This is a genomic window from Bradyrhizobium daqingense (assembly GCF_021044685.1).
Lineage (GTDB): Bacteria > Pseudomonadota > Alphaproteobacteria > Rhizobiales > Xanthobacteraceae > Bradyrhizobium > Bradyrhizobium daqingense.
This window is the reverse complement of sequence record NZ_CP088014.1, coordinates 4,734,928-4,790,506: the sequence shown is the minus strand read 5'-3', so window position 1 is coordinate 4,790,506 and position 55,579 is coordinate 4,734,928. Positions and strand designations below refer to the sequence as shown.

Here is a 55,579-nt window from a genome sequence, read left to right as displayed (position 1 = left end):
CACCGCCGCCGAGCGCCTTCGCCGTCGCCGGCCCCAGCTTCAGGCCATCGTCGCAGAACACGACCAGGATGCCACGGGGGGCGGCAGACAATGGGACAAAGCCGACCTTGATGGCATCGGACATGGGTAACTCCTCCAAAACATGGGGCTTTTGCCGCTCTACGGTCCCGGCCATGGTCCCGAGCTGAACGGCGATTCACTGAGGCACCCGTACTATGGGCCAGCCGCCCCGCTACTGCCAAGCACCCCCCGTGGCCACGAGGCCACAACGAGCGAAATATTAACCATATGTTGAGGGTGCCATGGGGCGGCCATTTTGTTGACGGATCAAAGGGATGGTAGTGAGAGAGTGAGCCGCCGGAACAGATGCGCTGGCCGTCCCTTGGGGATCCCTTGCGGGATTGGGGCGGACAGCCGGTTTCCGGGGTGGCATTGGGGTCTTGGTGGGGATTCGTGCGGTAGCGCATGGGGTCGATCGATAGGTATATCTTCCGCACGACGCTGGCGTCGTTTGCGCTGGTCCTGGTCAGCCTCACCGGCGTGATCTGGATTACGCAGGCGTTGCGCGGCATCGACCTGATGACGAGCCAGGGTCAGACCATCCTCACCTTCCTCGGCATCACCAGCCTCGTCATCCCCGCCCTCATCCTGATCATCTCGCCGATCGCGTTGATGATCGCGATCTCGCACACGCTGAACAAGCTGGCGACCGATTCCGAGATCATCGTGATGAATGCGGCGGGCTTCTCGCCGTTCCGGCTGTTCTATCCGTTCTTCTATGCCACTTGCGTGGTCGCACTGCTGGTCGCCTTCATCGCGGCCTATCTCGCCCCCGACGGCATGCGGCGGATCAAGCAGTGGGACGCCGAGATCACTGCCGACGTGCTCACCAACATCCTGCAACCGGGCCGCTTCGCCCAGCTCGACAAGAACCTGACGATCCGAATCCGCGAGCGCCTGCCCGGCGGCATCCTGGCCGGCATCTTCATCGACGACCGCCGCGATCCCAACGAGCGCGTCTCCATCGTCGCCGAGCACGGCGAAGTCGTGAAGAACGGGAACGGATCGTTCCTTGTTCTTGAGAAGGGCAATCTCCAGCGCTTCGAGGCCGGCAAGCGCGATCCCGCGCTGGTGGCGTTCGGGCGCTACGGCTTCGACATGTCGAAATTCTCGGGCCAAGGCCGCGACGTCACCCTCGGCATCCGAGAGCGCTATTTGTGGGAGCTGTTCTCGCCCTCCGACGACGACCCCGTGTACAAACAGATCCCCGGTCAGTTCCGCGCCGCGCTGCACGACAGCATCCTGGCGCCGATCTATCCCTTCGCCTTTGCCGTGCTGACCTTCGCATTTCTCGGGGCGCCGCGCACCACCCGCCAGAGCCGCAACTTCTCGATCACCTCCTCGATCGTCGCGGTGTTCGGCCTGCGCATGGCCGGCTTCGCCTGCTCGGTGATGGCCGTGAAATCGCCCGGCGCGGTGCTGGTGCAATATGCGATGGTCTTCGGCGCCATCGGCATCGGGCTCGCGATGATCATCGGCGGCCTCGTGGTCGAGCCGCCTCCCCGCCTCATGGAGGCCATCAACAGATCGAACGCGCGGATTGCGCGGCTGTTCGGACGGCCGGCCACCGCATGAGCATGCTCACCAACACACTCGGGCGCTATTTCGCCGGCCGCTTCGTGGTCGCCGCGCTCGGCGTGTTCGGCGGCATCTTCCTGCTGCTCGTGCTGGTCGACTACATCGAGATGGTGCGCAAGACCTCGGGCCTTGCCTCGGCATCGGCGCTCATGGTGGCCGAGACCTCGCTGTTTCGGGTGCCGCAGCTTCTGGAGAAGCTGACGCCGTTCTGCATGCTGATCGGCGCCATGACCTGCTATCTCGCCCTCTCCCGCCGGCTCGAGCTCGTGGTGGCGCGCGCCGCCGGCATCTCCGCCTGGCAGTTCATCTCGCCGGCGCTCGGCAGCGCACTGCTGATCGGGGTGATCGCCACCGTCGCCTACAATCCGATGTCGGCCAATCTGCGCGAGCTGTCCAAGCGCATGGAGGCGGAGCTGTTCGGATCGGCGCCCGGCGGCGGCATCCAGGATGCCTCCGGCTTCTGGCTCAACCAGGTCACCAGCGACGGCCAGACCATCATCAATGCGGCGCGCAGCGAGAAACAGGGCGTCCGGCTCACCGGTCTGACGCTGTTCCGGTTTGACACGGAGCAGCACTTCAAGGAGCGGATCGAGGCGCGCGAGGCGACGCTTGAGGCCGGCCATTGGCTGTTCAAGGGCGTTCGCCGCTACTCGCTGGACTCGCCGCCGGTCGACCAGGCGACCCTCGACATTCCGACGACGCTGACCGAGGCGCAGGTCCGCAACAGCTTTTCCACACCGGAGACTGTGTCCTTTTGGCAACTACCGAGCTACATCCGCTCCTCCGAAAGCTCGGGCTTCGCGACAGCAGGCTACCGACTCCAGTATCAGAAGCTTCTGGCCCAGCCGTTTTTGCTGGCAGCCATGGTGATGTTGGCGGCTTCCGTGTCGCTGCGCTTCTTCCGGATGGGCGGCGTGCAGAAGATGGTTTTGAGTGGCGTGGGCGCAGGCTTTCTGCTCTACGTTCTGTCGAAAGTAACTGAGGACTTGAGCAAGGCTGAGTTGATGCATCCGATCGCTGCGGCGTGGTTGCCCGTTGTGGTGGGCGGCCTCACCGGCTTTTTGGCCTTGCTCTATCAGGAGGACGGATAGTGACTGCCGTCCACCGAGGGCTCGTGTCTCGTTCGACGCGGCGCACATCGGTGTGCCCGAACGGGTGCGGCTTGTCCGTCCGAAGGCTGCTGCTCGCCGTCGTCACCGCCGCCTCGCTCGGCGGGTTGATCGACGTCGCCGCCGTGGCGCCGGCCTCCGCCCAGACCTTCACCTACAATCCGCTGCCGCCGCGCCCGAAGCCGGCGCCTGCACCCCACGACAACCAGATGCTGGTGCAGGCGACCGAGGTCGATTACGACTACAACAACTCGCGCGTCTCGGCGGTCGGGAACGTCCAGCTGTTCTACAACGGCACCAGTGTCGAGGCCGACCGGGTCATCTACGACCAGAAGACCAAGCGGCTCCATGCCGAAGGCAACATCCGCATGACGGATGCCGACGGCAAGATCACCTATGCCGAGATCATGGATCTCTCCGACGATTACCGCGACGGTTTCGTCGATTCGCTGCGCGTGGACACCGCCGACCAGACCCGCATGGCCGCCAGCCGCGCCGACCGCTCCAGCGGCAATTACACGGTGTTCGAGAACGGCGTCTACACGGCCTGCGCGCCGTGTAAGGACGATCCGAAGAAGCCGCCGCTGTGGCAGGTCAAGGGTGCGCGCATCATCCACGACCAGCAGGAGAAGATGCTGTATTTCGAGACGGCACAGCTCGAATTCTTCGGCGTGCCGCTCGCCTACATGCCCTATTTCTCGACGCCCGACCCGACCGTGAAGCGCAAGTCCGGCTTCTTGATGCCGGGCTATTTCCCGGGCACGACGAACACCGGCTTCGGCGCCGAAGTTCCGTATTACTGGGCGATCGCGCCCGACATGGATGCGACCATCACCCCCCGCTTCATGACGCGGCAGGGCGTGATGCTGCAGGGCGAATTCCGCCAGCGCCTGATCGACGGCGCCTACCAGATCCGCGCTTACGGCATCAACCAGCTCGATCCCGGAGCGTTTGCCGGGCAGCCCGGCGACCGCGACTTCCGCGGCGCCATCGACACCAAGGGTCAGTTCGCGCTGAACGACAAATGGGTCTGGGGCTGGGACGGCGTCCTGATGTCCGACTATTATTTCTTCTCGGACTACCGCCTCTACCAGTACCGCGATCCGCTCGGCTCGTTCCTGCTGCTGCCGACGGAAGCGCTGTCGCAGCTCTATCTCACCGGCGTCGGCAATCGCAGCTTCTTCGATGCGCGCACGATGTACTGGCTGAGCTATTCGGGCAACCAGAGCCAGGTGCCGATCGTCCATCCGGTGATCGACTACTCGAACGTGCTGAACTATCCCGTCTTCGGCGGCGAGTTCAGCTACAAGACCAATTTCATCAACCTGTCGCGTGACGAGGCGGTGTTCGATCCGATCACGACGATCGCCAACACCAACAGCCTGTGCGCGACCGCGTCGGCCGATCCGCTGGCCCGGACGCCCTCGCAGTGCCTGCTGCGCGGCTTCCCCGGCACCTACACCCGCTTCACCGCGGAAGCACAGTGGCGCAAATCCTTCACCGACCCGTTCGGCCAGATCTGGACGCCATTTGCCAGCCTGCGCGGCGACGCGATCAATTCCTCGATCTCCAACCAGCCGGGCGTGTCGAACTACCTGCCCGTCGGCGACACCCAGGCGTTCCGCCTGATGCCGACCGTGGGCCTGGAATACCGCTATCCCTTCATCAACATCCAGCCCTGGGGCTCGACCACGGTCGAACCGATCGCGCAGATCATCATCCGGCCGAACGAGACCTATGCCGGCAAGTTGCCGAACGAGGACGCCCAGAGCATGGTGTTCGACGCCTCGAACCTGTTCAGCGTCGACAAGTTCTCCGGCTACGATCGCGTCGAGGGTGGCGGCCGCGCCAATGTCGGCGTGCAATCCACCACGCAGTTCGACAAGGGCGGCGCCGTGAAAGTGCTGTTCGGCCAGTCCTACCAGCTGTTCGGCATGAACTCCTTCGCGGTCCGGGACAGCATCAACACCGGCATCGATTCCGGCCTCGACAAGCCGCGCTCCGATTACGTCGCGAGCGCCAGCTATTCGCCCAACCGCACCTACACGTTCAGCGTCCGCTCCCGCATGGACGAGCAGACCTGGAACGTGCAGCGCTTCGAGGCGGAAGGCCGCGCCAATTTCGATCGCTGGTCGGTCGCCGTGCTGTACGGCAACTACGCGCCGCAGCCGGAACTCGGCTATCTCACCCGCCGCGAGGGCATCCTGACCTCGGGCTCGATCAAGGTCGCCGCCAATTGGGTGCTGCAGGGCTCGGCGCGCTGGGATCTCGAAGCCAACAAGATCAACCAATATGTGGTCGGAGCGGGCTATGTCGACGATTGCTTCGTGCTGGCAGCGAACTATGTAACTTCGTATAGCTATTCGGCGGGCACCGCCCCGCCCGTGCTGAGCCATGCGTTCATGTTCCAGATCGGCCTGCGCACGCTGGCGACCTCGTCGACGAGCAGCGGTTCCGCTGGCCTCCAGTGAGCGGTTTGAATTGCCGGCCGCGCGGCCCCGATCGCAGGCAACGTGGCTGACATGCGAGCGAAAATCATGACGATCCCATTGCCTGTGTTCCGCCTCCTGCTCGCCCTCGGCGTCGGACTGATCATGACCGGCCTGCCCTCGCCGTCGCGCGCACAGAACATCGTGCTCATGGTCAACGGCGAACCCATCACCGATTTCGACATCGATCAGCGCTCCAAGCTCGATCAGCTGACGACCCAGAAGGTCCCGACGCGGGAGCAGGTGATCAACGAGCTGATCGACGACAAGGTGAAGATGAAGGAGGGCAAGAAGTACGGAGTCGATCCCGGCGTCTCCGACATCAACCAGTCCTACGAAGGCATGGCGCAGCGCATGCGCATCACGCCGGAGCAGCTCACCAAGTCGCTCGAATCCAAGGGCGTGCGCCCCGAGACGCTGAAGGCCCGCATGAAGTCCGAGATGGTCTGGACCAGCCTCGTGCGCGGCCGCTACAAGGAGAAGCTGATGGTCGGCGAGCGCGACGTCGCGCAGGCCGTCCAGGCCCAGACCGGCGAGAAGCTCCAGATCGAGGGCACCGAATACAAGATGCAGCCGATCGTTCTGATCGTGCCGCGCGGCTCGTCTCCGGCATTCCTGGAAACACGCAAAAAGGAAGCCGAGACCTATCGCTCGCGCGTCGCAAGCTGCGAGGAAGCCAATTCGCTGTTCCGCTCGACACCGAATGCCACCATCCGCGACACCGTGACCAAGACCACGGCGGAACTGCCCGAGCCGCTGCGCAAGGTGCTCGACGACACGCCGATCGGGCGCCTGACCGCGCCCGAGATGACCAAGAACGGCATCGAGATGGTGGTGCTGTGCTCGCGCAAGCCGACCATGATCGACACGCCGAAGAAGCGTGAGGTCCGCGAGAAGATGTATCAGGAGAAGTACGAGAGGACCCAGAAGGCGTATCTCGACGAGCTCCGCAAGGCGGCGATGATCGAATATCGCAACCGCTGATGGCCGAGCCTTCCTCAGAGCGCCCGGCAAGGCCCCTCGCCCTGACCCTGGGAGAGCCTGCCGGCATCGGTCCCGACATCACCATCGCGGCTTGGCTCAGACGCCGCGAGCTGGACCTGCCCGCCTTCTATCTGCTCGGCGACGAGGCGCTGATCGCGCGGCGCGCCAAGGCGCTCGGTGCCGACGTAAGGATCGCCGCGGTGGGTGCCGGCGAGGCTGCGGCTGCCTTTGCCGACGCCCTTCCCGTGGTCGCCACCGGCGAGCGCGCCACCGCCGAGCCCGGCAAGCCCGACGCATCAAGCGCGCCGGCTGCGCTCGCCTCGATCCGCCAGGCGGTCGCCGACGTTCGCGAGGGACGCGCCGCCGCCGTCGTCACCAATCCGATCGCCAAGAGCGTGCTCTATCGCGCGGGCTTCCGCCATCCCGGCCACACCGAATACCTTGCCGAGTTCGCAGCCGTGGACGGCCGCGTGCCGCAGCCGGTGATGATGCTGTGGTCGCCGCGGCTCGCCGTGGTGCCCGTGACCATCCACGTCTCGGTGCGCGAGGCGCTGGCCCAGCTCACGAGCGAGCTGATCGTCTCGACTGTCCGCATCGTCGCGGCCGAGCTCCAATCCCGCTTCGGCATCACGAAGCCGCGCATCGCGGTTTCCGGCCTCAATCCGCACGCCGGCGAGGACGGCTCGCTTGGCCATGAGGAGCAGACCATCATCGCGCCGGCGCTGAAGCTGCTGCGCAACGACGGCATCGAGGCCAGGGGCCCGCTGCCCGCCGACACCATGTTCCACGAAGCCGCGCGCAACACCTATGACTGCGCAGTCTGCATGTATCACGACCAGGCGCTGATCCCGATCAAGACGGTGGCGTTCGACGACGCCGTCAACGTCACGCTCGGTCTGCCCTTCATCCGCACCTCGCCCGATCACGGCACTGCCTTCGACATCGCCGGCACCGGCAAGGCCAATCCGGCCAGCCTGATCGCGGCGCTTCGCCTGGCGAGCCGCATGGCGGCAGCGACGCTCTGATGAGCGCGATCGACGACCTCCCGCCGCTGCGCGAGGTCATCCGCCAGCACGCGCTGTCGGCCCGGAAATCGCTGGGGCAAAACTTCCTGCTCGACCTCAATCTGACCGCGCGCATCGCGCGCGCCGCGGCGCCGCTCGAAGACTCCACCGTCGTCGAGATCGGCCCTGGCCCGGGCGGGCTGACGCGGGCCTTGCTCGCGCTCGGCGCGCAGCGCGTCATCGCCATCGAGCATGACGAGCGCGCGATCCCGGCCTTGCAGGATATCTCCGCGCGCTACCCCGGCCGGCTCGAGATCGTGCACGGCGATGCCATGACCTTCGACCCGCGCCCGCTGCTCGATGGCGAACGCGCAAAGATCGTCGCCAACCTGCCCTACAACATCGCGACCCAGCTCCTCATCAACTGGCTCACGATCGAGCCCTGGGCGCCCTGGTACGAGATGATGGTGCTGATGTTCCAGCGCGAGGTCGGCGAGCGCATCGTCGCGCGCGAGGACGAGGAGGCCTATGGCCGTCTCGGCGTCCTCGCCAATTGGCGCTGCGAGACCAAGATCCTGTTCGACATCGCGCCGTCCGCCTTCGTGCCGCCGCCGAAGGTCACCTCCTCCGTCGTGCGCCTCACACCGCGTGCAGAACCTTTGCCGTGCGATCGCAGACTGCTCGAGCAGGTCGCAGCCGCAGCGTTCGGCCAGCGCCGCAAGATGCTGCGGCAAAGCCTGAAATCGCTCGGCGCCGATCCCGCGCGGCTCACGCAAGCGGCCGGCGTCGATGCGACGCGGCGCGCCGAGACCATTCCGATTTCCGGCTTTGTTGCCATGGCCTGCGAATTGGCGGATATACGAAAGCAGGCTGAATAACAGGAATTTCGGAGGAAGGAATATGGCGCTGATGCGCAGGCAGTCCCTGGTCAAGTTCGACGCGCCCTTGTGCGAGACCATCGTCGACACGCCGAAGCCGCAAGGCCGCGAAGTTCTGGTGCGCATCGAGCGCTGCGGCCTCTGCCACTCCGATCTCCACATCCAGGACGGCTACGCCGACCTCGGCGGCGGCAAGAAGCTCGACACCACGCGCGGCATGACGCTGCCCTTCACGCTCGGCCACGAGATCGCCGGCGTCGTCGACGAAGTCGGTCCCGATGTCGAAGCCGGTCTCGTCGGCACGAAGAGAGCCGTGTTTCCGTGGATCGGCTGCGGCCAGTGCCGCGACTGCCAGAACGGCGACGAGAACCTCTGCGTCAAGCAGCGCTTCCTCGGCGTCTCCATCGACGGCGGCTTCGCCACCCACGTGCTGGTGCCCGACGCCAAATATCTGCTCGACTACGATCCCCTGCCCGTCAATCAGGCCGCGACCCTGATGTGCTCGGGCGTCACCGCTTACGGCGCGCTCAAGCGCCTGGTCGACCGTCCGCGCCAGCGCAATTTGCTGCTGATCGGCCTCGGCGGCGTCGGCATGATGGGCCTGTCGTTCGCGCAGGCGATGTTCAAGCAGCCGATCACGGTCGCCGACCTCTCGCCGGCCGCGCGCGACACCGCGCTGAAGAACGGCGCGGCTGTCGCCTACGATCCCGCCGAGCAAGACGTGATCAAGCGCATCCTCAAGGAGACCGAGGGCGGCTTCGACGAGATCGTGGATTTTGCCGGCAACGAGAAGTCGATGGCCTTCGCCGTCGCGGTCGCCGCGCGCGGCGGAAAGATCGTGGTCTCCGGCTTGATGGGGGGCCAGTTCACGCTGCCGATGGTGCAATGGGTCTACAAGCGCATGACCGTCGAGGGCTTCATGGTTGGCACGCTCGCGGAAGCTCACGAGCTGATGGCGCTGGCCCGCGCCGGCAAGATCAAGCCGACCCCGATACGCGAGGAACCGATGGGTGACGTCCAGAAATGGATCGACGAGCTGCGTGCCGGCAAGGTCGTCGGCCGCATCGTGCTGAAGAACTGACAGCCGAGCGGCGGGCCCGACGCAAGTCTCGCCCGCCGCACGGAACGCCTGCGGCCGGCCTGCGTTGGCTGCGCATGTCGATCCGATGCACCGTCGAAAGCGCATTCTTCATCGCCTGGAGCTGTCTGGAGAAGAGCGGCGAGCTCGGTCCTCCGGACGAGAGCGCCAACGTCATTCTCGACGCCATCGAAGCGCAGCTTCGGACCGGCGAACGCCGGCAGCTGATGCTCGCCAACAGGGCGATCGACATCTACCGCGCGCATGCGGCCAAGAGCGACAACGCCGGGAAACCCGAAGCACGCCTTGGATGATGGTCTTCTGCGACGCCGGCTGATGATCGCAAACCTTCGTATGTTCACTGCGACACAGACCGGCGCGGCCGCCGGCGCCGGATTCCCGTAGTTCTCCGGCCAAGAACAAAGTTTCAGTCCTGCCGCAAATATGATGGCGTCAAATGAGGAACGTCGCGAACGTTGATCGCGTTGGTCATTCGTCGGGCAATGAAGGAGCGACTGACGTGATGACCCTGGGCCGATGGTACGATCCGATCTCGGAGCGCTGGATCGAGCCGCGCGACAGGCGGACAGCGACATCGCCGCGTGCGGAAGAGGATGCCGCCTTCGAATCTCGCAGGACCCAGCAGGTCGACCGCATTTGGCGCGCGCTGGTCGATTGCTGCGCGCGCGACTGAGACGGTCGCAAGCCGGAACAAGAACAGCGCCAATATGATGGCGCCGACCCGCCGCTGGCGCCTTTACCTCTTCTTGCCATCGGTCCGGTTCTCTCCCTTGGACACATCCTTCATGCCGGGCCGATTGGCCCGATTCGTATTCATGCCGGTGGTGTCCATGGTTCCTTTCTCCGTGGCGCCGTTGGTGTTCTCCGGCCTTTCCATGCCGCTCTGCGGAGCGGGTCCGGTATTCTGGGCGATGGCGGACCCGGTCGTGGCGGCAAACGCGAATGCAGCGATGAGCGCTTTCATGGGCATCTCCTCATCATGAATGACGTGCCCGGAAGAGAGTTGTTCCCTTCTCCGCAGCCTTGCAGAACGCTCACGGCGGCGGCGACTGACGCTTCAAGTGCAGATAGGCCGGGCTGAAATCACCGAGCCGCTGCAACTCGCGCCATTTCAGCACGATCAGCTCGCCGTCGCGAAGATCCATTGCCCCACTCCGCCTGAGTTCAGCGAGGGTCCGGTTCACGGTCGCGATCGCCATGCCCAGCGTCTCGCCGAGCTGCGCCAGGCTGATCGGCATGCGACAGCGATTGCCGCGGACGAGTTGCGCGGCACGCGCGCGGTAGAACAGCTCGCAGAACAGATGCGCCATGCGCATCTGCATCGGCCGGGCGCTGTTGTTGGTGATCGCCTCGCGAAAGATCGCGGCATCGAGCAGAGTTTCGCGCCAGACCGCCATTCCGAACGTCGGTCGCCGCCGGAACGCGGCGAACAACTCGCGATGCGGAATGAATGCTACCGAAGCCGGCCCCAGCGCGCTCAATCCATGATCCATCTCGTCGATGAACAGGCCTTGCGCATCCGGCAGGTCGCCGGTGAAATGAAACGCGAGATATTGTCGACGGCCGCTGCCGAGCAGATGGTAGCGGGCGACCGTGCCTGAGACGACCAGCACCGAGTGTTCAGGCTCATCGCCCTGGCGGATGAAATCTTCATTCGGCTCGAGATCGCGCAGCGCGAAGGTGAGCGCCTTGATTGCGGCGATATCGTCGTCGGCCAGCGCTGTGTGCTCGCACAGGTTCCGGATCAGCACGTCGTGGACCTTTTCCATGCGGACCTCAAAAATCGCACCGGCTCTATCAAATGATACATCCGGCCTGCGTTCAGCGGACTAGAACTCGCATCGGAAGCACAGGTTGCTAACCGACTTGCGACACTGCCCGGTCGCACTCATCCCGTTCCCCCGAAGACAGACCTCGCCCCCGCATGACCCCTACGATCCTGGAGCGCATCCGCCACTTGTTCGCATCTGAGCGAAGCGAGCATCTGGACCGCATCAGCGACGCCTTCCTGAACGGCACGCTGCGGGAGCCGCCCCATCCGATGTCGGATCAGGAACTCGCCCGCGCTATCCGTGAGTTCCGCGACACCCCTGTCTCCGACTGGACCATCGCGAAGCTCTCGCGTCGCTTCGTCGAAGTGCCGCGCCATCGGTGAGGCGCGCATCCGGTCTCATGCCGCATCCGAAGTTCATCGCGCGTCTCCAGGCTATCGAAGGTCTTTCCGAAGACGAACGCCGGCAGATCGCCGGCCTGCCCTCCACGCTGCGCCCGGTCGCGGACGGCGAGATCGTTCTGCGCCAGGGCGAGGACGCCTCGCGCTGCGTCTTCGTCGTCAGCGGCTTCCTCTACCAAGCCCGCATCGTCGGCGATCGCAGCCAGATCCTCGCCTTCCACGTGCCCGGCGACATGCCCTGCCTGCACACGCTGCTGGTCTCGCCCATGGATGCGGATCTCGTCAGCCTCGGGTCGAGCATCGTCGGCTACGTCGCGCACGGCCAGCTCCGGCAGCTTCTCGACGGCTCCATCCACCTCACCCGCGCGTTCTGGCGCGAGACGCTGATCGACGCAGCGATCTCGCGGCAATGGATCGCCCGCCTCGGCGCGCAGGCGGCGCTGCCCAAGGTGGCGCATCTGATCTGCGAGCTCGCCGCACGGCTGGAGGTCGTCGGCCTCGTCACGGACGGCTGCTTCCAGATGCCGATGACGCAACGGAACGTCGCCGACGCCTGCGGATTGTCCATCGTCCACGTCAATCGCACCATCCAGGAGCTCAGGCACCGCGGGTTGATCGCATGGGAGGGAAGCGAGATCGAGCTGCTGCAGCCCGACGAGCTGCGCACGCTTGCGGACTTCAGGCCTGACTATCTGAGTTGAACGCGACCAACGACGTGCGGCCCAACCGAGATGCGCGGCGGATTATCCCGTTCTCCGAATCTCCTCCCGGCGGGACTCGACCTCCTCAGCGTCCTCATCATCGACCTTCATCACATGCTCGCGGCCCGCGACCTTGAGCAGCTCATCGAGCTTGGCATGGATCGCCTGGGTGTCGCGGTGCTCGGCGCGCTGGATCACCAGCGTCATGCCCCATGTCGCCAGCGTGGCGAAGGAATGCCATTCGAGACCGTTGCCGACCGTGATCCAGGCAATCCCGTAGACGAGGAAGATTGCAAATGCGGCCGGTCGCGATGTGGCAACGCCAATCTCGGTAAGCCAGCCTCTTGACTTCGGAGGGGACATGAAATCCCAACTCGCGAAGAGCATCCGTGTTCCCGGCTGGCTTCCGCGGTGCACGGCGCGCGAGCGGACGTCATCCCCTATGTGCGCGCGGCCTGTCTCCGCCACGATCTCAGCAGGGGGCCGCGGGCTCCGAGCACGGGATCGGTCTTTGGCTTGCGGACCTTGGCAATGCGCTTGATGGCGTCGGGACGCTCGCGCGTGTCGGTGCACTCGTCATACGTCCCGGTTTGGGGATACGCCCCGACGACCAGAAAGTCGCGGCTGGCCTCGATCAGCCGGTGGCCAGTGCCTGCCGGCAGCACCGCAACGTCGCCGGCCTTCAGGCGCAAGATGCGACCTTTGACCCCACCGCACTCGATCCGCGCCGTGCCGCGCGCAACGCCCATCACTTCATGAATTTGCGAATGATAGTGGACGAAATCGTAAACCGTATCGCGCCATGACCGGCCCCAGCCGTTCATATCGAACAGCGTGTCGATGACGACATCGGGAGGAAAGCGCCGGGACTTGAGATTCACCGCCCCGCGATAGAGCAGCATGGGAAGATGAGGGTTGTTCGGCACGATGCCATCGTCCCGAAAATGGATGGCCGCAGGCTTGCGAGCCGACACCAGGGCCCGTAGCGTGGGGGGATCGGGACGCTCCACCACCAGCTTCTTCGCGAAATTCTTGATTTGGTCCTTGATTGGCATGGCCTGTCCTCAGCCGCGATTCAACGGCGACGGAGGTGAGAAGTTTCGCGGTGGGAACGGGCTGCATCGGGCGCACGAACTGGCTCCATTGATGAGCGATCGCGGTTTAGTAGAGATTGGCGAGTCCGTGGTCGATGACTGCCTGAACCTCCGCTTCCGTCTCGCCGGATCGCGCGTGCGTCACGATGGCGTGGGCCAGCGACGGCAGACTCGAGCGATTTGGCCAGTGTCCCGGGCTCCACAGCTTCGAGCGGGCTATACACTTCGGACAATGTAAAAATACCTCGTTTATCTCAATCACCAGGATCAAATTTGGCGGCTTGCCTTCGACGGCCAAACGCGCTTGCAGCGCGCCGTCGCGAACGACTGTTCCGGTGCCGCTGATGCGCAGCGTGTCGCCATGGCCCGGAATCATGAAGAGCAGTCCGATCTCGGGATGCACGAGCAGATTTTCAAAGGTGTCCAGGCGATTGTTTCCCCGACGATCGGGGATCGCCAAGGTCCTGTCGTCGAGAACCGCAACGAAGCCGGCCGGATCTCCCTTGGGCGAGACGTCGATGTGCCCATCGGCGCCGCGCGAAGCGACGAGAACGAAGGGACAGGCCGCGATGAAGCGGCGACATATCTCATCGACATGGTCGATGACTTTGTTGTTGGCGCGGAAGCTTGGCAAATCAGAAAGCTCGCGCAGGCGCTCCTGCGTGGCGATCACCTCATCGAAGCGCTTGGACATGGTCGACTCCGATACCTCGAGGTCATTCCGCACTGATCTGCGCCGTGCGGATCACCTTCCCCCATCGCTCGGTCTGGTCGACGATGAGCCTGCCGAATTCGGCCGGCGAACCCCGCAGCGGCGCGCCGCCGAGTTCCGCCAGCCGCGCCTTGATGGCAGCATCCGCGAGACCCGCATTGATCTCTGCGTTGAGCTTGTCGACGATTTTCGCGGGCGTATCCCGGGGGACTCCGATGCCCACCCATCCGACGGACTCGTAGCCGGGCACGGCCTCCCCTACCGTAGGGATGTCCGGCAGGGCGGAAACGCGCGTCGCCGTCGTTACCGCGAGCGCGCGCAGTGTCCCGGACTTCACATGTTCGAGCGACGAAAAGATTGGATCGAACGCGAGCTGGATCTCGCCGCGCAGAAGATCGGTCAACAAGGCCGCGGAGCCTCGATAGCGTACGTGCACCATCTCGATGCCAGTCATCATCTTGAACAGCTCGGCCGCCATGTGCTGGGGACTGCCATTGCCGGCCGAGCCGAAATTCAGCTTGCCCGGGTTGGCCTTGGCGTAAGCGATCAGCTCGGGAACGGTCCGCGCGGTCAAGGAAGGATGCACGGCCATGACAAGCGGGTTTCGCATGATTCCGCCGACGGGTGCGATATCACGGATGAAGTCGAAGCTGAGCTTGTCGTAAAGCGTCGCATTGATCGTGTTGAATGATCCGGCCAGAAGCAGCGTGTAGCCGTCCGGCGCTGCCCTCACCACCGCTTCGGTCCCGATGTTGCCGCCCGCGCCCGGCCGGTTTTCGATCAAGCAGGGCTGGCCGAGGCGGTTCGACAGCCACTGGCCTATCAGTCGAGCGCTGATGTCCGACGCGCCTCCCGCCGCTTGCGGAACGATCAGGCGGATCGGCCGCACCGGGTAGGTTTCCGCTCGTACGGGCGCAACCACGAGCGGCAGAGCGGCAATGCTCGCGGCAAGCTTAAGCAGTCTACGGCGCGCAATGGTCATGACCTATGCCCTTTCTACGGCACCTGATGGCTATGACCATGGCATGTTGCCGGCATGCTCGCTTTGCGAGTGGCTTACTTTACCCTTACCTTGGCCTTTATTTCAGCCCGGCGGCGGTCGCCTGCCGTTTTGGAGTGCAAGTTGCTGTACTGCTTCGAAAATCATGCGCTCGACACTGACCGGCGGGAGCTTCGCCGCGACGGCGAGCTGGTGGCGATCGCGCCGCAAGTGTTCGATATCCTCGCCTTTCTGATCCGCAATCGCGAGCGCGTCATCACCAAGGACGACCTGATCGCCGGCATATGGGGCGGACGCATCGTTTCGGAATCCGCATTGACGACGCGGCTGAACGGCGCTCGAAAGGCGATCGGCGACAACGGCGAGGAACAGCGGCTGATCAAGACGCTTCCCCGCAAGGGGTTACGTTTTGTCGGCGATGTTCGTGAGCAAGCACAGGCAACGAGTTCGCCATCGAGGGACACGATGGCTGCCACCCTCGGCCTACGCGACCAGCCCTCGATCGTCGTGCTGCCGTTCGCGAATTTGAGCGGAGATCCGTTGCAGGATTACTTCACCGACGGCATCGTCGAGGACATCACCACCGAATTGTCCCGATTCTCCGAACTGTTCGTCATCGCCCGCAATACGAGCTTCACCTACAAGGGACGGGCGGTCGATGTCCGGACCGTGGGACGCGACCTCGGCGTGCGCTATGCGCTGGAAGGCAGTGTGCGCAAGGCTAGCAAGCGCGTGCGGATCAGTGGCCAGCTGATCGACGCGGAGACCGGAAAGCACATTTGGGCGGATCGCTTCGAGAGTTCGCTCGATGACATTTTCGAGCTGCAGGATCAGATGGCACACAGCGTGGTCGGTGCCATCGTCCCCAAGCTGGAACAGGCGGAAATCGAGCGAGCGAAAAGCAAGCCGACGGAAAGTCTGAGCGCCTATGATTGCTTCCTGCGCGGCATGGCCGGCTGGCATGCCTGGACGAGAGCAGGTCACGATACCGCGCTAAAGCATTTCTATCGCTCGATCGAGCTCGATCCGACGTTTGCGAGGCCGTACGCACTCGCCGCGGGCTGCTTTCTCATGCGCAAGTCAACGGGGTGGGTCGTCGACCGCGCGACGGAGACGGCCGAGACCGGCCGGCTCGCGAGGTTAGGCGCAGACCTCGGTCGGAGCGATGCCGTCGCACTGGCCTGGAGTGCGCATGCGCTTGCTCATGTCGTCGGCGACATCAAGGCGGGCGTCGCGCTGATCGATCATGCGCTGCAATTGAACCCGAACCTGGCGGCCGCCTGGCAGCGCAGTGGCTGGATTCGCGTCTATGCAGGAGAGTGCGAACTGGCGATCGAACACCTGCGCACAGCCATGCGCCTTAGCCCGCTCGACCCGCAGATGCACCTCGCCTACAGCGCGATGGCCTTTGCCCATTTTCTTCTTGGCGACCTCGACCAGTCTTCGACCTGGTCCGACCGCGCGCTGCAGATACGGCCCGACTGGCCCGTGGCATTGCGGGTATCGGCAATGAGCCATGCTCTTACCGGCCGCGAACGGCCGAAACAGGAGGCGATGGCACGGCTGCGCATGCTGCAACCCAGCCTGCGATTGTCAAACCTCCACGAGCAGATATTCCTGCATCGGCCGGAACACATGGCAAGGTTCGTCGAGGGGATGCGGGCGGCCGGGTTGCCCGAGTAGCCGCACGGAACGCCGCCCTACTTCTTCAGGATGCCAGGGTTTGTGTCTCCGAGTTGCCGGACGGCTGCGTCTGCAATGGGCGTGTTGTAGGTCGGCCGAGACCCACCGCCATTCTGATCAGGTGCCGCTACGCCGAGTCTGTCACCCGTCGCGCCGCGGCGCAGGGCATTGGAGGTGTTAGGGACCGGCGCGCCGCCCGTTCCGCTCAACGTGGTCCCATTCGAAAGCGTCGAACCGCTGGTGCTGCTCGTTCCGGCCGCACTCGCTCCACCAGAGGACGACGAACCGCCCGCACCGCCCCCCGAGCTCTGCGCCATGGCAAACGAGATACTGCCTGCCAGGATAGTCGCCGTGATCGCCAAGAGCTTCATTCTTCCCTCCATCTGTCCCTGACAGGTTTGAATTCATCAAGCTTCTCGGCTCGAACAGGCACCTAGCGCCGGCGTACGAACCAGGCTCCAAGAAGAAATGCGACAAGGAGCGAGCGCAAAGGTGCTTTCACCGTTAGTTCGCGTAACTGGTCGGTCAATTTCATCGCAAGGTCCGCGGAAGGCGAGGAAGGCGATCGACGACTTGCTCTCTCCGGCCGCGCGTCGGGCTGCTGGCTGGACGTCTGCCGGTGCTCGTCCGTCAGCCCGGACGCTTCAGTCATAGCTGAGGCTTCCCTCATATCCATCGCGTGCTCCTCTGTCGGCGACGAAGTAACCTGCACCGTTCCTTCTGGTTCCTCCATGAAGTTTCCCAGCAGCCTGTTCCCGAGCTCCGGCGGCGGGGAGCGCAACCTTGTCTGGTCGTTCGGCATTTAGATCCGATGCAGCGGATCGCCATCATCGCGTTCATGTTTGCCCTGGCCGTCATGCTCGCGCGCTGGGCCGGCGACGGCGACGTGCAAACCGCCAATCGTGGCGAACCGGACAAGACCGCGACCATCGGACAGGCGCGTTGATCGCCATCGCAATGAAACGACGAGCTCCCTCCCCGTCATTGCGAGGGCAGCGAATTCCCTCCACGGAAAGAGAGTGGGTTGCTTCGCTGCGCTCGCAATGACGATGTGGCGAGAGCGCGCCTCGGACCGATCGCGCCGGTCTCGTGCCCCGGACGCAGCGCAGCGCGCCTTAGCGGTGCAGAGCCGGGGCCAGTTGACCGCAATGCGCTGGGCAAAGCTGGGGCCCAGCTCTGCGCAGCAGCGTAAGAACGCTGCAGCGCGTCCGGGACACGCGCGTACGTGGCGCCGCCAGCTTCCGCCATGCTGCTTTTCGCTCGGGCGCTTCGCTGCTAGACTACCGCCATTGTTTGGGGAATTGTCATGCACGCGAGGGTTTTCAATCGCGTCCTGGTGCTGGCGGCGCTGATCGCCGGCGTGCTTGCCGCCACGACGTTTGGAGCATCGGCGGAGAAGCGCATCGCGCTCGTCGTCGGCAACTCCACCTACAAGAACATCACACCGCTCGACAACCCCTCGAAGGATGCGAGATTGATGGCGGAGACGCTCACCGCGCTCGGCTTCACGCTGGTCGGCGGCCGCGCCCAGCTCGATCTCGACAAGAGCGCGATGGACGTCGCGGTGCAGAGTTTTGGCCGGCAGGTCCAGGGCGCCGACGTCGCGCTGTTCTATTATGCCGGCCACGGCGTGCAGGTTTCGGGCTCGAACTATCTCGTGCCGGTCGGCGCCAATCCGACGCGCGAGGCCGACGTCGATTTTCAGATGACCGACGTCAATCTCGTGCTGCGCCAGATGCAGGGATCGGGCACGCGCCTCAACCTCGTCATCCTCGACGCCTGCCGCAACAACCCCTTCGGCGCGCGTGGACTGCGCGCCGCCGACGGCGGGCTTGCGCAGATGCGCGCGCCCGAGGGCACGCTGATCTCCTACGCGACGCAGCCCGGCAACGTCGCCCAGGACGGCAGCGACGGCCACAGCCCCTATACCAAGGCCCTCGCCGCGACGATCCGGGTCGCAGGCCTCGACGTGTTCCAGACCTTCAACCAGGTCGGCCTCGCCGTGAAGCGCGCCACCGCGGGCGCGCAGCAGCCCTGGGTCTCGTCCTCGCCGATCGACGGCACCTTCTATTTCGTGCCGCCGACGCAAGCGGCTCCGCCCAAGGTGGCCGCGCTGCAGCCCGATCCTCTGCCGGCGGAACGCCTGCGCGCTGATCCCGACCGCATCCCGTTGCGCGATGCCGCGCTGCTCAGCGAGCTCAATGAGCGGCTCTACGAGCTCAATTTCGACCCCGATACGGCCGACGGCCTGACGCGCGCCATCACGAAACTCCAGCAGCGCATCGCCATGAGCCCGACGGGCGAAGCGACGGAAGGCCTGCTGCTGCGGATGCGCAAGATGGAGGATCTGAAGCCCTGGGGCTCGATCGTCTACGGGCCCGACGGCAGCAAATGGGGCATGTCGTGGAACCACGCCTCGCGGCGTGCGGCGGTGGCGGATGCGCGCGGCAATTGCGGCGGCGTCAAATGCCCGATCGAGCTATCCTTTTACGGCCGAAGCTGCGGCGCTTTCGCCATCTCGGAGAAGTCCTGGTCGCTGGTCCAGCGCGACGGAGCGCAACGCGCGAAGGACGCTGCGCTTGACGAATGCGGCAAGGGTGGCAAAGCTTGCCGCATTGTCGGATCCGTCTGCGCCGACGGCTCCGGCCGGTGATCTATTTTTCATTGCTGGATTGCTCATGCCCGATGCCGTCACCCGTTTGATTGCCGTCGCCTCTCTTCTCACCGTCGCCACATCGTCCGCGGTCGCCCAGTCCGGCAGCGCCGGCGGCTCGATCGGCAACGACGAGAAGTCGCTCTCCGGCTCGCGTTCGGATCGCGCGGCCGAGCCTGCCCCGTCCACGCGTCGAAGCAAGCCGGCGGCAGAGGAACGCTCGTCGCCGCGGCGAAGCGGCGGCGCAGGTGGCGGCGGTGGTTTTGACGGTGCCTGGGCCGTCGTGAGCGTAGGCTGCGGCGGCAGCACGAGCGGCGCGGTCGTCGTGACCTCGGGCAAGATAATCGGCGAAGGCGTTCGCGGAACCGTCAGCTCGAGCGGTTCGGTCAGCACGTTCGGCCAGGGCCAAGGCGTGACCTTCACCAGCACAGGCCGGCTCTCGGGCCGCAGCGGTTCCGGAACGTGGCGCCGCTCCGACGGCTGCGGCGGAACCTGGACCTCGGCCAAGCAATAGCGCCAGAAAAACGCCTGATATCGCGGCGGAACGAACGCCGCGCAGGCCCGATTCAAGCCACATCCTCTCCGGATTTGCGGCTCATTGCCACCCAAGTCTTTGATGACAAAGGGCCGGTAAACAGTTGCGTCATGCGTAACCGGGAGACCAGGATGGGCAACCGCACCGCAAAATTCGTATCCGTGCTCGTCGGCAGCATCATCGCCGGCGCGCCCCTGGCCGCCGTGTCGCAGAACGCGCCAACCGCGCCGGCCACATCGAGCACCGCCAACGCGGCCGCCGACTGCCTTGCCTCGCCGAAGGGCGTCGCGCCGCAGGGGCAGCACTGGTACTATCGCCTCGAGCGCTCGACCAAGCAGAAGTGCTGGTATCTGCGCGCCGCAGGCAGCAAAGCCGCACAGACCGCGCAGGCAACGCCCGACGCGCAAGCCGCACAAGAAACGGATTCAGCCTCACCACAATCCGTGAAGAACGCGCGCGCCGAACTCGTCGCGCCGCGTAGCGGAGCGGCGCCGGCGGCAGCGAGTGCGCCGCCGCTCGCGCAACAACAGACGCCCGCCCCCATCAACGAGACCGCGCAGCAGCCTGCCGTCGCCACGCCCTGGCCCGACGCCACCGCCGCGGCCACTTCGCCTGCACCGCAGCCGGCGGAAGCGGCCCCCTCGCCGCAGCCGGCCCCTGCCGTGGTCGCGGCAGCCGCCCAGCCAGGCGCAAAGCCCGCAAAATCCCCTGCTCCGGTCGCCCTCGCTGCGGCGGACGGCAGTGCCGACAGGCCGCACGGCTCGCTCCCGATGCTGCTGCTCGTGATCGGTGGCGCGCTGGCACTCGCTGGCGTGCTCGCCAGCCTCATCTACCGCTTCGCCGGCGCGCGCGTCCGCGTCCAGTCCGCCGATCGCCACGGCTATTGGGACGATTGGGAGGCGCACGACCAGGAAGCAAACCGGGCGCCATGGCTCGGTGCGATGGCGGCCGACGCGCAGCCGCCGCAGCCCGTCGACTTCGATGCCGCACGTCCGCAACCGGCAAAGCAAGTGACCAAGCTTGCCGCGATCGGCCGCGAGATCGAGCTGATCGACGCGCGCAAACGGCGTGAAGCAGTACTGGCTGCCGAGCCCGCCGAGACCAAACGCGACGAGGTCGCGATCAGGATGTTCGACCGAAAATTCCAGATCGAGGCTGCCGCGCCCAAGCTCGCCAACGAGAGCGGCGAGGATCGCGATCGCGCGGCGGCTCGCGACCAGGATGCGGTCGACGTCGACGTCATCACGACGATGCTGGAGCAGATGGCGAAGGAAGGCCCGCGCCTGTCGCGGCCTAACCTTGAAGCTGAGCTTGCAAACTTCGAACGAAGCCTACGAGGCCGATCCGCCGCTCGCGCTTGAGGCGCTCGGCCTTCAGGATCGACTGCACTTCGGCGAAGGCTTCGTCGACGTCGTGGTTGATCACGATGTAATCGTACTCGGCCCAGTGGCTCATCTCGTCGCTGGCGCGGCTCATCCGCTTGCGGATCACCTCGTCGGAATCCTGCGCGCGCGAGTGCAGGCGCTTCTCGAGATCGGCCGCCGAGGGCGGCAGGATGAAGACGCTGACGACGTCGGCGCGCGCCTTCTGTTTCAGTTGCTGAGTGCCCTGCCAGTCGATATCGAACAGCACATCCTGCCCCGCCGACAGCGCCGCATCGACGGGACCACGCGGTGTACCGTAGCTGTTGTCGAACACCGTCGCCCATTCCAGGAGCTCGTCGGCTTTCACCATCGCATCAAACGTCGTCTTGTCGACGAACGTGTAGTCCTTGCCGTTGACCTCACCCGGCCGCATCGCGCGCGTCGTCGCGGAGACCGACATTTTCAGGCCTGGCATCCGCTCGATCAAGAGACGCGACAGCGTCGTCTTGCCCGCGCCCGAAGGCGACGACAGCACGAACATCAAGCCGCGCCGCTCGACACCGTCAGTTCCGTGGCCGCCCGTCGTCATCGATCACTCCAGATTCTGGACCTGCTCGCGGAACTGCTCGACCACGTTCTTCATGGCGAGGCCCGTATTGGTGAGCTCGATGTCGTTCGACTTCGAGCAGCAGGTGTTGACCTCGCGGTGAAACTCCTGCGCCAGGAAGTCGAGCTTGCGGCCGATCGGGCCACCCTTGCCGATCAGCTCGCGCGCCTGCGCGACGTGCGAAGCGATGCGGTCGAGCTCCTCGCGGATGTCGGCCCTGGTCGCGATCAGGATCGCCTCCTGCATCAGGCGGTCGGCATCGAAACGATCGGACGTGTCGAGCAGCGCCGCGATCTGTTCGGCGAGCTTGGCCTTGATCGCCTCCGGCTTGCGGCCGGGCGAGCCTTCCGCCTTCTTCGCCAACAGCTCGATCTCATCGACGCGCTGGGTCAGGATCTGCCCGAGCGAAGTCCCCTCGCGCTTGCGCATCTCGACGAGATCTGCGAGCGCCTTGTCGAAGGCCTCGGCGACGGCGGCACGCGCGGCCTTGTCCTCCTCCTCGTCGCCCTCGGGCTCGGCGACCTCGACCACGCCCTTGATGGCGAGCAGGCCGTCGATGCTCGGCGCCACGGCGTCGACCCTGCCGGAGATCAACGCGGCCGCCTTCAGGACGGCGTTGAGCACGTCCTCGTTGACGCGGACCGTGGCGGCCGCGTTGGCACGCTTGACGTTGAGATTGGCGTAGACGGTGCCGCGCGACAACAGCTCGCCGGCGCGCTTCTTGGCGTGGGCCTCGACCTCGTCGAACCCCTGGGGCAGCCGCACCCGAAGGTCAAACCCCTTGGCGTTGACCGACTTCAATTCCCATTCGAACGTATACGGCCCGCTCGCGCCGTGGCTTCGGGCAAAGCCGGTCATGGACGACAGCGCCATCGATTGAAATTCTCCAGGAACACGGGATTCGCGAGGCATCAAGCCACGCGAATCTTAAGACTATTTTGCCGGAAAGTGGAATCCGCAATGCCGTGGGCAGGTCTGCGTCAGTCTAAAGCGCGATGGGAGCTGGATGAATTGTCATCGCGCTTTAGGTTGTTGTTTACGCGTGATCTTTCCGGAAAACCGCTGCGCACTTCCCGGATCATGCGTTAGCGCTGCACCACCGGCGGCGAGGACTGCACCGCGCCCTGCCGCGCCGGCGCGGGATTGGCGGGAGCAGCAGGATTGGCAGGCCGTGAGGGTTGCTTCTTCTGCTGATTGGGCCGCGCCGGCGTGGTCGCTGTCGGCGTATCGCCGGTCGCAGGCGTCGCGGCGGCCGGGGGCTGCGCGTCCTCGGCCGGCTCGACCGTATCGTTCTGGATCTGCTTCTCCATCGCGCGGAGCTTGGCGACGTTTTTCTGGTGCGCGTCGTAGGTTTCGGTGAAGGCGTGGCCGCCCGTGCCGTCGGCGACGAAGAACAGGTCGCGGGTGCGGGCCGGATTGGCGGCGGCCTCAAGCGAGGCGCGGCCGGGGTTGGCGATCGGACCCGGCGGCAGACCCTCGATGACATAGGTGTTGTAGGGCGAGGGCTGCGTGATCTCGCTGCGCTTGATCGGACGGCCCAGCGTGCCCTTGCCGCCGACGAGCCCGTAGATGATGGTCGGATCGGACTGCAGCTTGATCCTCTGCTTCAGGCGGTTGACGAATACGGCGGCGACGCGGCTGCGCTCGTCCGCCCTGCCGGTCTCCTTCTCGACGATGGAGGCGAGCGTGACCAGCTGCTCCGGCGACTTCACCGGAATGTCCTGGTTGCGGCGCTCCCAGATCTCGGCCAGCACGCGCTTGTGCGTCTGCTGCATGCGCTGGATCACCTGCTCGCGCGTGGTGCCGCGCGGGAACTTGTAGGTCTCCGGCAGCAGCGTGCCCTCGCGCGGCAGCTCACGCACGCTGCCGGTGAAGATGTCGTTGTCGGACAGCCGTGCCACGATCTGCTCGGAGGTCAGGCCCTCGGGAACCGTGACGGAATGCTGCACCACCTTGCCCTCGACAATGGTGGCGATGACGTCGCGCAAGGATGCGTTCTTCTGGAACGAATATTCGCCGGGCTTGAGATCCGAGCTCGCCTTCAACGCGGCGACGCTGGCGATGAACACCCAGGGATTGATGTCGGTGACGCCTTCCCTGTTCAGGGTCTCGGCGATGTCGCGTTTGCCCGCGCGCTGCGGGATGTTGACGATCTTGTCTTCCTTCAGCGGGCCGGGCGCTTCCAGCACCTGCCGGCCGTAATAATAGACGCCGCCGGCGCCGAGCATGGCGATCAGCAGCAGCGTGATGATGGCATTGCCGACCACCACGAACGGATTGCGCGCACGGTCCGATCGCTTCGGCGGCGGCGGGACCTGCTCGGGCTCCAGCGCTGCCCGCGGACTCCGGGGCGAAATGGGCGGCCTTTCACTCATCGAAGCAACCTGAATCCTGCCGGTTCAATCGCGGCCTGACAATCACTTGCCGAGCCAAATGCACGCGCCCACTTCTATGACTATCGCCGAATACGGCAAAACGGTGGATTCGTCTCAAATACAAACTAACTGGTCAGACGCCGGACGATCACCGACGCATTGGTGCCGCCAAAACCGAAAGAGTTCGACAAGGCGACGTTGACCTCACGCTTCTTCGCGGTGTGCGGCACGAGATCGATCGCGGTCTCGACCGACGGATTGTCGAGGTTGATGGTCGGCGGCACGACATTATCGCGAATCGCGAGAATGGCGAAGATCGCTTCGATCGCACCGGCCGCGCCGAGGAGATGACCGGTCGACGACTTGGTCGAGGACATCGCGACCTTGGAAGCGGCATTGCCGAGCAGGCGCTCGACCGCACCGAGTTCGATCTCGTCGCCGAGCGGTGTCGAGGTGCCGTGCGCGTTGATGTAGTCGAGGTCGGCAGCCGTGAGGCCGGCACGCTTGAGCGCCGCCGACATGCTGCGGAAGCCGCCATCGCCATCAGGCGACGGCGACGTGATGTGATAGGCATCGCCGGAAAGGCCGTAGCCGATCACCTCGGCGTAGATCTTCGCGCCGCGGCGCCTGGCGTGCTCGAGCTCCTCGAGCACCAGGACGCCGGCGCCCTCACCCATCACGAAGCCGTCGCGGTCCTTGTCGTAGGGACGCGAGGCTTTCTCGGGCGTCTCATTGAAGCCGGTCGACAGCGCGCGCGCAGCATTGAAGCCGGCAATGCCGATGCGGCTGATCGGCGACTCAGCTCCGCCGGCCACCATGACGTCGGCATCGCCGAGCGCGATCAGGCGGGCGGCATCGCCGACCGCATGCGCGCCGGTCGAGCAGGCCGTGACAACCGAATGGTTCGGCCCCTTCAGCCCATGCGCGATCGAGACATAGCCGGAGGCGAGATTGATCAGGCGGCCCGGAATGAAGAACGGCGACACCCGGCGCGGCCCGCGCTCCTTGAGCAGGATCGCGGTGTCGGCGATGCCGTTGAGGCCGCCGATGCCGGACCCGATCATGGTGCCGGTCGCGCACTTCTCTTCCTCGGTCTCGGGATGCCAGTTGGCATCATCGAGCGCCTGGCCGGCGGCAGCCATGCCGAAGATGATGAAGTCGTCGACCTTGCGCTGGTCCTTCGGCTCCATCCAGATATCGGGATTGAAAGTGCCGTTGGTACCGTCGCCGCGCACGACGGTGCAGGCGTATTTGGTCTGCAGATCGGAGACATCGAAGCTCTCGATCGGACGCGCACCGCTTTCGCCGTTGAGGATGCGTTTCCAGGTCGGCTCGACGCCACAGCCGAGTGGCGACACCATGCCAAGACCCGTGACGACGACCCGCCTCATATCCGAAAACTCCGTATCGAAAGATTCACGGCCAATAACAAGAAACCGGCTGACCGCTGGGAAGCGGCCCGTCCGGTTTCAATGTTGTCCCCGCGAAATGAAGAGCCTTAGCTCTTCGCGTTCTTCTCGAGAAACTTCGTGGCGTCGCCGACGGTGAGAATCGTTTCCGCGGCGTCGTCCGGAATCTCGCAACCGAATTCCTCTTCGAACGCCATCACCAGTTCGACGGTGTCCAGACTGTCGGCGCCGAGGTCGTCGATGAAGCTCGCGTTGTCGACAACCTTCTCGGGTTCAACACCAAGGTGTTCGACCACGATCTTCTTAACCCGCTCGCCAATGTCACTCATTGCTTAACCTCGTGTTGTTCCCTGTAGACCCGACCCCCCGGGACGATACGAGCCGTCGTGGTCGTTTGACTGCCTTCGCTTACGAACTTTGATTTGGCCCCATCCTAACCGATGCAAGGCCCGGCGAACGACGGCCAAGGCTCCGCATCGCCAATATACAGGGTTTCAAAAACCTGCAATGGCGTTCTTTGCCCATCCGTTGAAGGTCCGGTTATCACACTTCAATTGCCTTGACTACAAGCCTCATTTCACACCGAAAACGGCCGTTTGCCACATCCGGCACCAGCTCCATTGGGCGGCGCGGAATGAAGCGTCAGATCATGGCCATGCCGCCGTTGACGTGGATGGTCTGTCCGGTGACGTAAGCCGCTTCGTTCGAACTCAGGTAGACCGCGGCCGCCGCAATGTCCTCGGGCGTCCCCAGCCGGGCGGCCGGAACCTTGGTCAGAATCGTTTCGCGCTGCTTGTCGTTGAGCGCATCCGTCATCGGCGTCTTGATGAAGCCGGGCGCAATGCAATTGGCGGTGACGCCGCGCTTGGCGTATTCGGCGCCCAACGTCTTGATCATGCCGATCAGGCCGGCCTTGGACGCGGTGTAGTTGCCCTGCCCGGGATTGCCGGTGACGCCGACCACCGAGGTGATGGCGATGATGCGGCCGAAGCGCTTGCGCATCATCAATTTGGTCGCGGCACGCGCCAGGCGGAAGGTCGCGGTCAGATTGACGTTGATGACCTCCTCCCAGTCCTCGTCGCGCAGCTGCACGAAGAGATTGTCCCGGGTGATGCCGGCATTGGCGATGAGGATGTCGACCTGGCCCATGGCAGCTTCCGCTGCGGGCACCAGCGCCTCGACCTCGTCGGCCTTGGAAAGATTACAAGGCAGCACGAAGGTGCGCTCGCCAAGCTTGCCGGCAAGCTCATCCAACACCTCCTTGCGCGTTCCGGAGAGCGCGACGGTCGCGCCCTGCGCGTGCAGCGCCAGCGCGATCGCGCCTCCGATGCCGCCGGTCGCGCCGGTGACGAGCGCCTTTTTGCCAGTCAGATCGAACATCAATAACTCCTTTAGCCCTGCTTGGCAGCGGCCAATGCATCCTTGGCGGCGGCAATGTCGTTGGGACCACCGACCGCGACGCCGACGGCTCCGTCCGCGATGCGCTTGACGAGGCCCGTGAGCACCTTGCCGGCGCCGATCTCGAAGAACCGGGTGACGCCCTGCCCCGCCATATAGGCAACCGACTCGCGCCAGCGGACCGTGCCGGTGACCTGCTCGACCAGACGGCGGCGGATCTCGTCGGGATCGGTGATGGCGCTCGCCAGCACGTTGGAGACCAGCGGCGCCGCCGGCGGCTTGATCGTGACCTTCGCGAGTGCCTCCGCCATGGCGTCGGCTGCAGGCTGCATCAGCTTGCAATGGAACGGTGCAGACACCGGCAGCAGCATCGCGCGCTTGGCGCCCTTGCCCTTGGCGATCTCGACGGCGCGATCGACCGCGGCCTTGTCGCCGGAGACCACCACCTGTCCGCCGCCATTGTCGTTGGCAGCCTGGCAGACCTGCCCCTGCGCCGCCTCGCCCGCGACCGCCATGGCGGCCTCATAGTCGAGGCCGAGCAGCGCGGCCATTGCGCCGGCCCCGACCGGCACGGCTTTCTGCATTGCGAGACCGCGAGTGCGAAGCAACCGCGCGGTGTCCGAAATCGTCAGGCTGCCGGCCGCCGCCAGCGCCGAATATTCACCGAGGGAGTGCCCGGCCACGAAGGCCGCGTCCCGCCCGACGGAAAAATCAGCCTCGGCCTCCAGCACGCGCAGGGTAGCGATAGACACCGCCATCAGCGCCGGCTGGGCATTTTCGGTGAGCTGGAGGGTTTCGGCCGGGCCATCCCAGATGGTTGCCGTCAGCTTCTCACCGAGGGCGGCATCGACCTCATCGAATACGGCGCGCGCGACCGGAAAGGCGTCGGCCAAAGCCTTCCCCATGCCGACCGCCTGGGATCCCTGCCCCGGAAATGTGAATGCTGCCGTCATCGGCGCTCCCTCTTGTCGGGCATGATCCTCCTGAGAACCGGCAGCCGATTACGCGCGGCCGCGGGCCAAGGTTCCGGATCACGCTCCAAAGGGGGCCGTAGACACTGTCCGGGGTCGGACTGTCAAGCCAGGGATGGAAACCCACAGGCATTCAACCGGGATGAGGGTCCCTAGAATCCGCCGGCCGTCTGGTTGGCGTCGATCTCTGCCCCCGCCCGCGCGCGGCGCGCGCTGTTGACCAATGGCCCGGGCCGATCGTCCTGGTTCGGCTTTGCCGTCGCGAGCCGCAGCACTGCAGCGTAGCCCGGCTGCACCTCCATGCGGCCCGCGTGCCGGCTGGCGCTGAGCAGGCGATGCACCTTCGGCAGGTTGTAGCAGGGCACGTAGAACAACAGGTGATGCTCGAGATGATAGTTCACGTAATACGGCGCGATGAACAGCCGCTCGAGGAAATTGGCATGCGTGGTGCGGGTGTTGCGCAGGGGGTCATTGCTGTCGGGGACGACGGCATGCTCGGCGATGTTGCGGACACGGGTGATGACCATCATCCAGGTCAGCAGCGGCACCAGCCAGAGCAGCGGATAAGCCCACCACACGCCGGCCGCAGCGAGCGCCGCAAACATGATCGCATTGACCACGCATTGCGGGCCGAGCTTCTCCCAGAAATGCGCCGCCCGCTGCCGCCATGGCCAGTCCTTCGGCCCGAGCGCGTTGAGCAATTGCGCCTTGCGCTGCTGGTAGCCAGTCTGCCCGGTGATGTCGCGGATGAACTTGCGGCGGTAGCTCAGCCCGGTGATCGGAAACGGCGCCGACAGCACGAGATCGGGATCGTCCTCCTGCTGCGTGCGCGCGTGATGCTGCAAGTGGTAGCGCCGGTAGCTGCGCGTCTCCGCAAACAGCGGATAGGCGCAGAACCACTGGCTCAGCGTCAGATTGGTTTTCTCGTCGGCGGACAGGCAGCCATGGGCACCGTCATGCATGAGGATAGCGAGCCCGAGCTGGCGCGAGCCGATGATGGCGACGGCGACAATATAGGTGATCGGATTGGGCCACCACGCCACCAGTGCGATCGCGCCTGCGATCAGTGCCCAGGCATGCGCGATCAGCGCAATGCCTTTCCAGGTCACGCGCTGCCGCACGTCGGCCAGTTGATCGTCCGTCAGGAAATCGCGGGCACGCATGCGAAGCGCGGTCATGGCCTAACCCTCCCCATCCGATGTGGTTGACGTGCCGTGCTCCTCGACGAGACGCAGTCGCGCGGCTTCGCCCGTGGATTTCGCCTGCTCGCCGAGCACACGCAGCATCTCGGCGCAGAGCTCCTCCGGCGATCGGCCCATGGCGTAGCCTTCGAGGATGACACCGATGGCGACGGCCCAGAACCGCCGCGAGCTTTCGTCCGGCGCACGCAGGGAACGCCAGCCGTGCCGCTCGACCTGGCTCGCATAGGCGCGCGCGCCTTCGCTGTGCAGGCGCTCAATGGTGCGCTCGACCAACGGCGCGAGATCCTGGCGCCGTCGCGTCAGCGTCAAAGCTTCAGCGAAGAAGGCGACCGAATCGCCCACCGTGACCGTCTCGGCCAGCGCGTGGGTGTATTCCCGCGGCGTGCGCGCGGTCAGCGCTGCCTGCTCGGTCGCACGCGCGAGATACAGGAGCTCGCGGCAGGCGCATTCCACGAACAACGCCTCCTTGGTGCGGAAGTAATAGGTGATCTGGCTCGGGAAAGCGTTCGCCGCGGCGGCGATGTCGGTGATCGAGGCGCCCGAAAGTCCCCGCTCCCGGAATAGCGGGCTCGCCGCATCCAGCAACAGCGAGCGCATCTTGCGGCCTGCCGAGCGCGTGGCACGCGCCGCGTGCTTGGGGTCGCCGGCGCCCGCTTCGAACGGCACTGGGGCAGAATTGTCGGCCATTGCTCCTCCCGCGGATTTATTTGTATGCCATACAAACAAATAAATCAAGGGGTCGATCTCGCTCGCGTCCCCGCCGAAACTTGGCTGCCAACCTTGCAAAGCCGGCCAAAATCCGTATAAGGCGCGCATCCGCAGACCCCGGCCGGGAGCTGAACGGACGGTCTCAGCAAATCATTCGTGATTTTGGTGTGGCAGGGCCAGTCGGCCCGTCGTCCCGTGTTTCCGCCTTCTGAGCTTGATCCCAGAGTCCTTTCCGAAGGCCTCTTAAGGGTTTGACGCCGGGCGATGCGCCAACATGAGGAAAGGACGTCCATGCCTCTTTACGAGCATGTTTTTCTCGCGCGTCAGGACGCGAGCCCGCAGCAGGTCGAAGAGCTGACTGCGCAGATGACCGGTATCGTCGAAGGTCTCGGCGGCAAGATCACCAAGACCGAGAATTGGGGCGTTCGCTCCCTCACCTACCGCATGAACAAGAACCGCAAGGCGCACTTCGTGCTGCTCAACATCGAGGCGCCGTCCACGGCGATCGCCGAGATCGAGCGCCAGGAGCGCATCAGCGAAGACGTGATCCGCTATCTCAGCGTCCGCGTCGAGGAACTCGAGGAAGGTCCGTCCGCGATGATGCGCAAGGCCGACCGTGATCGCGAGCGTGACGATCGCGGCGGCGGCTTCCGCGGCGAGCGTGAAGGCGGCTTCCGTGGCGACCGCGAGGGCGGTTTCCGCGGTGATCGCGGTCCGCGCCGTCCGCGCGATGAAGCTGAAACCACGGATGGGGAGTAAGACCAATGGCTGAAGCTGGTGCACGCCGCCCGTTTTTCCGTCGTCGCAAGAGCTGCCCGTTCACGGGCGCCAATGCTCCGAAGATCGACTACAAGGACTCCAAGCTGCTGATGCGTTACGTCTCCGAGCGCGGCAAGATCGTGCCGAGCCGCATCACCGCTGTGTCCGCGAAGAAGCAGCGTGAGCTCGCCCGTGCCATCAAGCGCGCGCGCTTCCTGGGCCTTCTGCCCTACGTCATTCGCTGAGACGAATTCGGCCGGCGGCCGCAAGCGCCGCCGGTCGTCACTTGATCTGAACTCATAAGGCTTCCGGGTCGTCCGGTCGCCGATGGTTGGGGCGAAATGCCTCTAACCGCTCGAAGGGAGCGGGACAGCTGATGATGGCCTTTGTGCTGATAGCCTTGATCGCCGGCGCCGCGTCGGCCCTGATGTTCGCCTCGATCATCTCGGGCGCGCTGATCTCGCTCGTCCTGTTCTATCTGGCACCCCTGCCGCTGATGGTCGCCTCGATCGGCTGGGGACCGCTTTGCGCGAGCCTCGGCGGCATTGCCGCCGCGATCGGTCTCGGTGCCCTGTTCGGCCTGCCCTACTGCATCGCCTTCGCCGTCACGGTCGCCTTGCCGGCCTGGTGGCTCGGTCATCTCGTCCTGCTCGGTCGGCAGGTGGGGAGCCTCGCGCCTGACATCACCGCGCCGCAGGCCGAGCCCGTGATCGAATGGTATCCGGTTGGCCGCATCCTGCTCTGGATCGCGGGCTTCGCCGCGCTGACCACGATGGCGGCCCTGCTCACGCTCGGCACCGACGCAGAGACCATCACCGGTTCGCTCCGGCGGGGACTGATGCGCCTTCTGCGCGCCACCGACCCGCAAACCTCTAGCGAAGCTGGCCGGTTCGTCGACGTGCTGGTGCGCATCGCACCGGCGACCGCGACCCTCATCGCGATGCTGACGCTGACGCTCAACCTCTGGCTCAGTGCCAAAGTGACCGCGACATCGGGCCGGCTGCGCCGTCCATGGCCGGACATCAGGACGGCGGAGCTGCCGCCGATGACGCTGGTCGCGCTCTGCATCGCTCTCGCCTTCTCCTTTACAAGCGGCCTGCTCGCGATCGCCGCGCAGATCGTCGCGGCCGCGCTGATGATGGGCTATGCGATGACCGGTTTCGCCGTGCTGCACACGCTGACGCTGGCGCTCAAGAGCCGCACGTTCTGGCTCGGCTCATTTTACGTCGTCGTCGTCGTGTTCGGCTGGCCCTTGATCGCGGTGGTGATTCTCGGTCTTGCGGATGCCGTGTTCGGCTTCCGCGAGCGCTTTCTGCGCAGCCGGCAGCCGCCGCCGCTGCCGACCCCTTAAGTCCAACTCGAAAACTGCAACTCAAGACCACTTCAAAGGAGAACGAATATGGAAGTCATTTTGCTGGAACGCGTCAACAAGCTCGGCCAGATGGGCGAAGTCGTGAAGGTTCGCGACGGCTATGCGCGCAACTTCCTGCTCAAGCGCGGCAAGGCGCTGCGCGCCACCGCCGACAACCGCGCCAAGTATGACGGCATGAAGGCCGATCTCGAGGCACGCAACCTTGCGTCCAAGGCAGAAGCATCCAAGGTCGCCGAGAAGATCGAGGGCAAGAACATCATCGTGATCCGTCAGGCTTCGGAGGCCGGCCAGCTGTTCGGCTCGGTCAACGTGCGTGACATCGTCATCGCGTTCGAAGCCGACGGCGTCTCGTTGGCTCGCCCGCAGATCCAGCTCGACGCACCGATCAAGACCATCGGCAAGCACTCGATCACCGTTGCCGTCCACCCCGAGGTCGAGGTCGAGATCACCGTCACGGTCGCGCGCAGCCAGGACGAGGCCGAGCGCATCAACCGCGGCGAGGACATCTCCACCCGCAACGAGGACCGCGACGCAGCCGCCGAGGCGATCGCCGCCGCCGGCGAGTTCTTCGATCCGGAAGCCCAGCACGACGACGTCGCGCCGGCGCCGGCTGAGGAAGAGAAGTAAGCCACAAGCTCAACTCGTCATGCGCGGGCTCGACCCGCGCATCCATCCAGACTCTGCGCAAGAAGATGGATTGCCGGGTCAAGCCCGGCAATGACTACAGAGTGCCAATCAGCCCGGCTGCTTCACGCAGCCGGGCTTTTCGTTTTGACGTCCTCGCTCAGGATCGCGATCGAGGCCAGTGCGGTAGCCGTATGTTTCTCGACGCCGTCGCTGACGCAGAACACATCGGCCGCGACCACCGCGACCTGCCGGCCCGGCTTGATCACCTTTGCCCGACAGATCAGCTTTTCGCCGACCGCAGGCGACAACAAATTGAGCTTGTATTCCGCAGTCAGCGCCGGCTGGCCGCGCGAGGTGGCGGCCGCGATCGTCGTGGCGTTGTCGACCAGGAAGGCGGTGACGCCGCCATGGAAAAAGCCGTGCTGCTGAAGCAGCTCCGGCCGACGCTCAACGACGAGGGTGCAGGTGCCCCGCGCCAATTCAGACAGCTCGGCACCGACCAGGTTCATGAAACCCTGCAGGCCGACATTGGCGTGGATGCGCTCCGCAATCGGCGCGAACTCCGGATCAGCTTCGGCTCGCATGCAATCCCTCCTCATTGCTTGTTGATGCGATCGGGTGGCCGCAGTGCCCGGATGGCGCAGGCGATCAGCGTGTCGGCCTCGAGGCGCGGATCGGTGCGGTCGCGACCCGACAGATAAGCGCGGCAGAAGATCTGCGCCGGACCGATCAGCTGGCTGACGAACATCACTGGCGTCATCGGCAGGAGTTCGCCGATCGCAACCAGCGGCCCGCGCCAGCGCTCGATACCTTCGGCGAGACGCGCGTTCTGCACGCGCTGGGCCTCGCGCACGTCCTCGCCCCATTCGCTGCGCGAGATCTCGAAGAGATAGCGCGCCTCGCGCCGGCTGGTGACGACCCAATCGAGATGCGCGCGGATCAGGCGGCCGATGCCCTGCTCCACATCGGGCACGGGATCGAGCGCTGCCAATACCGCTGCGTGATAGTGCCGGAGCACTTCCAGGAAGAGCGCGCCGGCGAGCTCCTTCTTCGAGCCGAAAGCATGAAAGAAACTGCCATTGGAGGCGCGCGCCCGGGCGCGGATCGCCGCCACCGTTGCGGCCTCGAAGCCGACGCGGTCGAACACGACCAGCCCCGCCGCCAACAGGTCGTCACGCACGCTCGCCGTCATCGAAGCCTCCTGGAGCAACACTCTAGAGTACTGCTCTAGTCCTGGTCAAGACGACGCGGCGGCCGCGATGAAGCGGGCCTCCGCCACGATCGGACGGGCGCGAGTTGGTTACCGCGAGATCGGGGGCGCCGGCGGTCCGGAGGAGTCCGCTGGCGCTGCGCGCGGGGCTGCGGCGGTCGGAGGCGGCGACGATTCCTGCGGTCTGACCGCAGGTGCCGGTTCGGGGCTCGCGGCAGGCGCGGCCGGCTTGGGCGCAGCCTCTTCCGCCGGCTTCGGTGTGGTTGGTTCGGCCGGTTTGACGGCAGCTGGTGCAGCAGGCGTGACCTGCGGGGTCGGATCTGGGCGCGGCGCCGGCGCTTCGCTGCCGCGCGGCTCGGCCTTCGCGCTGTCAGGCTTGGCCTCGGGCTCAGACTTTGCGCTATCAGGCTTCGACTCGGCCTTCGGCTTGTCGTTGGCCGGCGGGCCGGCATCGACCTTCGGTGCATCCTCGGGCTTGGCGCGGCGCTTGGCCTTGCGTCCCTCGGGCGCTGCCTCGCCCCCGGACCGCACGCCTTCCTCGGCCGGTCGCGCGCTACGCTTCTGACGTGTGCCCTCTGCAGCTGGAGCTGCGCCTTCGGCTTCCGGCCTGCCGGCGTCCTGCGCACGCTGACGACGGCCCTGATGTTCAGGCGACTGGCCTGGAGCGGTGTTGGCGTCCTTCTTGCCGTCCTTGGCCTGGTAGCGGGTATCGGTCGCACCATTGGAGACGAGGTAGGAGGCGAGCACGCCCGCCATGTCCGAGCTCGTGGTGTAGTGCTGACGCAGGAAGCCCGGCAGCGAGCCCGGCGCCACCGACTTCAACAAGCCGCGCGGGCTCTTGTGGCAGACATTGCAAGTCTGGGCGAAAAGCTGGGACGGGGTCTTGCCGGCCTCGAGGTTCGTCGCCTGCGCAAGAACGGTGTCGGCTGCGCCGAAGCCGATCAGAAGCAATACCGTCGCGAGGCTGAGCGCTCGGCTCGACATTCCCATCATCTCCATGAATTCCGTGAATGCAGCCGGCAGGCGGCGCGGCGGCGGCCACCTTTTAACGGATTGAGCCGCGAATGGAAGGCTTCCCGCGCGCGAGGATGTGACTAAGCGATTTTGGAATATCGGCTGTGAACACAGCGCAATAGTGGGGTCGCAGTCTGCGCCTTAGATTGAATGCAAACGCATAGGAACCGGACCGGGACCTGGGCGTCAGATGTGAAAGCCGGGTTAGTCGCATCTCTTCGGGTTCGCTCGAGAGGTAGGTGGCGATGGACCGTTTGTTGCGTAAATTCCTGTCTCAATTCGTCCGCCGCGGATCGCTGACGGTGACCGGCGCAAGCGGGGTGAAGTTCACCGTTGGCGACGGATCGGGCGAGCCCATTGCGGTGCGCTTTGTCACCGCCGACGCGGAACGGAAGGTCCTCATCAATCCCGAACTCGGGCTTGGCGAGGCCTATATGGACGGCGAGTTCGTCGTCGAGCGCGGCACGATAGCTGATGCCCTCGCGATCCTGCTCGATCAACCCGACCTATTGCCGCAGTGGGCCAAACCCTGGTGGCACCTGCGCTATCTGACGCGGCATCTGAAGCAGTTCAATCCGCGCTCGCGCTCCCGCAGCAACGTGGCGCACCATTATGATCTCGACGCCCGCCTCTATTCGCTCTTCCTCGATGCCGACAAGCAATATAGCTGCGCCTATTTCGAGACGCCGGAAACGACGCTCGACGATGCGCAGCTTGCCAAGAAGCGGCACATCGCCGCCAAGCTGCTCATCAAGAGCGGCCAGCGCGTGCTCGACATCGGCTCCGGCTGGGGCGGGCTCGGGCTCTATCTCGCCGAGATCGCCGGCGCCGACGTCACCGGCATCACACTCTCGACCGAGCAATTGCAGATTGCCAATGCGCGCGCCGCCGAAAAGCGCCTGACGGGCTCCGCCAGATTCCTGCTCCAGGACTATCGCGACATCGCTGGCCCGTTTGATCGCATCGTCTCGGTCGGCATGTTCGAGCATGTCGGCGCCCGCTTCTACGACACCTATTTCCAACGCTGTGCCGAGCTTCTGAGCAAGGACGGTGTCATGCTGCTGCATTCGATCGGCCGTTCGCAGGGACCGGACTCCACCAATCCCTGGATCGCCAAATACATCTTCCCCGGCGGCTACATCCCCGCTTTGTCGGAGGTGCTGCCGGCGATCGAGCGCGCTGGCCTCCTGGTCTGCGACATCGAGATCCTGCGCCTGCACTACGCCGAGACGCTGAAGGCCTGGCGGGAGCGCTTCATGGCGCGGCGCGAGGAGGCCGTGCAGCTCTATGACGAGCGCTTCGCCCTGATGTGGGAATTTTATCTCGCGGCCTGCGAGATGACGTTCCGCAAGCAGCACATGATGAACTTCCAGATCCAGCTCACAAGGCGTCAGGGCGTGGTGCCCATAACGCGCGACTACATCGGGCGCGAGGAAGGCCGGCTGCGGGCCGTTGAAGGCGGTGCCAAGCCCAGGCTGAAGCTGGCAGGTGAATAGATCCTAGTGACGCCGGGTCGAAATCTGAGAGAGCCGGAAAGAGGCGGTTAACGCTAGTTGCGCCCGCAGTTCCACGAGAAGTTCAGGTGCGACCGGCTGACGCCGCACTTCGGGTCGCTCGGCGTACTCCATGGCCGCGATCAGGCCTGCCAGCCAAAGCCGGCTGCTGGCCTCGCTTCGCCACATCTGGTGCTGCCGTTCTGGCCGCATCGCCTCGTCTCCCTGCTGGCGGGACGGAGACAACCCCCTGCCCGCCGGCCTGTTCCGCCTCTGCCCGAAAGAATCCGGGGAGATGTGATCTGGTTCACATAAGTCTCGTCGGACCTGGCTTAGATCGTCGCCATGAGCAAAGAGACCCAAACCTCATTCGACGTGCAGGACGACCTCCGCACCGATTACGCCCTGATCGTCACGGGCGTTGGGGCAGCCTTGGTCGCGCTGGTCTACCTCCTGCTGATCTGAATCCGAGCCGAAAGCTCCCAGCGTGCGTCAATTCGCGCGCCCTCTCGTTAGGTCTGCGCGCCAATCCATTGGGTTCACGGGTTCAGGATTTTTCCATGGCACGTCGCGGTCGCGTTCAGGCAGACCCCGGTTCCGTGAAAATCCGTCAAGCGCGGCAGTTGCCGCAGCTGCCAATCATCCACCATTTTAACTGAGCGGTTGATAGCGGTCAGCTTTCGCTTCCGCTTTGGCGTGAGGCGGCGCTTTATCCCGGCCCCGCATCCGCCCACGAAAATTGCTAAGCACGTCCGACCATGGCCCTGACTGATTCGAACGTTCTCAAACTCGCGCCCGACGCCGGAACTCCTGCCTATCGGAGCGCACCGCACAATATCGAGGCGGAACAGAGCCTCCTGGGCGCGATCCTGGTCAACAACGACGCTTTCTATCGGGTGTCGGACTTTCTCGAGGCGAAGCATTTCTTCGAGCCGCTGCACCAGACCATTTTCGAGACCGCCGGCAGCCTGATCCGGATGGGCAAGATCGCGACGCCGGTCACGCTGAAGACCTTCCTACCCGCAGACACCGATGTCGGCGGCATGACCATTGGGCAATATCTGGCACGGCTCGCGGCCGAAGCGACCACCATCATCAATGCGCAGGACTACGGCCGCACCGTCTACGACCTGTCGCTGCGGCGCGACCTGATCGGAATCGGCGAGGACATGGTCAACGTCGCCTATGACGCGCCGGTCGATTTCCAGCCGCGGGCGCAGATCGAGGACGCCGAGCGCAAGCTTTACGAGCTAGCGGAATCCGGCCGTTATGACGGCGGCTTCCAGAAATTCTCGCAGGCGCTGGCGGTCGCGGTCGATCTCGCGGCCAAGGCGTTCCAGCGCGACGGCAAGCTGTCCGGCATCTCGACCGGCATGCGCGACCTCGACACCAAGATGGGCGGCCTGCAGCATTCCGACCTCATCATCGTCGCGGGCCGTCCCGGCATGGGCAAGACCTCGCTTGCGACCAACATCGCCTACAATGTCGCGCGCGCCTACGTTCCGGAAGTCCAGGCCGACGGCACCACGAAGGCCGCCAATGGCGGCGTGATCGGCTTCTTCTCCTGCGAAATGTCAGCCGACCAGCTCGCCACGCGTATCGTGGCCGAGCGCACCGGCGTTCCCTCCTCCCACATCCGCCGCGGCGGCATCTCGGAAGCCGATTTCGAGAAGATCCGGGAGGTCTCGATCGAGCTGCAATCGCTGCCGTTCTATGTCGATGCCACCGGCGGCCTGTCGATCGCGCAGCTGATGGCACGCGCCCGCCGGCTGAAGCGCCAGAAGGGCCTCGACCTGCTGGTAATCGACTACATCCAGCTGTTGTCAGGCTCGAGCAAGCGCGCCAGCGACAGCCGTGTGCAGGAAATCACGGAAATCACGACCAGCCTGAAGGCATTGGCGAAAGAGCTCAACGTTCCCGTGATCGCGCTATCCCAGCTCTCGCGTCAGGTCGAATCCCGCGACGACAAGCGGCCGCAGCTCTCCGACTTGCGTGAATCCGGGTCGATCGAGCAGGACGCCGACGTCGTGCTGTTCGTTTATCGCGAGGAATATTACCTCGCGATGAAGGAGCCCCGCCCGGGCACGCCTGAACACGAGAAGTGGCAGCTCGACATGAGTCTTGCCCACGGAAAGGCCGAGGTCATCATCGGCAAGCAGCGCCACGGACCGACCGGCACCGTCGACCTGGCGTTCGAAGCCTCGGTCACGCGGTTCGGCGACCTCGCGCCTGACAGTCAGCTGCCGGCTCGCAGCGACAACGACTACTGAGTTCCTTGAACCGGACAGGCCTCTTGCGTAAAACGGCGCCATGACAATGGCGTCCGACCCGAAAACGAACCCGCAACCCGGCATTCTCTCCGCGGAGGCCAACCAGGCCGCCGCGCTCGCTGCCTATGGCGGCGTGCTCACCGTCGATCTCGATGCCATCATCGCCAATTGGCGCAAGCTCGAGAAGACGGCGGTACCGGCCGAGTGCGCGGCGGTGATCAAGGCCGACGCCTATGGCTGCGGCGGCGCGGAGGTCGCGCGCGCGCTGAGCAAGGCCGGCTGCAAGACGTTTTTCGTCGCCACCATCGAGGAGGCGCGCAAGGTGCGCGCGGCCGTGCCGGAGCCCACGATCTACGTGCTCGGCGGCTACTTCCAGAACACCGGCGAGCACTACGCCAAGATCAACTGCCGGCCGGTGATCGGCGATCTCAACGAGCTCGCCGAATGGGACGTGTTCTGCCGCCGCACCGGATGGACCGGCGGCGCTGCCGTTCACATCGACACCGGCATGAACCGGCTGGGCCTGACGCTGTCCGAGGCGCACGCCATCATCCCCCGCATCAATGCAGGTGATCACGGCATCACGCTGGTAATGAGCCATCTGGTCGCCGCCGAGCAGCTCAACAGCCAGGTCAATGCCAGACAGCTCGCGGCCTTCCGCGGCATTGCCAGTGAGTTCACCGGCGTGCCCGCCGCGCTCGCCAACTCCTCCGGCATCTTCCTCGGCGCGCCGTTCCAGTTCGACATGGTGCGGCCGGGGGCCGCGCTCTACGGCGTCAACCCGACGCCGGAGGCCGACAACCCCATGCAGCAGGTCGTCGACCTCAAGGCGCGCATCGTGCAGATCCGCACTATCGAGCGCGGCGAGACCGTCGGCTATGGCGGCACCTGGAGCGCACGGCGGCCGACCAAGCTCGCGATCATCGCGGTCGGTTATGCCGACGGCTATTTCCGCGCCGCCAGCTCCAATGACGGCACCCGCGGCGCCGAGGTGATCGTGGCCGGCAAGCGCTGCCCGGTCGCGGGCCGCATCTCAATGGACCTGATCGCCATCGACATCACCGACCTGCCGCCGAACGCGGTGCGGCGCGGCCACATGGTGACGCTGCTCGGCGAGGGCATCACTGTCGACGAGCTCGCGCATCATTTCGGCACGATCGGCTATGAGGTGCTGACCAGCCTCGGCCGCCGCTATGCGCGCATCTACAAGGGCGGCGATGTGGAGGAGCCATTAGCAAGGCCCGCTCCCGCACAGGCGGCCGAGCAGCCGCCATCGACGCCGCCGCTCGAACAGCCGTCCGCTCAGCCGCCACTCCCGGGTTAGACGCGCGTGCCCCGGACGCAGCGCAACGCTCCTTCAGCGATGCGCTGCAGAGCCGGGGCCCATCTCTCAACAGCCTACCGTGTCACCTTTTGGGTCCCGGCTCGCGCTCCGCGCGTCCGGGACGCGAGAGCTATTTCTGCTTCCTGTTGTCCAGCGCCGCCTTGCAGGTCGCGCTGAGCTGATCGCGCTTGCCGTCGAGACAGGCGACGACGCGGCCGCCACCCGGCGCGATGCCGGCGCAGAATTTGTCATAGTCCGTCTTGCACGCGCCGCGCGGATCGGACGATTGTGCCGATGCGCCTCCGGAGAACGCGAGGGCGAGTGCGATGGCAACAAAGCTCAGCTTGGACATTGTATCTCCGGTGACGGAAGGCGGGAGCCGCAGCTCTACATGAAGATCGCGACATTCAACATCAACAACATCAATCGCCGCCTGCCCAATCTGTTGGCATGGATGCGCGTGGCGAAGCCCGATGTCGTCGCGCTTCAGGAGTTGAAGGCAAGTGATGGCGAATTTCCGGCGGCCGCCATTGAAAAGGCCGGCTACGGCGCGGTGTGGTGTGGACAAAAGACATGGAACGGCGTCGCCATCCTCGCCCGCAATGCCGAGCCCGTGCTGACGCGCGACCGATTGCCTGGCAAACCCTCCGATCACGAAGCCCGCTACATCGAGGCCGCCATACGCGGCATCATCGTCACCAGCATCTATCTGCCGAACGGCAATCCGCAGCCGGGACCGAAATTCGACTACAAGCTCGACTGGTTCGCGCGGCTCAAGCGCCACGCTAAGACCTTCATCAAGCAGGACCTGCCCGTCGTTCTCGCCGGCGATTACAACGTGGCGCCGACCGGGATCGACATCTATCCGACGCGCTCATGGGACAAGGACGCGCTGATCCAGCCGAAGAGCCGCGCAGCGTTTGCCTCGCTGGTCGCACAAGGCTGGTGCGACGCGATCCGGGAGCTGCATCCGGAGAAGCGCATCTACACCTTCTGGGACTACAAGCGAAACCGCTGGCCGCGCGATGCGGGCCTGCGGCTCGATCATCTCCTGCTCAGCCCCGCCCTCGCCCCGCGTCTGGCCAAGGCCGGCGTCGACAAGAAGATCCGCGGCGAGGATGGCGCGAGCGACCACGCGCCGGCATGGATCGTGTTGCGATGATCTTCACAGAACGGTCAAAACAAACCGGTCGAAACAAAGCGGTGAAAACAACCCCATGCACAGTAGGAGACCCCTGTCCGATCAATGACTTGCGGCTATTCCGAAACCAAAGTTGATCCGTCGGGCAAAACACTGGCATGATGTCCCCATCGAGGGGCGTCCAACTGCGGCGCAGGTCGCCAGACCTTCTCAAACTGCCCCCTCGTCTGGAATGTTGAGAACGGTGCCACAGGCCTTGCAATGCACGGCGTCGGCATCGTGCCTCTGGAGCCCGCAGGTCGGGCATGGAAACCGCACCTTGTGCGGACTGAGCAGCGCGCGGGCGAGATTGAAGAACAGCGTGACGCCGAAAATCATGATGACGACGGTGATCAGACGACCGAACGTACCCGCCAGGGTAATGTCGCCAAAGCCCGTCGTCGTCAGCGCCGTGACGGTGAAATACAGGGCATCGGCATAGTTCCGGATCTCGTCGTTGCGAAATTTCTGGGTCTCGTAAACGATGCCGGTCATGACGAAGATGAAGACGGCCAGGTTCGTGACGGCGAAGATGACCTCTTCGTTGCGCCGAAAGAACGGGGAATCGAGGCGCAGCCTCACCAGCATCTGGTAGTCGCGGAGCAGCCCCAGCGTTCGCAAGATCCGGAGAAAGCCGCCCGCCTCGCCGGCCAGCGGCGCCAGGAAGGATACGATGGCGACCATGTCAGCCCACGTCGCGAGCTGGGTGAACTTCCGAAACGGATGCCGGTCGACGAGGAGCCGTGCCGAAAAGTCGGCCAGCAGCAGGGCGCCGAAGAGAACATCGAGCGTTTCGATGATCTCGCTGGGAGGCAGGAACGATGTTGCGATGATGAACAGCACCGTCACGATGTCGAAGGCCAGCAACGCATAGCGGAAACGGACGCCGCTCGGCGTTTCGCCCTCGTAAAGGCGGCGGACATTGCTTCTGAAAGACGTGAGGGTCACGGCACTATGATCACGGTTTGCGCGGATGATGGCAGTCGGCAGCGCGCGCCGCAAGCTCACGCGGGTCGGGCCTGTCCCCAGTCGTACGATGATGTTGCCCGGCAGGAGGGCTTGTTCGTCCGCCGGCCCTCTCGCGCCAGATCTTCAGCAACTGCGCCGTCAGCCCGGAAGCACACACAGTTGGGAGAACGGTCAATGCTGCTCCAATCAAGCTTCGAGGCTTGAAAAGTCCTCTCGTCGCATGGGTTCGGAATTTTGGCGCGCATTTCGGTGTCGAGAAAGCCTTGAAATGCGAAAACTCCTAGCGCCGCCCTTCCCGCGTCAACTCGGCGGCTAATAGAACGGCGTCTCGACAGCCGCCTCCTATGAACAGCATCGAATATGCGGCTCGCTTTTGTCCACTTTTGCACCGATTGCAAAAATAACTCAGGCGCCCTTGGAGCTTAGGAACTTTTGTTGCGTCGCCGCCATGGCGCAGGCCTTCAGCTGGAGCCAGTCGGCCAAATCCTGCGCAGCGCTCTACAGATCATCGATCTAGCAGCCATCGGTGACCAATCATGAATATCCACCTTTCGCGAGCCTGGAGATGAGCGCGGCGTGACGCCGTTTGCCGCCTGATGGAACGGAATCATCGAGCCACGGTTACGACCACACACAGGAGTTGCCGCCATGCGCCGCTCGATATCGAAACCAGTCCGCAACAAGCTCGACTTGACCGACCGCGCTCAAATGCGCCTCGTGAGAAAGCGTTTGGGTCTGTCCGATGCCGAGCTGACTGCGATCGCCGAGCGGATCGGCAATTCGATCACCGCGATCAGCAAGGAAGTCGCCAAGCAGCGCGCCAACGCGCTGGCCAAGCCGGCCGACGTGCCTCCCGCGGCAGTGATCGCCTCGGCTGCGGCCACCGAGCAGGCCGCGACCGAGATACCCGCAACGGCGCCGACATCCTGACCGGATTGTCATCGGGGGCAGACATGGACCAAAAAACGCAATCAGACGACGCCCTGACGCGGGCGGCGTCGAGCCTGCGCCGATCGAGGATCACCGAGGGCAAACCGTTTCCGCTCGGGGCCACCTGGGATGGTCTCGGCGTCAATTTCGCGCTGTTCTCGGCCCACGCCACCAAGGTCGAGCTCTGCCTGTTCGACGACGACGGTAAAACCGAACTCGAGCGGATCGAGCTTCCTGAATATACCGATGAGGTCTGGCACGGCTATCTGCCCTCGGCCCGCCCCGGCACCGTCTACGGCTATCGCGTCCATGGGCCCTACGAGCCTGACGCCGGACACCGCTTCAATCCCAACAAGCTCCTGCTCGATCCCTATGCCAAGCAGCTGGTCGGGCAACTGCGCTGGGGGCCCGAGCTGTTCGGCTATCAGCTCGATCACGCCGACAAGGACCTCTCCTATGACGAGCGCGATAGCGCGCCCCTGATGCAGAAGTGCCGCGTCATCGACCCCGCGTTCACCTGGGGCGCGGCGCGCAAGCCCGAAGTGCCGTGGGAGCGGACGATCGTCTACGAGATGCACGTCAAAGGTTTTACGCAGCTGCATCCGCTGGTGCCCGAAGCCGACCGCGGCACGTTCTCGGGCCTGGCGCATTCGGACATCCCCGCCTATCTGCGCTCGCTCGGGATCACCAGCGCGGAGCTGCTGCCGATCCACGCCTTCGTTGACGACAGCTACCTGGTCGACAAAGGCCTGCGCAATTACTGGGGCTACAATTCCATCGCCTTCCTCGCGGCGGAGCCGCGTTACATGAAGACGCCATTTGCGAACGAATTCAAGGAAATGGTCAACCAGTTTCACGCTCACGGCATCGAGGTCATCCTGGACGTGGTCTACAATCACACCGCGGAAGGCAACGAACTCGGCCCGACGCTGTCGTTCAAGGGCATCGACAACGCCAGCTACTACCGCTTGCTGCCGGACCAGAAGCGCTATTACATCAACGACACCGGCACCGGTAACACGGTGAACCTCTCGCATCCGCGCGTGCTTCAGCTGGTCGCGGATTCCCTGCGCTATTGGGCGACGGAGATGCGGGTCGATGGCTTCCGCTTCGACCTCGCCACCATCCTCGCGCGCGAGCCCTATGGCTTCGACGAAGGCGGCGGCTTCCTCGACGCCTGCCGTCAGGATCCGGTGCTTTCCAGCGTCAAGCTGATCGCAGAGCCCTGGGACATCGGTCCTGGCGGCTACCAGGTCGGCCAGTTTCCGCCTGGATGGGCCGAGTGGAATGACAAGTTCAGGGATACCGTCCGCGCCTTCTGGAAGGGTGATGAAGGCACGCTGGCGGATCTCGCCAAACGTGTGTCAGGGTCCGGCGACCTCTTCAACAGGCGCGGACGGCGCCCCTGGGCCAGCGTCAATTTCGTCGCGGCGCATGACGGCTTCAACCTCAACGACCTCGTCTCGTACAACGACAAGCACAACGAGGCGAATGGGGAGGACAATCGCGACGGCCACAGCAACAATCATTCCTGGAATTGCGGCGCCGAAGGACCGACGAACGATCCGGAGATTACGGCGCTACGCGAGCGTCAGAAGCGGAATCTGCTCGCGACCATGCTGCTGTCCCACGGCACACCGATGCTGCTGGCCGGCGACGAGTTCGGACACACCCAGAACGGCAACAACAATGCCTATGCCCAGGACAACGAGACGACCTGGCTCGACTGGATGGGCATCACGGCAAATGGACGGAGCCTTCGTGAATTCACCCGCAAGCTGATTGCCACGCGCAAGGCCTTCCCGATCCTCTACCGCAGCCGCTTCCTGGTCGGCTCTCACAACGAGGAGCTCGACGTCAAGGACGTGGCCTGGCTGTCACCCACCGGCGACGAGATGACCGACGAGCAATGGCAGGACGGTAACGCCAAATGTTTCGGGATGCTGCTCGACGGACGCGCACAGGAGACCGGCATCAAGCGACGCGGCTCGGACGCAACGATGCTTCTGGTCTACAATGCCCATTACGACGTCGTGAATTTCACCTTGCCGCCCGTCACCGATGGAAGTCGCTGGTTGGGGCTGATCGACACCAATCAGCCGGATGTCCAGATGCCCGCGTTCGAGTTCGGGCACGCTTACGCGGTGACGGGACGATCGCTCGTTGTCTTCGGCCTTGCCACCGAGAACGCGGCCACGCGTCGCCTGCGACAGGGTCTTGGGGCGCTGCTCGATATCGCGGAAGCGCCGCTGCCCGGCTAGCGTTCCAACCCGGCTAGAAGCACGCGAATCCGCGGCCCATGCACACTAGCCGCCTTTCGCCTCAATGCCTTAGCAGGCGGGTTGCTGACTCCGCGCGCCCCCTTCCAAGCGGCCGAGCAAACCCCTTGACCTCCGCACTCTGGTCAGCATACTGGTCTGACCAAGATCAGACCAAAGAGATAGAGGGGATGGAGCTCAAGCGGGCCACCGAGGGCGAAAAGGGGTTCGAGAAGGTGTTCGCCTTCCTGCGCGAACGCCTGCTTGCGGGCTCGCTGAGGCCGGGCGACCGCCTGATCTCGGAGCGCGAGCTCGCCACCCTGCTCGGCGTCAGCCGGCCGATCGTGCGCGAAGCGCTACGCGCCCTCACCGTGCTGGGGATCGTCGAGATCCGCGACCGCATCGGCACCGTGGTGACGCGGCCTGACGTCTCGGTGCTGAACGACTTCTTCACCTTCGCGCTCGCCCAGCAGGCCGACATGCTCGACGACGTCATGCAGGCGCGCGTCGCGATCGAATGCCAGGCGATCAGGCTTGCCTGCGAACGCGCCAACATCGCCGATTTCGAACGCCTGCAACGCGCGCTGGCGAAGATCGGCGAGACGATCGACGAAGCCGATGCCGGCGGCATGGCCGATTTCGACTTCCACCGCGCCATCGTCGTCGCTTCGCATTCGGAGACGCTGAGCGTGCTGCACGCCTCGATGGCGGGCCTGTTGACGCATTCGCATCGCAGCCGCCGCGAGCTGGTGCAGGCCTTCCCGTCGATGAAGACCTACCTCGTCGACGATCACCGCCGCATCTTCGAAGCGCTCATCGCGCGCGATCCCGAGCGCGCGGATGCGACGCTGCGCAAGCATTTCGCCATAGGGGACGAATACCGCAGACGCGCAATCGTCGGCGACGTCGACAAGACCAGTGCCTCGGGCTGATCGCGCCAAGCTATCGACCAAGACGCCAATCAAACAAGAATACGGACTGACGACATGGGACGGAACGACAAGGGCAATGTCGGCTTCATCGGCATCGGCACGATGGGCCGGGAGATGGTGCGCAACCTGCTGGCGGCGGGACATGCGGTCCGCGTCTTCGATCTGAACGAAGCTGCGGTGTCGGACAGCGTCCAGCAAGGCGCGACCCGCGCGAGCAGCCCCGCCGATGCGGCGCAAGGCGTCGACATCGTCATCACCATGCTGCCCGACACGCCGCATGTCGAAGCGACCATTTACGGCGAGCACGGCCTGCTGACATCCCCGCCGCCGGGCAAGCTGATCGTCGACATGAGCACGATCTCGCCGGTTGCCGTCCGCCGCATCCATGCCGACCTGCACAAGACGGGCGTCAGCTTCATCGACGCGCCGGTCTCGGGCGGGCCGGTGGGCGCGAAGAACGCCGCGCTTTCGATCATGGCCGGCGGCGATGCCGACGCGTTCGCCAGGGCCGAGCCGTTCTTCCGTGCGATGGGCACGACCATCACCTATGTCGGCGCGTCCGGCGCCGGACAGACCGTCAAGCTGTGCAATCAGCTGATCTGCGGCATCAACATCCAGGCGATCTGCGAGGCGCTGGCGCTCGGCCGCGCTTCGGGCCTCGATCTCAACCTGCTGCGCCGGGTGCTGCTCGGTGGCTCCGCCGCGTCCTGGATGCTCGACAAGCTCGGTCCTGCGATGATCGCGGGCGACGTCTCCGCCGGATTCCGGATCGATCTCCAGCTCAAGGACCTTCGCCTCGTGCAGGAGCACGCGCAGGCCCTGAACGTGCCCCTGCCCGGCACCGCGCTCGTCACCAGCCAATATGTCGATGCGCGCGCCCATGGTGAAGGCAGCAACGGCAACCAGGCGCTGTTCCGCGTCTATGACCGCATGACCAACCAGACAACCGGCTAACTCTGAAACAATGAGCCTCCAACTCGACTTTCCCGCAGTGCTGGAGCGTTGGCCGAGTTTTCTCGCCGGCGCCGTGCTGACGTTGGAGTTGGCATTCTTCGCGACCGTACTCGGGGCCCTGCTCGGCACGCTCGCCGCGGTCGGACGCGGCACGCACAACGTGCTGATATCAGGCGCCTGCAAGGTCTATGTCGAGACCATCCGCAACACCCCGCTGCTGGTGCAGATCTTCCTGGTCTATTTCGGTCTCGCCAGCCTCGGCCTGAAATATTCCGCCTTCACCGTGGCGGTGGCGGCGCTGACGATCAATGTCGGCGCCTATACCGCGGAGATCATGCGGGCCGGCTTCGAGGCGATCCCGCGCGGGCAGATCGAGGCCGCCGAGGGGCTGGCGCTGTCGCGCTTGCAGATCTACTGGCACATCATCCTGCTGCCGGCGGTCGAGAAGGTCTATCCGGCGCTCACCAGCCAGTTCGTGCTGTTGATGCTGGCCTCCTCGGTCTGCTCGCAGATTTCGGCCGAGGAGCTCACCGCGGTCGCCAACTACATCCAGTCGGACACCTATCGCGCGTTCGAGACCTACATCATCGTCGCCGTGCTCTACGTCATCCTGTCGCTGGTGATGCGGGCCGGCTTCTGGGGCCTAGGCCTTGTCCTGTTTCCGCGCCGGCGCCGGCTCGGTACGCCGTTGTGAGATGACCATGGGCGGACATCTCAACATCAACCACCTGATGTTCCTCGGCCAGGGCGCTCTGTGGACAATTGGCCTGTCGCTCATCGCGCTGATCGGCGGCGGCATCGTCGGCTTCGTGATCGCGCTGGCGCGGATCTCGCCGCTGAAATCGGTGCGGATCGCCAGTGCCGTCTACGTCCAGCTCATCCAGGGCACGCCGCTGCTCGTCATCCTCTTCCTCGGCTATTTCGGCCTCGCCGCCATCGGCCTGAAGGTCTCGCCGCTGGTCGCCGCCGGCGCCTCGCTCACGCTCTATGTCGCCGCCTATCTCGGCGAGATCTGGCGCGGCTGCATCCAGTCCGTGCCGAAACCGCAATGGGAGGCCGCGGAGGGCCTGGCGCTGAGCCGGACCCAGCGCATGGTCAAGGTGATCCTGCCGCAGGCGATCCGCATCGCCACGCCGCCGACCGTCGGCTTCATGGTGCAGATCATCAAGAACACCTCGCTCGCCTCCGTCGTCGGCTTCGTCGAGCTGATGCGATCCGGCCAGATCGTCAACAACTCGCTGTTCGAGCCATTCGCCATCTACGCCATCATCGCCGTCACCTACTTCGCCATGTGCTATCCGTTGTCGCTGTTCAGCCAGAGGCTGGAGCGGCGGATGGGGCGTGGCCGATCCAACCTCGCGCCAGCCTGACATGCAGCAAAACGCCCCCTCCTCCGAACCGATCGTATCGCTCCACAACGTGCAGAAGAGCTTTGGCGCGCTCCGCGTGCTCGACGGCGTTTCCTTTGCCGTCGCGCGCGGTGAAGTGCTGGCGCTGATCGGCCGCTCCGGCTCCGGCAAGAGCACGGCGCTGCGCTGCATCGACCGCTTCGAGAAGGTCGACGGCGGCGAGATCGTGGTCTGCGGCCATCGCGTCGACCGTCCCGACGTGAACTTGCGTGCGCTGCGCCAGGACGTCGGCATCGTGTTCCAGAGCTACAATCTGTTTCCGCACCTCACCATCGAGCAGAACATCACGCTTGCGCCCTGCGCGGTGAAGGGCATGGCGTCGGCGCAAGCCAAGGACCTCGCGCGAAAAGTGCTGGCGCAGGTCGGGCTCGAGGAGAAGCTGCACGCCTATCCCGAGCAGCTCTCGGGCGGACAGCAGCAGCGCGCCGCGATCGCCCGCTCGCTCGCCATGCAGCCGAAGGTGATGCTGTTCGACGAGGTCACCTCCGCACTCGATCCCGAGCTCACCGGCGAAGTGCTCAAGGTGATCGAGCAGCTCGCGGCCGACGGCATGACCATGGTGATGGTAACCCACGAGATGGGTTTCGCCAAAGGCATCGCCGACCGGATCGTGTTCATGCATCGCGGCAAGGTCCACGAGACCGGACCCGCCTCGATCCTGACGTCGCCGACCACGCCCGAACTCACGCAATTCGTGGGAACGGGAAACCTAAAATCATAACAGGGAGAGGAGAACCAAGGGATGACCAACAAGATAGTGCTCGGGACTGCCGCCGCGTTGTGCGGCCTCATCATGATGGCGGCAACGCCCGCGTCGGCCAACCTGCTCGACGACATCATGAAAGCGAAGAAGATCCGCATCTCCACCGACCTCGCCATCCCGCCCTCGGGCATGATGGACAGCACCATGAAGCCGACCGGCTCCGACGTCGAAGTGGCGCAGTTGCTCGCCAAGGATTGGGGGCTCGAGCTGGAATTCATCCAGACCACCGGCGCGACGCGCATTCCGAACGTCCTGACCGGCAAAGCCGACATCATCATCTCGACCCTGTCGGTGACGGCGGAGCGCGCCAAGGTGATCGACTTCACCAAGCGCTACGCGACGCTGCAATCCGACGTGGGCTGCCTGAAATCGTCGACCGTGAAGGACTGGCCGGACCTGAAGGACAAGTCGATCGGCGTCTCGCGCGGCACCACGCAGGACACAACCTTGTCCAACATGAAGGACAAGGACCTCAAGATCGCGCGCTATGACGACGATGCTACCATGGTGACCGCGGCGGTGTCGGGCCAGGTCGACTGCGTCGGCTCGTCCGCGACGATCATCAACCAGATCGGTGTGAAGAACCCCTCGCGCGTGTTCGAATCCAGGATTCCGCTGGCGACGTTCGATCTCGCCATCGGCCTGAAGAAGGGCGAACAGCCGCTGATGGACAAGCTCAACGCCTGGATCACCGAGAACGTCAAGAACGGCAAGCTCAACGCCATCTACAAGAAATTCCACGGCGTCGATCTGCCGCCGGATATGCGCAGCTGAACCACAGGAAAGACCTCGTGACAGCCGCGCGCGGCTGTCACGATCCATGCAAGATCAAGAAGGACAAAAAATGCGTCTCGTCATCGGATCCGACCACGCCGGCTGGCCGCTCAAGCAGACCGTCATCGACCACATCCGCAAGCTCGGCCATGACGTCATCGACGTCGGCTCCTATGACGACAAGCCGGTGGATTTCCCCGACATCGCCCGCGCCGTGGCCGCCAAGGTCACGTCTGGCGAGGCAGCACGCGGCATCATGGTGTGCGGCACCGGCGTCGGCGCTTCCATCGCCGCCAACAAGATGAAGGGCATCCGCGCCGCGGTCTGCCACGACGTCCACTCCGCGCACCAGAGCGTCGAGCATGACGACGTCAACGTCATGTGCATCGGCGCGCAGATCGTCGGCGCCTGGCTCGCCGTCGACCTCGTGTCGTCGTACCTGTCCGCCGAATTCTCCACCGACGAGGATTTCCGCCGCCGCGTCGAGAAGCTGCGCGTGATGGACGAGCAAGGCTGACGGGCTCTCCGCCATGATCCTGGTGTTCGGATCGCTCAACATCGATCTGGTCGCACAGGTCCCGGTGATTCCGGGTCCCGGCCGCACGGTGCTGGCGCCGTCCTACCGGACCCATTTCGGCGGCAAGGGCGCCAATCAGGCCGTTGCCGCCGCGCGGATCGCGGGGCCTGGACGCGTGCGCATGGCCGGCCGTGTCGGCCGGGACGGATTTGGCGACAGCGCGATCGAGAACCTCAGAGCCAACGGCGTCGACGCCGATCTCGTCGTCAGAGCCGACGAGCCGACCGGCTGCGCCTTCATCACGGTCGATCAGGCCGGAGAGAATGCGATCACGGTGGCGAGCGGCGCCAACATGACAGCGAGCGCCGGAGAACTTCCTGCCGAGCTGTTCGATTCCGACACTGTGCTGGTGCTCCAGATGGAGGTGCCCGTCGCGCAGGCGCTGGAAGTCGCGCGCAGGACGACATTGGCCGCTGGCACCGTCGTCTGGAATCTCGCGCCAGTCCCGGAGAGGATGACCCGTGAGATCGTGACGGAGCTTCTCGCCGTGACCGACCATCTCCTCGTCAACGAGCACGAGGCGCTGGACGCCGCCGACGCCATCGGCCTCGCTCCGCCCAGTTACGAGGCCGCAGCCGCGGACCTCGCCAGGGCCGGCGACCTCACCTGCATCGTGACCGCCGGTGCGCAAGGCGCGCTCGCGGTGACGGCAGAGGGCACCCGCCTGCGCGCGCCCGCCCCGCGCATCACGCCGGTGGACACGACCGGCGCGGGCGACACCTTCGTCGGCGCGTTCGCGGCGATGATCAGCGAGGGCGTCTTGCTGCAACGCGCGCTGGAGGTGAGCTGCGAAGCCGCCGCCTTGAAATGCCTCAAAGCCGGCGCCCAGACCGGCATGCCCATGCGCAGCGCGATGGGCTCCCTCGCCTAGCGCGGATCGCCGATATCCCTGCCCGCGGCTACACTCTCCCGATTCGCGGAGGCTGTTTTGGCCTTTCTCTTCGTCCTCATTGTCGGCCTAATCGCCGGCACCATTTCCGGCATCGTCGGCACCGGCTCGTCGATCATGCTGATGCCGGTGCTGGTCTATGCCTATGGTCCGAAGGAGGCCGTGCCGATCATGGCGGTGGCGTCCGTCATGGCGAATTTTTCGCGGATCCTGGCCTGGTGGCGCGAGGTCGATTGGCGGGCTTGCGCGGCCTATTCGGTGACGGGTATTCCGGCCGCAGCGCTCGGCGCGCGGACGCTGCTGGCGCTTCCCTCCCATGCGGTCGACATCACCATCGGCCTCTTCCTGATCGCGATGGTGCCGGTGCGGCACTGGCTGGCGCGCCATGATCTCAAGGCCAATCTCTGGCACCTCGCCATCGGCGGCGCCGTCATCGGTTATCTCACCGGCATCGTGGTCTCGACCGGCCCGCTCAGCGTGCCGCTGTTCCTGTTCTACGGCCTGTCCAGGGGCGCTTTCCTCGCCACCGAAGCGGCCTCCTCGCTCGGGCTCTATTTCGCGAAGTCCGTGACCTTCGAGCGCTTCGGCGCGCTGACCATGGACGTCTTCGTCAAAGGCTTGATTGCCGGTTCCTCGTTGATGTCAGGCGCCTTCGTCGCAAAGCGATTCGTGCTGCATCTCAAGCCGGAAACCTTCCGCTTGGTGATGGACGCGATCATGGTCGCGGCCGGGCTCTCCATGCTATGGAACGCGACGCACGCCACCTGAGTCTGATTGACGTCCCATGGCCAAGAACACGCTTTCCTTTGTCTGCCAGAACTGCGGCGCGGCGTATAACCGCTGGCAGGGCAAGTGCGAGTCCTGCGGCGAGTGGAACACGCTCGCCGAGGAAGACACCAGCGGCAGCGTGCCGGTATCGATCCGCTCGAAGCGCAAGGGCCGCACATTTGCGCTGGAGAGCCTCGCGGGAAAGAGCCCGGATGCGCCGCGCCTGTCCTCGGGGTTGAGCGAGCTCGACCGCGTCACCGGCGGCGGCTTCGTGCGCGGCTCGGTGCTGCTGGTCGGCGGCGATCCCGGCATCGGCAAGTCGACGCTGCTGACGCAGGCCACCAGCATGCTGGCGCGCGCCGGCCACCGCATCGTCTACATCTCCGGCGAAGAGGCGGTCGCGCAGGTGCGCCTGCGCGCCGAGCGGCTCGGGCTGTCGGATGCGCCGGTGCAGCTCGCGGCCGAGACCTCGGTCGAGGACATCGTCTCGACGCTGTCGGAGGGCGCGGTGCCCCGGCTGATCGTGATCGACTCGATCCAGACCATGTGGACCGACACCGTGGAATCGGCGCCCGGCACGGTGACGCAGGTCCGTGCCTCGGCGCAGGCGCTGATCCGCTTTGCCAAGAAGACCGGCGCGGCCATCATCCTGGTCGGCCACGTCACCAAGGACGGCCAGATTGCCGGTCCCCGCGTGGTCGAACACATGGTCGATGCGGTGCTGTCGTTCGAGGGCGAAGGCTCGCAGCAATTCCGCATCCTGCGCGCCGTGAAGAACCGTTTCGGCCCGACGGACGAGATCGGCGTGTTCGAGATGACTGGTCTGGGCCTGCGCGAGGTCACCAACCCCTCCGAGCTGTTTTTGTCCGAGCGCGATCTCGGCACGCCCGGCACCGCCGTCTTTGCCGGCATCGAAGGCACGCGGCCTGTGCTGGTCGAATTGCAGGCACTGGTGGCGCCGACCTCGCTCGGCACCCCGCGCCGGGCCGTGGTCGGCTGGGATCCGAGCCGGCTTTCGATGGTGCTGGCGGTGCTGGAAGCCCATTGCGGGGTCAAGCTGTCGGGCCACGACGTCTATCTGAACGTCGCGGGCGGCCTGCGCATCCACGAGCCGGCGGCGGACCTGGCTGCGGCCGCGGCGCTGGTATCGTCCCTGGTTAATGCGCAGTTACCAACGGATGCGGTCTATTTCGGCGAGATCTCGCTCTCTGGCGTGGTCCGCCCGGTGGCGCAGACCCCGGCCCGGCTGAAGGAAGCTGCAAAACTCGGCTTTCAGCGCGCCGTGCTGCCCGAATCGGCCCGCGGCGAGGCGGGCGGCGATGCCGGATTGTCGCTGAACGCGGTCAACAGCCTGACGACACTGGTCGCTGAAGTCGCCGCCCGCGGCTCCCGTCGGGGCGAATCGAACGGGCCGGCCGAAAAAAATGCCACACCGGCAAGATTCCGCCGCGGAGAGGGTTAGCCGGAGGTGACGCCGGAGGCCTCCGCCGCTATACAGCCGTCACAAAGCAGCATGGGATTGCGTGGTTGCGGCCTTGCCGGGAACGCCGTCTGCCCCTCTTTTAAGGCAGCGGCCAAGCACCGATTCGCTAGAGCACCTTTGAGAGTACGAGCGGACCAGACCAGCCGATGCCAGTAACCATCCTCGACCTGATCCTGCTCGGTGTGATGTTGATCTCGGGCCTGCTCGCGATGGTCCGCGGCTTCATGCGCGAAATCCTGTCGATCGCCGCCTGGGGCGCCGCCGCGATCGTGACGCTGTACTCGTTCTCGAAGCTGCTGCCGACCGCCAAGACCTATTTCAACAACGACACGGTCGCGAGCGTGGTCGTGGTCGCCGGCGTGTTCGTGGGCACACTGGTCGTGGTTTCCGTGATCACGGTGCGAATCTCCGACATGATCCTGGATTCGCGCATCGGCGCGCTGGACCGCACCCTCGGCTTCCTGTTCGGCCTTGCTCGCGGGCTTTTGATCGTCGTGGTCGCCTTCCTGTTCTTCACCTGGCTGGTTCCGGACAAGCAGCGCCCGGACTGGGTCACCGGCGCCAAGTCCCGCGTCGTGCTCCAGGGAACCGGGGATTGGCTGATGGCCCTCTTGCCCGACGACCCCGAGAACACCATCTTGAAGAGATTCAAGAAAAACAAACCAGATGATGAACAAGCTGAATCCGAGCAGCAGCCTTCGGGCAGTGGCGACGGGTACAGTAAATCGGCTCGTGACGGCATGAAGAAGCTGATCGAGAAACCTGCGGCGCGTTGATTGGCCCCTAAAGAAAGGCGCGGACGAGATGCGACACCCTGACCAGGACGCTCAGCTTGATCTCGATCCAGGGGCCGGTTCAGGCCCGGCCGCGCTCGAGCTACAGGACGATCTGGAGGGCGATACGCTGCGCGAGGAATGCGGCGTGTTCGGCATCTACGGCCATCCCGACGCCGCCGCCATCACGGCGCTCGGTCTCCACGCTCTCCAGCACCGCGGTCAGGAAGCCGCCGGCATCGTCTCCTACGACGGCAGCCGCTTCCACTCAGAACGCCGCCTCGGCCTCGTCGGCGACACCTTCTCCCGCCGCGAGGTGATCGACCGCCTGCCCGGCAATGTCGCGGTCGGCCATGTCCGCTATTCCACCACCGGCGCCACCATCCTGCGCAACGTGCAGCCGCTGTTCGCCGAGCTCAATGCCGGGGGCCTTGCCGTCGCGCATAACGGCAACCTGACCAACGGCCTGACGCTGCGCCGCGAGCTGGTCCGGCACGGCGCGATGATGCAGTCGACCACCGACACCGAGGTGATCCTGCATCTGGTCGCGCGTTCCAAGCGCAGCCGCTTCATCGAGCGCTATATCGACGCATTGCGCGAGATCGAAGGCGCCTACGCGCTGGTCTCGCTGACCAACAAGAAGCTGGTGGGCGCGCGCGATCCGCGCGGCATTCGTCCGCTGGTGCTTGGCGAGCTCGACGGCTGCCCGATCCTGACCTCGGAGACCTGCGCGCTCGACATCATCGGCGCGCGGTTCGTGCGCGACATCGAGCCCGGCGAGGTCATCGTGTTCGACGAGAACGGCCAGGACATCCACAAGCCGTTCCCGCCGATGGCGCCGCGCCCCTGCATCTTCGAATACATCTACTTCTCGCGTCCGGATTCCATCGTGCACGGCCGCTCGGTCTACGAGGTGCGCAAGAATTTCGGCGCGCAGCTCGCCCGCGAGAGCCACGTTCCGGTCGACGTCGTGGTGCCGGTGCCGGATTCCGGCGTTCCCGCCGCGGTCGGCTACAGCCAGTTCTCCGGCGTGCCCTTCGAGCTCGGCATCATCCGCAACCACTA

General features: G+C 65.0%; 59 protein-coding genes (2 of these 59 running past the window's edge). 38 read left to right on the top strand and 21 right to left on the bottom strand.

Annotated features, from left to right (window positions below; all coding sequences use genetic code 11):
• Positions 1–124, bottom strand: partial view of a leucyl aminopeptidase gene (locus LPJ38_RS22550; protein ID WP_167520423.1) — the start only. It extends 1,376 nt beyond the left edge of the window; only the first 124 of its 1,500 coding nucleotides appear in the window; the start codon lies at positions 122–124; its stop codon lies off the left edge, out of view.
• Between the two features lie 341 nt (positions 125–465).
• Here LPJ38_RS22550 and lptF point away from each other — a divergent pair, with 341 nt between their 5' ends.
• From lptF to LPJ38_RS22505, 9 genes are all read left to right on the top strand, one after another.
• On the top strand, positions 466–1,635 hold the full coding sequence (gene lptF / locus LPJ38_RS22545) for an LPS export ABC transporter permease LptF (RefSeq protein WP_145632308.1): 1,170 nt from the start codon (positions 466–468) through the stop codon (positions 1,633–1,635).
• Positions 1,632–2,729, top strand: coding sequence for an LPS export ABC transporter permease LptG (gene lptG / locus LPJ38_RS22540; protein WP_145632311.1), 1,098 nt, complete (start codon positions 1,632–1,634; stop codon positions 2,727–2,729). The genes lptF and lptG overlap by 4 nt, the downstream gene beginning before the upstream one ends.
• On the top strand, positions 2,729–5,218 hold the full coding sequence (locus LPJ38_RS22535; protein ID WP_167520424.1) for an LPS-assembly protein LptD: 2,490 nt from the start codon (positions 2,729–2,731) through the stop codon (positions 5,216–5,218). The genes lptG and LPJ38_RS22535 overlap by 1 nt, the downstream gene beginning before the upstream one ends.
• 66 nt (positions 5,219–5,284) lie before the next feature.
• Positions 5,285–6,220 (top strand): SurA N-terminal domain-containing protein, encoded by a 936-nt coding sequence (locus LPJ38_RS22530; protein ID WP_167520425.1) that lies wholly within the window; start codon positions 5,285–5,287, stop codon positions 6,218–6,220.
• Entirely contained in the window at positions 6,220–7,245 is a 1,026-nt protein-coding gene (pdxA, locus tag LPJ38_RS22525) for a 4-hydroxythreonine-4-phosphate dehydrogenase PdxA (RefSeq protein WP_145632320.1), read from the top strand. Before LPJ38_RS22530 ends, pdxA begins: the two co-directional genes overlap by 1 nt.
• A complete protein-coding gene (gene rsmA, locus LPJ38_RS22520; RefSeq protein WP_145632323.1) occupies positions 7,245–8,102 on the top strand; it encodes a 16S rRNA (adenine(1518)-N(6)/adenine(1519)-N(6))-dimethyltransferase RsmA in 858 nt (285 codons plus the stop codon). Before pdxA ends, rsmA begins: the two co-directional genes overlap by 1 nt.
• A 22-nt stretch (positions 8,103–8,124) precedes the next feature.
• Positions 8,125–9,183 (top strand): alcohol dehydrogenase, encoded by a 1,059-nt coding sequence (locus LPJ38_RS22515; protein WP_145632326.1) that lies wholly within the window; start codon positions 8,125–8,127, stop codon positions 9,181–9,183.
• Positions 9,184–9,257: 74 nt separating this feature from the next.
• A complete protein-coding gene (locus LPJ38_RS22510) occupies positions 9,258–9,494 on the top strand; it encodes a hypothetical protein (RefSeq protein ID WP_145632329.1) in 237 nt (78 codons plus the stop codon).
• A 206-nt stretch (positions 9,495–9,700) separates the two neighbouring features.
• A complete protein-coding gene (locus LPJ38_RS22505; protein ID WP_167520426.1) occupies positions 9,701–9,874 on the top strand; it encodes a hypothetical protein in 174 nt (57 codons plus the stop codon).
• A 63-nt stretch (positions 9,875–9,937) separates the two neighbouring features.
• Here the strand turns inward: LPJ38_RS22505 and LPJ38_RS22500 are convergent, their stop codons facing one another.
• Positions 9,938–10,165, bottom strand: coding sequence for a hypothetical protein (locus LPJ38_RS22500; protein WP_145632331.1), 228 nt, complete (start codon positions 10,163–10,165; stop codon positions 9,938–9,940).
• Positions 10,166–10,235: 70 nt separating this feature from the next.
• A complete protein-coding gene (locus LPJ38_RS22495) occupies positions 10,236–10,970 on the bottom strand; it encodes a Crp/Fnr family transcriptional regulator (protein ID WP_145632334.1) in 735 nt (244 codons plus the stop codon).
• Between the two features lie 155 nt (positions 10,971–11,125).
• Between LPJ38_RS22495 and LPJ38_RS22490 the strand changes: the two genes are divergently transcribed.
• On the top strand, positions 11,126–11,356 hold the full coding sequence (locus LPJ38_RS22490; RefSeq protein ID WP_145632337.1) for a hypothetical protein: 231 nt from the start codon (positions 11,126–11,128) through the stop codon (positions 11,354–11,356).
• A gap of 17 nt (positions 11,357–11,373) precedes the next feature.
• Positions 11,374–12,075, top strand: coding sequence for a Crp/Fnr family transcriptional regulator (locus LPJ38_RS22485; protein ID WP_145632339.1), 702 nt, complete (start codon positions 11,374–11,376; stop codon positions 12,073–12,075).
• A gap of 42 nt (positions 12,076–12,117) precedes the next feature.
• Here the strand turns inward: LPJ38_RS22485 and LPJ38_RS22480 are convergent, their stop codons facing one another.
• From LPJ38_RS22480 to LPJ38_RS22465, 4 genes are all read right to left on the bottom strand, one after another.
• Positions 12,118–12,438, bottom strand: coding sequence for a low affinity iron permease family protein (locus tag LPJ38_RS22480; RefSeq protein WP_145632342.1), 321 nt, complete (start codon positions 12,436–12,438; stop codon positions 12,118–12,120).
• Between the two features lie 77 nt (positions 12,439–12,515).
• Positions 12,516–13,130 carry a cupin gene (locus tag LPJ38_RS22475; protein WP_145632345.1) on the bottom strand — a complete coding sequence of 205 codons (615 nt, stop codon included), beginning with the start codon at positions 13,128–13,130 and terminating at the stop codon, positions 12,516–12,518.
• 106 nt (positions 13,131–13,236) lie between these two features.
• Positions 13,237–13,863 (bottom strand): MSMEG_1061 family FMN-dependent PPOX-type flavoprotein, encoded by a 627-nt coding sequence (locus LPJ38_RS22470; protein ID WP_145632348.1) that lies wholly within the window; start codon positions 13,861–13,863, stop codon positions 13,237–13,239.
• A gap of 22 nt (positions 13,864–13,885) precedes the next feature.
• Positions 13,886–14,863, bottom strand: a complete 978-nt coding sequence (locus tag LPJ38_RS22465; RefSeq protein ID WP_145632352.1) for a Bug family tripartite tricarboxylate transporter substrate binding protein — start codon at positions 14,861–14,863, stop codon at positions 13,886–13,888.
• A gap of 141 nt (positions 14,864–15,004) precedes the next feature.
• On the opposite strand from LPJ38_RS22465, the gene LPJ38_RS22460 reads away from it, so the two are divergent.
• The 5 genes from LPJ38_RS22460 to LPJ38_RS22445 all read left to right on the top strand — a co-directional run bounded on the left by LPJ38_RS22460 (position 15,005) and on the right by LPJ38_RS22445 (position 21,113).
• The gene (locus LPJ38_RS22460; RefSeq protein WP_145632517.1) at positions 15,005–16,564 is read left to right on the top strand and encodes a winged helix-turn-helix domain-containing protein; all 1,560 of its coding nucleotides are present in this window, start codon (positions 15,005–15,007) and stop codon (positions 16,562–16,564) included.
• An 811-nt stretch (positions 16,565–17,375) separates the two neighbouring features.
• Complete coding sequence (locus tag LPJ38_RS37975; RefSeq protein WP_283811466.1) at positions 17,376–17,510, top strand: hypothetical protein; 135 nt, start codon at positions 17,376–17,378, stop codon at positions 17,508–17,510.
• Positions 17,511–17,870: 360 nt separating this feature from the next.
• Positions 17,871–19,217, top strand: a complete 1,347-nt coding sequence (locus tag LPJ38_RS22455) for a caspase family protein (RefSeq protein WP_145632355.1) — start codon at positions 17,871–17,873, stop codon at positions 19,215–19,217.
• A 25-nt stretch (positions 19,218–19,242) separates the two neighbouring features.
• The gene (locus LPJ38_RS22450) at positions 19,243–19,731 is read left to right on the top strand and encodes a hypothetical protein (RefSeq protein ID WP_145632358.1); all 489 of its coding nucleotides are present in this window, start codon (positions 19,243–19,245) and stop codon (positions 19,729–19,731) included.
• Between the two features lie 152 nt (positions 19,732–19,883).
• Positions 19,884–21,113 (top strand): hypothetical protein, encoded by a 1,230-nt coding sequence (locus tag LPJ38_RS22445; RefSeq protein WP_167520427.1) that lies wholly within the window; start codon positions 19,884–19,886, stop codon positions 21,111–21,113.
• Here the strand turns inward: LPJ38_RS22445 and gmk are convergent.
• The 9 genes from gmk to LPJ38_RS22400 form a co-directional block, all read right to left on the bottom strand.
• A complete protein-coding gene (gene gmk / locus LPJ38_RS22440) occupies positions 21,046–21,705 on the bottom strand; it encodes a guanylate kinase (RefSeq protein ID WP_145632365.1) in 660 nt (219 codons plus the stop codon). The genes LPJ38_RS22445 and gmk overlap by 68 nt on opposite strands.
• A 3-nt stretch (positions 21,706–21,708) precedes the next feature.
• A complete protein-coding gene (locus LPJ38_RS22435; protein WP_145632368.1) occupies positions 21,709–22,596 on the bottom strand; it encodes a YicC/YloC family endoribonuclease in 888 nt (295 codons plus the stop codon).
• A 212-nt stretch (positions 22,597–22,808) separates the two neighbouring features.
• Positions 22,809–24,098, bottom strand: coding sequence for an endolytic transglycosylase MltG (gene mltG / locus LPJ38_RS22430; RefSeq protein ID WP_145632371.1), 1,290 nt, complete (start codon positions 24,096–24,098; stop codon positions 22,809–22,811).
• Between the two features lie 125 nt (positions 24,099–24,223).
• Positions 24,224–25,489 (bottom strand): beta-ketoacyl-ACP synthase II, encoded by a 1,266-nt coding sequence (gene fabF, locus LPJ38_RS22425; protein ID WP_145632374.1) that lies wholly within the window; start codon positions 25,487–25,489, stop codon positions 24,224–24,226.
• A 107-nt stretch (positions 25,490–25,596) separates the two neighbouring features.
• Positions 25,597–25,836 (bottom strand): acyl carrier protein, encoded by a 240-nt coding sequence (locus tag LPJ38_RS22420; protein ID WP_008551805.1) that lies wholly within the window; start codon positions 25,834–25,836, stop codon positions 25,597–25,599.
• A gap of 313 nt (positions 25,837–26,149) precedes the next feature.
• Positions 26,150–26,887 (bottom strand): 3-oxoacyl-[acyl-carrier-protein] reductase, encoded by a 738-nt coding sequence (fabG, locus tag LPJ38_RS22415; RefSeq protein WP_145632376.1) that lies wholly within the window; start codon positions 26,885–26,887, stop codon positions 26,150–26,152.
• An 11-nt stretch (positions 26,888–26,898) separates the two neighbouring features.
• The gene (gene fabD, locus LPJ38_RS22410) at positions 26,899–27,858 is read right to left on the bottom strand and encodes an ACP S-malonyltransferase (RefSeq protein WP_145632379.1); all 960 of its coding nucleotides are present in this window, start codon (positions 27,856–27,858) and stop codon (positions 26,899–26,901) included.
• Positions 27,859–28,028: 170 nt separating this feature from the next.
• Entirely contained in the window at positions 28,029–29,054 is a 1,026-nt protein-coding gene (locus tag LPJ38_RS22405) for a fatty acid desaturase family protein (RefSeq protein ID WP_145632382.1), read from the bottom strand.
• Positions 29,055–29,057: 3 nt separating this feature from the next.
• A complete protein-coding gene (locus LPJ38_RS22400; RefSeq protein WP_145632385.1) occupies positions 29,058–29,765 on the bottom strand; it encodes a TetR/AcrR family transcriptional regulator C-terminal domain-containing protein in 708 nt (235 codons plus the stop codon).
• A 312-nt stretch (positions 29,766–30,077) separates the two neighbouring features.
• Here LPJ38_RS22400 and rpsF point away from each other — a divergent pair, with 312 nt between their 5' ends.
• The 4 genes from rpsF (at position 30,078) to rplI (ending at position 32,544) form a co-directional block, all read left to right on the top strand.
• Positions 30,078–30,545 (top strand): 30S ribosomal protein S6, encoded by a 468-nt coding sequence (gene rpsF, locus LPJ38_RS22395; protein ID WP_145632388.1) that lies wholly within the window; start codon positions 30,078–30,080, stop codon positions 30,543–30,545.
• A 5-nt stretch (positions 30,546–30,550) separates the two neighbouring features.
• Positions 30,551–30,790 carry a 30S ribosomal protein S18 gene (gene rpsR / locus LPJ38_RS22390; RefSeq protein ID WP_007592020.1) on the top strand — a complete coding sequence of 80 codons (240 nt, stop codon included), beginning with the start codon at positions 30,551–30,553 and terminating at the stop codon, positions 30,788–30,790.
• A 131-nt stretch (positions 30,791–30,921) separates the two neighbouring features.
• On the top strand, positions 30,922–31,896 hold the full coding sequence (locus tag LPJ38_RS22385; RefSeq protein WP_145632391.1) for a DUF2232 domain-containing protein: 975 nt from the start codon (positions 30,922–30,924) through the stop codon (positions 31,894–31,896).
• A gap of 48 nt (positions 31,897–31,944) precedes the next feature.
• Positions 31,945–32,544: a 50S ribosomal protein L9 gene (gene rplI, locus LPJ38_RS22380; RefSeq protein ID WP_008551835.1), complete on the top strand. Its 600-nt coding sequence runs from the start codon at positions 31,945–31,947 to the stop codon at positions 32,542–32,544.
• Positions 32,545–32,666: 122 nt separating this feature from the next.
• Here rplI and LPJ38_RS22375 read toward each other — a convergent pair whose 3' ends face one another.
• The 3 genes from LPJ38_RS22375 to LPJ38_RS22365 form a co-directional block, all read right to left on the bottom strand.
• A complete protein-coding gene (locus LPJ38_RS22375; RefSeq protein WP_145632394.1) occupies positions 32,667–33,128 on the bottom strand; it encodes a PaaI family thioesterase in 462 nt (153 codons plus the stop codon).
• An 11-nt stretch (positions 33,129–33,139) separates the two neighbouring features.
• Positions 33,140–33,736 carry a TetR/AcrR family transcriptional regulator gene (locus LPJ38_RS22370; RefSeq protein WP_145632397.1) on the bottom strand — a complete coding sequence of 199 codons (597 nt, stop codon included), beginning with the start codon at positions 33,734–33,736 and terminating at the stop codon, positions 33,140–33,142.
• 108 nt (positions 33,737–33,844) lie between these two features.
• Entirely contained in the window at positions 33,845–34,738 is an 894-nt protein-coding gene (locus LPJ38_RS22365; protein ID WP_167520428.1) for a hypothetical protein, read from the bottom strand.
• A 275-nt stretch (positions 34,739–35,013) separates the two neighbouring features.
• Here LPJ38_RS22365 and LPJ38_RS22360 point away from each other — a divergent pair, with 275 nt between their 5' ends.
• From LPJ38_RS22360 to alr, 3 genes are all read left to right on the top strand, one after another.
• Entirely contained in the window at positions 35,014–36,264 is a 1,251-nt protein-coding gene (locus LPJ38_RS22360) for a cyclopropane fatty acid synthase (RefSeq protein WP_167520429.1), read from the top strand.
• 755 nt (positions 36,265–37,019) lie between these two features.
• Positions 37,020–38,531, top strand: a complete 1,512-nt coding sequence (locus tag LPJ38_RS22355) for a replicative DNA helicase (RefSeq protein WP_008551850.1) — start codon at positions 37,020–37,022, stop codon at positions 38,529–38,531.
• A gap of 40 nt (positions 38,532–38,571) precedes the next feature.
• Positions 38,572–39,855, top strand: a complete 1,284-nt coding sequence (gene alr / locus LPJ38_RS22350; protein ID WP_145632410.1) for an alanine racemase — start codon at positions 38,572–38,574, stop codon at positions 39,853–39,855.
• 130 nt (positions 39,856–39,985) lie between these two features.
• Here the strand turns inward: alr and LPJ38_RS22345 are convergent, their stop codons facing one another.
• On the bottom strand, positions 39,986–40,207 hold the full coding sequence (locus LPJ38_RS22345) for a cysteine rich repeat-containing protein (protein ID WP_145632414.1): 222 nt from the start codon (positions 40,205–40,207) through the stop codon (positions 39,986–39,988).
• A 39-nt stretch (positions 40,208–40,246) separates the two neighbouring features.
• On the opposite strand from LPJ38_RS22345, the gene LPJ38_RS22340 reads away from it, so the two are divergent.
• Positions 40,247–41,017, top strand: coding sequence for an exodeoxyribonuclease III (locus LPJ38_RS22340; RefSeq protein ID WP_145632415.1), 771 nt, complete (start codon positions 40,247–40,249; stop codon positions 41,015–41,017).
• A 189-nt stretch (positions 41,018–41,206) separates the two neighbouring features.
• Here LPJ38_RS22340 and LPJ38_RS22335 read toward each other — a convergent pair whose 3' ends face one another.
• Positions 41,207–41,983, bottom strand: a complete 777-nt coding sequence (locus tag LPJ38_RS22335; protein WP_145632522.1) for a potassium channel family protein — start codon at positions 41,981–41,983, stop codon at positions 41,207–41,209.
• Positions 41,984–42,652: 669 nt separating this feature from the next.
• Between LPJ38_RS22335 and LPJ38_RS22330 the strand changes: the two genes are divergently transcribed.
• The 14 genes from LPJ38_RS22330 to purF all read left to right on the top strand — a co-directional run.
• Positions 42,653–42,934: a DUF3606 domain-containing protein gene (locus tag LPJ38_RS22330; RefSeq protein ID WP_145632418.1), complete on the top strand. Its 282-nt coding sequence runs from the start codon at positions 42,653–42,655 to the stop codon at positions 42,932–42,934.
• Between the two features lie 23 nt (positions 42,935–42,957).
• Entirely contained in the window at positions 42,958–45,195 is a 2,238-nt protein-coding gene (gene glgX / locus LPJ38_RS22325) for a glycogen debranching protein GlgX (RefSeq protein ID WP_145632421.1), read from the top strand.
• A 188-nt stretch (positions 45,196–45,383) separates the two neighbouring features.
• Positions 45,384–46,124, top strand: a complete 741-nt coding sequence (locus LPJ38_RS22320) for a FadR/GntR family transcriptional regulator (protein ID WP_145632423.1) — start codon at positions 45,384–45,386, stop codon at positions 46,122–46,124.
• Between the two features lie 54 nt (positions 46,125–46,178).
• Positions 46,179–47,078: an NAD(P)-dependent oxidoreductase gene (locus LPJ38_RS22315; protein WP_145632426.1), complete on the top strand. Its 900-nt coding sequence runs from the start codon at positions 46,179–46,181 to the stop codon at positions 47,076–47,078.
• A 10-nt stretch (positions 47,079–47,088) separates the two neighbouring features.
• The gene (locus LPJ38_RS22310) at positions 47,089–47,772 is read left to right on the top strand and encodes an amino acid ABC transporter permease (protein ID WP_145632429.1); all 684 of its coding nucleotides are present in this window, start codon (positions 47,089–47,091) and stop codon (positions 47,770–47,772) included.
• A 7-nt stretch (positions 47,773–47,779) separates the two neighbouring features.
• Positions 47,780–48,448: an amino acid ABC transporter permease gene (locus LPJ38_RS22305; protein ID WP_167520430.1), complete on the top strand. Its 669-nt coding sequence runs from the start codon at positions 47,780–47,782 to the stop codon at positions 48,446–48,448.
• Position 48,449: 1 nt separating this feature from the next.
• Positions 48,450–49,208: an amino acid ABC transporter ATP-binding protein gene (locus LPJ38_RS22300; protein ID WP_145632525.1), complete on the top strand. Its 759-nt coding sequence runs from the start codon at positions 48,450–48,452 to the stop codon at positions 49,206–49,208.
• 21 nt (positions 49,209–49,229) lie between these two features.
• Positions 49,230–50,024, top strand: coding sequence for a transporter substrate-binding domain-containing protein (locus LPJ38_RS22295; protein WP_145632432.1), 795 nt, complete (start codon positions 49,230–49,232; stop codon positions 50,022–50,024).
• A gap of 70 nt (positions 50,025–50,094) precedes the next feature.
• Positions 50,095–50,541 (top strand): ribose 5-phosphate isomerase B, encoded by a 447-nt coding sequence (gene rpiB, locus LPJ38_RS22290; RefSeq protein ID WP_145632434.1) that lies wholly within the window; start codon positions 50,095–50,097, stop codon positions 50,539–50,541.
• A gap of 13 nt (positions 50,542–50,554) precedes the next feature.
• Positions 50,555–51,472, top strand: a complete 918-nt coding sequence (locus tag LPJ38_RS22285) for a ribokinase (protein ID WP_145632437.1) — start codon at positions 50,555–50,557, stop codon at positions 51,470–51,472.
• Between the two features lie 57 nt (positions 51,473–51,529).
• Positions 51,530–52,258: a sulfite exporter TauE/SafE family protein gene (locus LPJ38_RS22280; protein ID WP_145632440.1), complete on the top strand. Its 729-nt coding sequence runs from the start codon at positions 51,530–51,532 to the stop codon at positions 52,256–52,258.
• Positions 52,259–52,274: 16 nt separating this feature from the next.
• A complete protein-coding gene (gene radA, locus LPJ38_RS22275) occupies positions 52,275–53,720 on the top strand; it encodes a DNA repair protein RadA (RefSeq protein WP_145632443.1) in 1,446 nt (481 codons plus the stop codon).
• 167 nt (positions 53,721–53,887) lie between these two features.
• Complete coding sequence (locus LPJ38_RS22270; protein WP_008551921.1) at positions 53,888–54,517, top strand: CvpA family protein; 630 nt, start codon at positions 53,888–53,890, stop codon at positions 54,515–54,517.
• A 28-nt stretch (positions 54,518–54,545) separates the two neighbouring features.
• Positions 54,546–55,579, top strand: partial view of an amidophosphoribosyltransferase gene (purF, locus tag LPJ38_RS22265; RefSeq protein WP_145632446.1) — the 5' portion only. The gene runs 490 nt beyond the window's last position; 1,034 of the gene's 1,524 nt are visible here — the first part of the coding sequence; the start codon lies at positions 54,546–54,548; the stop codon falls past the right edge of the window.

Coding starts and splice junctions, on each gene's coding strand:
- lptF (WP_145632308.1), top strand. CDS start 466: ATGGGGTCGATCGATAGGTATATCTTCCGCACGACGCTGGCGTCGTTT.
- lptG (WP_145632311.1), top strand. CDS start 1,632: ATGAGCATGCTCACCAACACACTCGGGCGCTATTTCGCCGGCCGCTTC.
- LPJ38_RS22530 (WP_167520425.1), top strand. CDS start 5,285: ATGACGATCCCATTGCCTGTGTTCCGCCTCCTGCTCGCCCTCGGCGTC.
- pdxA (WP_145632320.1), top strand. CDS start 6,220: ATGGCCGAGCCTTCCTCAGAGCGCCCGGCAAGGCCCCTCGCCCTGACC.
- rsmA (WP_145632323.1), top strand. CDS start 7,245: ATGAGCGCGATCGACGACCTCCCGCCGCTGCGCGAGGTCATCCGCCAG.
- LPJ38_RS22515 (WP_145632326.1), top strand. CDS start 8,125: ATGGCGCTGATGCGCAGGCAGTCCCTGGTCAAGTTCGACGCGCCCTTG.
- LPJ38_RS22510 (WP_145632329.1), top strand. CDS start 9,258: ATGTCGATCCGATGCACCGTCGAAAGCGCATTCTTCATCGCCTGGAGC.
- LPJ38_RS22500 (WP_145632331.1), bottom strand. CDS start 10,165: ATGAAAGCGCTCATCGCTGCATTCGCGTTTGCCGCCACGACCGGGTCC.
- LPJ38_RS22495 (WP_145632334.1), bottom strand. CDS start 10,970: ATGGAAAAGGTCCACGACGTGCTGATCCGGAACCTGTGCGAGCACACA.
- LPJ38_RS22490 (WP_145632337.1), top strand. CDS start 11,126: ATGACCCCTACGATCCTGGAGCGCATCCGCCACTTGTTCGCATCTGAG.
- LPJ38_RS22485 (WP_145632339.1), top strand. CDS start 11,374: ATGCCGCATCCGAAGTTCATCGCGCGTCTCCAGGCTATCGAAGGTCTT.
- LPJ38_RS22480 (WP_145632342.1), bottom strand. CDS start 12,438: ATGTCCCCTCCGAAGTCAAGAGGCTGGCTTACCGAGATTGGCGTTGCC.
- LPJ38_RS22475 (WP_145632345.1), bottom strand. CDS start 13,130: ATGCCAATCAAGGACCAAATCAAGAATTTCGCGAAGAAGCTGGTGGTG.
- LPJ38_RS22470 (WP_145632348.1), bottom strand. CDS start 13,863: ATGTCCAAGCGCTTCGATGAGGTGATCGCCACGCAGGAGCGCCTGCGC.
- LPJ38_RS22465 (WP_145632352.1), bottom strand. CDS start 14,863: ATGACCATTGCGCGCCGTAGACTGCTTAAGCTTGCCGCGAGCATTGCC.
- LPJ38_RS37975 (WP_283811466.1), top strand. CDS start 17,376: ATGCAGCGGATCGCCATCATCGCGTTCATGTTTGCCCTGGCCGTCATG.
- LPJ38_RS22455 (WP_145632355.1), top strand. CDS start 17,871: ATGCACGCGAGGGTTTTCAATCGCGTCCTGGTGCTGGCGGCGCTGATC.
- LPJ38_RS22450 (WP_145632358.1), top strand. CDS start 19,243: ATGCCCGATGCCGTCACCCGTTTGATTGCCGTCGCCTCTCTTCTCACC.
- LPJ38_RS22445 (WP_167520427.1), top strand. CDS start 19,884: ATGGGCAACCGCACCGCAAAATTCGTATCCGTGCTCGTCGGCAGCATC.
- gmk (WP_145632365.1), bottom strand. CDS start 21,705: ATGACGACGGGCGGCCACGGAACTGACGGTGTCGAGCGGCGCGGCTTG.
- LPJ38_RS22435 (WP_145632368.1), bottom strand. CDS start 22,596: ATGGCGCTGTCGTCCATGACCGGCTTTGCCCGAAGCCACGGCGCGAGC.
- mltG (WP_145632371.1), bottom strand. CDS start 24,098: ATGAGTGAAAGGCCGCCCATTTCGCCCCGGAGTCCGCGGGCAGCGCTG.
- fabF (WP_145632374.1), bottom strand. CDS start 25,489: ATGAGGCGGGTCGTCGTCACGGGTCTTGGCATGGTGTCGCCACTCGGC.
- LPJ38_RS22420 (WP_008551805.1), bottom strand. CDS start 25,836: ATGAGTGACATTGGCGAGCGGGTTAAGAAGATCGTGGTCGAACACCTT.
- fabG (WP_145632376.1), bottom strand. CDS start 26,887: ATGTTCGATCTGACTGGCAAAAAGGCGCTCGTCACCGGCGCGACCGGC.
- fabD (WP_145632379.1), bottom strand. CDS start 27,858: ATGACGGCAGCATTCACATTTCCGGGGCAGGGATCCCAGGCGGTCGGC.
- LPJ38_RS22405 (WP_145632382.1), bottom strand. CDS start 29,054: ATGACCGCGCTTCGCATGCGTGCCCGCGATTTCCTGACGGACGATCAA.
- LPJ38_RS22400 (WP_145632385.1), bottom strand. CDS start 29,765: ATGGCCGACAATTCTGCCCCAGTGCCGTTCGAAGCGGGCGCCGGCGAC.
- rpsF (WP_145632388.1), top strand. CDS start 30,078: ATGCCTCTTTACGAGCATGTTTTTCTCGCGCGTCAGGACGCGAGCCCG.
- rpsR (WP_007592020.1), top strand. CDS start 30,551: ATGGCTGAAGCTGGTGCACGCCGCCCGTTTTTCCGTCGTCGCAAGAGC.
- LPJ38_RS22385 (WP_145632391.1), top strand. CDS start 30,922: ATGATGGCCTTTGTGCTGATAGCCTTGATCGCCGGCGCCGCGTCGGCC.
- rplI (WP_008551835.1), top strand. CDS start 31,945: ATGGAAGTCATTTTGCTGGAACGCGTCAACAAGCTCGGCCAGATGGGC.
- LPJ38_RS22375 (WP_145632394.1), bottom strand. CDS start 33,128: ATGCGAGCCGAAGCTGATCCGGAGTTCGCGCCGATTGCGGAGCGCATC.
- LPJ38_RS22370 (WP_145632397.1), bottom strand. CDS start 33,736: ATGACGGCGAGCGTGCGTGACGACCTGTTGGCGGCGGGGCTGGTCGTG.
- LPJ38_RS22365 (WP_167520428.1), bottom strand. CDS start 34,738: ATGTCGAGCCGAGCGCTCAGCCTCGCGACGGTATTGCTTCTGATCGGC.
- LPJ38_RS22360 (WP_167520429.1), top strand. CDS start 35,014: ATGGACCGTTTGTTGCGTAAATTCCTGTCTCAATTCGTCCGCCGCGGA.
- LPJ38_RS22355 (WP_008551850.1), top strand. CDS start 37,020: ATGGCCCTGACTGATTCGAACGTTCTCAAACTCGCGCCCGACGCCGGA.
- alr (WP_145632410.1), top strand. CDS start 38,572: ATGACAATGGCGTCCGACCCGAAAACGAACCCGCAACCCGGCATTCTC.
- LPJ38_RS22345 (WP_145632414.1), bottom strand. CDS start 40,207: ATGTCCAAGCTGAGCTTTGTTGCCATCGCACTCGCCCTCGCGTTCTCC.
- LPJ38_RS22340 (WP_145632415.1), top strand. CDS start 40,247: ATGAAGATCGCGACATTCAACATCAACAACATCAATCGCCGCCTGCCC.
- LPJ38_RS22330 (WP_145632418.1), top strand. CDS start 42,653: ATGCGCCGCTCGATATCGAAACCAGTCCGCAACAAGCTCGACTTGACC.
- glgX (WP_145632421.1), top strand. CDS start 42,958: ATGGACCAAAAAACGCAATCAGACGACGCCCTGACGCGGGCGGCGTCG.
- LPJ38_RS22320 (WP_145632423.1), top strand. CDS start 45,384: ATGGAGCTCAAGCGGGCCACCGAGGGCGAAAAGGGGTTCGAGAAGGTG.
- LPJ38_RS22315 (WP_145632426.1), top strand. CDS start 46,179: ATGGGACGGAACGACAAGGGCAATGTCGGCTTCATCGGCATCGGCACG.
- LPJ38_RS22310 (WP_145632429.1), top strand. CDS start 47,089: ATGAGCCTCCAACTCGACTTTCCCGCAGTGCTGGAGCGTTGGCCGAGT.
- LPJ38_RS22305 (WP_167520430.1), top strand. CDS start 47,780: ATGGGCGGACATCTCAACATCAACCACCTGATGTTCCTCGGCCAGGGC.
- LPJ38_RS22300 (WP_145632525.1), top strand. CDS start 48,450: ATGCAGCAAAACGCCCCCTCCTCCGAACCGATCGTATCGCTCCACAAC.
- LPJ38_RS22295 (WP_145632432.1), top strand. CDS start 49,230: ATGACCAACAAGATAGTGCTCGGGACTGCCGCCGCGTTGTGCGGCCTC.
- rpiB (WP_145632434.1), top strand. CDS start 50,095: ATGCGTCTCGTCATCGGATCCGACCACGCCGGCTGGCCGCTCAAGCAG.
- LPJ38_RS22285 (WP_145632437.1), top strand. CDS start 50,555: ATGATCCTGGTGTTCGGATCGCTCAACATCGATCTGGTCGCACAGGTC.
- radA (WP_145632443.1), top strand. CDS start 52,275: ATGGCCAAGAACACGCTTTCCTTTGTCTGCCAGAACTGCGGCGCGGCG.
- LPJ38_RS22270 (WP_008551921.1), top strand. CDS start 53,888: ATGCCAGTAACCATCCTCGACCTGATCCTGCTCGGTGTGATGTTGATC.